Raw genomic sequence first — 57,671 nt, 5'->3', positions numbered from 1 at the left:
AGCCGGCCGTTCGGCGTAGGGGCGCGGGCCGGTCCGGCCGCGCGCGCCCTCCTGCGGGGGAGGGACGATCAGCGGCGGTGCGGCGTACGCGGGGCCTGCGCCGCTCGCCATCGGCGGCTTTCGCAAAGGCCACGGCGTTCCCACCGACGGGGGCGGAACAGGCTCCAGAAGCGGGCCGCGCAACCTCTGCGGCTCCCCCACGACATCCTCCGGAGCGTCGACCTGCCGTACGTCACCGGTCCGCAGCGGCTCCATCCCGTACGGCTCAACGGCGTGCGGAGGGTCCGGATCCCGGCACTCGGGCCCAGGCTCCAGCGGCTCTGTCCCTCCGGGTGGAGGCGGAGCCGGGAACAGGGACAGGGACGGGCCCGGACGAGTGAAGCCTGCGTCCCCGGCCGGTTCGCGGGGTTGCTGCCAGGACGGCGGCGGGGACTCGGGCCGGCCCTGCTGCTCGTCGACCGCGTAGAGATCGGCGCGTGCGGCGTCCAAGGCGTCCAGCACGAGCTGGAAGGAGTCCCGTATCTCTTGTGCGAGATCAGGACCTGGACTGTGAGCTCGCTGAGGTTCGGTGTCGTCGAATTCCACCGGCAGTCCTCCTCAACCAACGTCCGTGGAATGTCTTGTCGCGGACAGGCCAGCGATGTCTCTTGTGGATGGATACGCACACATGTCGGACAGGGGCCGCAGAGACGGGTCTCTGACCGGGGATCCGGGCGGCACGGGTCGGGCTTAGCTGTTTCGTTGTGAGTCGATACGCAGCCCGTGCGGCCCTGTCTCAATCTGCTGTCCGGGATGCGGCCCACATCTCGTCGATTCCTCGAGGAGCTGACGCCTTCGGCAGCCCTCCGAGCGCCGACCCGGACGTGGACACACGGTCGTGGATCCGCCGGAGCGTGGGACGTCGCGTGGACCGGTACGAGCGTGTTTCCCACGGTCGAAGCGCCGGCCGGTGCGGCGAGCACCGTGCTCCTGCCCTTCAGGTCTGCGCCGTACCGGGCATGCGCGATGCCGATCGGGTGCCGCCGCGGTCGGCTGCCGCCCCGATCCGGATTTCCCGGTGTCTCCACGGATGCCCGGAGGCTCAGGGGGCACGCGTAGTCCGTGCTCGCACACGGGCGGGCCCGCAGCCGGGCCGTTCGGCGGCAGCCGCCCGGCAGTCACGAGGCGGGCATCGGCCCGGCACGGACGCAGGTGGGCGGGCGGACAACGGCAGGTGACAACCGAGCGCAGGGAGCACAGATGAACGTCCGCCCGTGGCCGATCCGACCGGATTTCCGGCTCACGACCCACGTGGTCGCCGGCCGCTACCGGCTCGATGCCCCGCTGGGGCGCGGGGGCGCGGCTGACGTGTACGAGGGGCTGGACCTGCGCCTGCGGCGACCGGTAGCGGTGAAGGTCTTCCGCCCGGAAAGCGATGCCGGGACGCAGGAGCGTTTCGGCGACGAGGGCCGCTTGCTGGCCCAGCTGCAGCACCCCGGGCTCGTCACCGTGTACGACTCCGGCCAGGAGGCCGGACTGCCCTACCTGGTGATGCAGCTCATCAAGGGGACGACGCTGCGCCGGCACATCGCCGCGGCCCCCCTGACGCCCGCCGAGGCCTCCCGGATCGGATCCGCACTGGCCTCGGCTCTGGCACACGTGCACGCGGCCGGTGTCGTGCACCGCGACGTCAAGCCGTCGAACATCCTCCTGGAGGACACGGGCACCCCGCACCTGACCGACTTCGGCATCTCCCGGCTGCTCGACACCACCACCCACACCGCCACCGGCAAACTCGTGGGAACCGCCGCATATATGGCGCCGGAGCAGGTACTGGGCAGAGGAGCGGGGCCGGCCGCGGACATCTACAGCCTCGGCCTGGTGCTCATCGAGTCCCTGAAGGGTGAGCTGGAGTACGGGGGCACGCCGCTGGAGGCCGCGATCGCGCGGCTGCACCGGCCCCCGGTCATCCCGTCGGGTCTTCCGGTGAATCTCGTCGAGCTGTTGGAGGACATGACGGCTCCGGACGAGAACAGCCGGCCCAACGCCCACGCCTGCTTCCAGGCACTGGCTGTCGTGCAGCCGGGCAGGCGCTTCCCGTCGTCTCCCCGCGGGGCCACACCTCTGGGAGACGACCGCGACGCGGGAGGCGATACTCTGCGGTCGGAGTTGGCAACTGCCCGAACGGGCTGCGCCGGTCCGGTGGCCGCGGCAATACCGAGCGATGGGCCCGCGGCCCCGGAGCCCGCTTCCCCGGCGCCCACTTCCCTCCGTGCAGGCCGCGGCCTTCTGACGGGTGCGATGCTGGCCGTGCTCGGAGTCACGCTGACCGGCTCGATCGCGGGCCTGCCTGCCGAGGGTGAGGACGCCTCCTCCCGACCACGGCCTCAGGCCACGACGGAACCGACGTCGCCCCGGGCGGATCACCCGGGCCCGTCCTCCTCGCCTCTGGCACCGGCCTATGAACCAGATCCGGTGACGGCGCCTCCCGATGTCGCCGAAGAGGCGGCCGGAAAGGCGAGTTCGGCGGCCGACGAGCGTGAGGCTCCCGCTCCCGCCGCCTCCCGGGGGAAGCCCGACAGTCCGCAGGGCCAGGCCGTACGGGGTCCGGTGCGTGACAAGACCGATCTGAGGCCGAAGAAGAAGCTCAAGCACTGACGGTGTGCCGACTGACCGCAGACGGGTCGGCGGGCGTAGGAGACCGCAGCCATTACCCAACGTCGTTACCGGCCTCAGCGACGTGATCGAACAGCTGGTCGCGGGATCGCGTCCAGAAGTGGCAGCAGCTGGGTGACATCGTGCCGGTTGCGCCGGTGCGGGTGCCGGGAGTTCCCGGCGGTGCGGACCACTCCTGGCCACCTGCCGCTGACCGCCCGTCAGGACCGCACGGCCGACCGGGCTCCGGGCCCGCGGTCCGCGCCCCGCCGGGCCCGGCTACAGTGCGGGACATGGCGGTCGACGCGGATGTGGCGGTGGTGGGGGCAGGGCCGGTCGGCCTGAGCGCCGCACTGCTGCTCGCCCGGGCGGGACTCGCTGTGGTGGTGCTGGAACGCCGCCCCGGTCCGGTCACCGAGTCCCGGGCGACGGACCTGCACGCGCGGACCCTGGAGGCCCTGGCCCCGAGCGGGCTGGCCGAGTCGCTGCACCCTCTGGGCCGGCGCGTGGACACGGTGGAGATGTGGTCGCAAGGGCGCAGGCTCGGCGGCTTCGACCTGGCACGGCTGCGCTCCCCGTACCCGTACATCCTGACCGTCCCGCAATGCGCGACCGAGGGCCTGCTCGCCGCGGAGGCCGAGCGCGTGGGTGTGCGCGTGCACCGCTCGGCGGCCGTCCGGTCGGTCGACGAGGACGCCGACGGCGTCACCGTACTGTCGGACGCCCTCGACCCGCTGCGCGCCCGCTGGGTGGTGGCGGCCGACGGCGCGTCGAGCACCCTGCGCGCCCTGGCCGGTACGGCCTTTCGCGGCCGGACCTATGCCGGCACGTGGCAGCTCGCCGACCTGCGGGTCGAGAACCCCTCGCTGGACCCGGCGCGAGTGCACATGGTCGGCGGGCCGCGCGGCCTTCTCGTGGTGCTGCCGATGCACCTCGACGGCTGGGCCCGGGTGGTGCTGCACCGGCCCCACGGCCCCACGCCGAGCGGCGCGGCGGCGCTCGCCGCAGAGGCGGCGGCCCGGGGGTGGACGGCGGCCGTCCGCGAATGCCGCTGGACGAGCACCTTCCGCACCCAACGCCGCCTGGCCGCCCGCCACGGGAGCCGGCGGGTGCTGCTGATCGGCGACGCCGCCCATGTGTGCAGCCCGGTCGGCGGGCAGGGACTCAACCTCGGCCTGCGGGACGCCGTCTCCCTCGCCGCCGCGCTGCCCGGTGCGACCGCCCGCGGCGGCCCGGCGGCCGACGGGCTCACGGCCTGGCGCCGTGCCCGCCGCGCCGACGCCCTGCGCGTGCTCGCCCGCACCGACCTTGCCACCCGCGCCTGGACGCTGCGCGCGGCACCCGCCCGCGCCGTGCGGGACACAGCTCTGCGCGGCGTCCTCACCACCCCGGCCGGACGCCGCCTGCTCGCCGAGGCGGTCGCCGGACCGCGCCCCACATCCTGAACCCGCCACGGCCCCGTCCCGCCGCACTCGCCCCGACCTGACCGGCAGGGCTGAAGCCTTCACTGCCGGTCAGGTCGGGCACCCGGCAGGCTCCGGTGGTCAACGTCGTCGCCGCCGTGCTCGTCCTGCTGTCGGTGATCCTGATCCGCCTCGCCCGACGCCTGTCGAGCGACACGGCGTCGAGCAGCAGGATCCGACGCGCGCCGCCGACCGGGCCGAGAGGTGCCCCCGCCGTCGTTGTCCTGGGCGGTCCCCTCTCCGCCGGCCGCACCACGCCCGGTTCGCCTGACCAGGGACCGGCGGATTCCGTAACACGCCCGTTGCCTGCCGACGGCTTCATGCGCCCTATGATCGCCCCAACACGGCCGCCACGGACTCCGGTTCCCCTTCGGCGGTTCCGTGACACTCTCCTCCCCTGCTGGCCACGGCCGTACTCCGGCATGCCCGCACGCCCCGGAAGGCGGCCTGAATGGTCTCTCGCGTACGCGTCTGGCTCAACCGCACGTACGCGGAGAATGCCTTCTTCATCGATCAGCTACGGAACAATCCGCAGAACCGCCCTGTGGAGATCCACGCCACCCACGGTGACCCCGACTCGCCGGTCCTGATGGCCGCCGACACGGCGGCGCTCGAGCCCGAGGGCCTGTCGCCCGCCGCGTACGCCGAATACGCGCTGGACCACTGTGCCAAGCACGGGATCGACGTATTCATACCGGTCCTGCACCAGGACGCCGTCGCCGCCCATCGCGCGGAGTTCGCCGCCGCCGGCACCGTGCTGCTCGCCCCGCCCGCCGAGGCCATCGCCGTCTTCCGGGACAAGATCACCGCCTACGAGGCGGTCGAGGCGTTCGGCGTTCCGGTGCCGCCGTGGTGGCGGGTGCGTACCGAGGACGAGCTTCTCGCGGCCGTCGACGCGATCGAGGCCACCGGCCACAAGGCGTGTCTCAAGCCTGCCGCCGGGGCGGGCGGCACGGGCTTTCGCACGATCACCCGAAGCCCCTTCTCCCTGTTCCACCTGAGCGGCTTCCCGAGCTCCTACATCCCGCTGACTCTCGTGGTCGAGGCGCTGCGGCGCGCCGAGCACGCCGTCGACTGGCTGGTGATGCCACGCCTGGACGAGCCGGAGGTCTCGGTCGACTGTCTCACCGGGCCCGACGGCAAGGTCCGTATGGCGGTGGGGCGCACCAAGAACGGCCGCCGCCGCGGGTTCACGCTCCAGCCGTCCTGGATCGAGCCCTCCCGGCTGATCGCCGAAACGTTCGGCCTTCATTGGCTGACGAACATCCAGTTCCGCCTCCACGAGAACGAACCGGTCCTCCTGGACGTCAACACCCGCCCGGCGGGCGGTCTGCACCAGCTGTCGCTCTGCGGGCTGAACGCACCGTGGGCGGCGGTGTGCCTGGCACTCGGCGAGGACCCCGGCGACCTGACCCCGGACTTCCTCGGCGCGGACTACGCGGTCGTCGCGGGCCCCCGCCCGCTGCGCCCGTTGGCGCTCCCCCAGCAGCGGGACCCCGCCTCGCGGATCCCGGCCGCTGCCGTTCCGGCTCCCGTCGCCCCGGCGAAGACGGGACTGCCGATCGCCTGAGACGAGCCGCCGACGGCGTCAGGCCATACAGGGGCGACCGCCGCCGCGCGGCGTCGCCCACGACCGCGTCGCTGATCCACCGGTGCGGCAGGCGGCCGGGCCACTACTTCGCCTTGAAGGCGGAAGGCGCGGGCAGTTCGACATCGGTGCAGCCCCGACGCTTGGTGATGTCGTCGACGTACGCCTGGAAAAGGGCGGGCAGCCGGCCTGCCACGATGTCGTCGTAGGTGTAGCTGACGGTGACGGTGTGGAGCGCGGGTTCACCGTCGCAGACGGACGAGGCCCACCAGACGCCGCGTTCTTCCCCTCCACCGACCGTTCCCGCCTTGATGGTCTTGTAGTCGAAGAGGTCCTCGTAGGCGACGGACTCGGCCTCGGCTCCGAAGAACGAAGCCGTCCTCACCCACCAAGGTGAGTGCGTCAGCGCCCTGTCCGCGTTCTCCCGTTGTGATCCGTTCAAGCGGCCGGTGGCAGCAATGTGTCGCACGTCCGAGGGGCTCACGGCCAGCAGGCACGTCTCCGTCCCGCTCGCGGCTCCGACGGGAGTCTCCAGCATGCGGTCAGGAAGCCGTTCACGCCCGGCATGCTGCAGATGCCCGCGGTACCACGCACAGCTGGCGTCGGCGGACTCCGGATCACGAAGCTCCCGCCCGGGCGTCTCCAACTGTCCCGGAATCTGCGGGAGCTGTGCGTCACACGTGAGCCTTGCAGCTGCCCGAGCCGCGGACCCGCGGGCCAACTCGGCGAGAACCTTGCGGTCCTCATCGGATACGTCCTTGTAGTCGGCCCTGGCCGTGACCTTTACCGACGCGGGCTTTCCCGATGCGCAAACGGCGCGAACCGTGACGGAGCTGTCGCTGAAGTACCCGAGGGACCCGTCACCCAGGGGATAAGGCTCAGCGCTGTCGGCCTGGCGGGTCACGTCGTCCGGGTGAGGCTGCGGATACCCGGAGTCCCCGAACGGCTCGAGCGGTATCTCGTCACCCACGAGATTCATGGCCGTCCGGTCGCCGGAGGTGCGCACCATGAGCGAGAACAGCCCATCGGACTCGCCGGGTTCGGGCACCCAGTAGATCCGGCACATGCTCGGCAGCTCACTGAGCCGCAGATCGTCGTAGTTGTCGCTGGAGGAGCTCGCCCTCACGATTCCGCCCCGTAGGCCCATCACCGCCTCGGCGTCCACGACCCCGTCGCAGGCCTCGGCTATGCGCTCGATGCTCGCGGCCCGGTCACGCACATCCGTGTACGTGAGCCAGTACGCCCACAGGCTCGTCCCGATCCCGAGCGCAGCCATGACGCAGAGCAGCTTGTTGCGCCGGTGAAGCCACGCCTGACCGGGCGCCGCCGGCCCCAGGCCCAGCCATCGCGGCCACCGCATCGGCGATACGCCTTCGGGCAGCCGTGTACCGGCCCTGTCCTCGCCGTGATGGCTCATCCGACCCCGTACATGCCCCGTTACCTGCTGCGATGCACAGAAGCTACCAGGCACCACGAAAGCCCCGACGCCCCCCGTCACCGCCAAAGCCGCGGCCGGGAGGGGGAGTCGACGCCGCACCGAGGCGCTGTGGGGAGCGGTCATCGACCCGGGTGTTTGCCAGGCTGCTGCAACAGCCAATCCGCCGTGAGCCCCGGCCGCAGCCGGAGAAACGTACGACCATGTCCTCAGCATCACCACTGCGGGACCGAGTGGGCGCGATGATTTCGGAGCGGCGCGACAGTCTCCATCGCCGTACAAATGACGTGAGGAAGAGGAGCGAGTCCCATGCGCATCGTGATCAGTGAGTTCATGAGCTTGGACGGCGTCGTCCAGGCGCCGGGCGGACCCGAGGAGGACACCGACGGTGGCTTTGCCCACGGCGGCTGGTCGCACCCGTTCTTCGATCCGGAGGTGGTCGGCGGTGCCTTCGACGACGCGCTGAACAAGGCCGAGGCGCTGCTGTTCGGGCGCCGTACGTGGCAGGCGATGGCCGGGGCGTGGCCCGAGCGGGCCGGTGACCCGTTCGCCGACCGGATGAACGCCATTGCGAAGCACGTCGTGTCCGACACGCTGGGCGAGTCCGAGCTGACGTGGGACAACACCACGCGCATCCCGGGCGCCGAGGCCGTCGCCCGCATCCGGGAGCTGCACAAGACCGACGGCGGCGACCTGTTGGTCATGGGGAGCCCCACCCTCGTACGCACCCTCCTGCGCGAGGTCCTGGTCGACGAGCTCCGGCTCATGATCATGCCGGTGATCCTCGGCGGCGGAAAGACGATCTTCCCCCACGACGGTGCACTGCGCCCGCTCGAGCTGGTCTCCACGGTCACCAGCGGCACAGGCGTGCAGGTGTGCACCTACCGGCCGGTCACCGAAGGGTAGAACGGGGCGGCGGCGCGAGTTCCCGTGCGTCACTCCTGGCCAGGGCCACGTCTGTCCAACGCCGCCGTCCCACACGGCTGTCGGCGGCTCAACCGAGCCAGCGGCCGTCCTTCATGAGATCGCGCCCGGCGATCTCATTGGCCTCGCGCCATGCCTGGATCCAGATGGGCGTGATGCGGAAGTACGGGTAGGGCGAGCGGATTTCGCGCGGATCGAAGCCGGTTCTGGTCGCGAAGGCCGCCGCTTCCCCGGGACGGAGGTCCGACTCTTCCACCGTGGTGGAGGTGCCTTCGACGAGGACCACGTCCCGCGTGGTTCCGAACGCCAGCCTGGCCCGCCCGTTCGCGTGCAGATTGCGGGCGGTCGGGTTGGCACGCGCGGTGGAGAGCAGGAAGGTCTCGCCGTCCCAGAGGTACGACAGCGGTACGAGACAGGGCACGCCGGTCCCCTCCGCCGTCGAGACCCAGACATCGATATCGGTCTCGAACCGCGCGAGCGCGTCCTTGCGGCGTTCGTCGAGGCTGCGCGGTACGTCGGGTGTCACGTGTCTGCTCCTGTCGGACGGATGAAGTTGCCCCGCTCAGGGTGCCGTACACACACACCGAGACCAAGGCGAGCGCCCCATGGCCACTGTCCCGGCGCCCCTCGCCGAGGGCGGGCGGCGGGCGGCTGATCGGGCGGATTCGACGGCATCCGCCCGATGATTCGGTGCCGCGGCGGGAGTCTTGCTTCCGAGCACACACGCGAGAAGGTGGACCGATGACCAACCTGCACGACACCCTGAACGCCCACGTCAGCAGCGGATCGGTGCCGGGAGCGGTGGGCCTGGTGGCGCGCGGCGACCGCGTCGAGGTACAGGCCGTGGGCACTGTCGACGTCGAAGGCACCTCCCCGATGGCCAGGGATTCGATCTTCCGCATCGCGTCGGTCACCAAGCCGGTCATCGCCGCGGCCGTCATGATGCTGATCGAGGACGGCCTGATCGCACTCGACGACCCGGTCGACCCCTGGCTGCCGGAGCTGGCATCACCGTCCGTCGTCCGTACGCCGGCCAGTCCCCTCGACGACATGGTCCCGGCGATCCGGCCGATCACCGTGTTCGATCTGCTCACCTCCCGTGCCGGCCACGGCTTCCCGTCCGACTTCTCCCTGCCTGCCGTCGCGCCCTTGTTCAGCGAGCTGAAGCAGGGACCGCCGCAGCCGCAACTCGTACCGGCTCCGGACGAGTGGATGGCGACACTCTCCCGCATCCCGCTGCTGCACCAGCCGGGCGAAGCCTGGCTGTACAACACCAGCTCCGACATCCAGGGCGTCCTGATCTCCAGGGTCTCGGGCCGCCGGCTGCCCGAGTTCCTCGCGGAGCGGGTCTTCGAGCCGCTCGGCATGGTCGACACCGCATTCGCCGTACCGGCGGACAAGCTCGACCGCTTCACCAGCTACTACCGGACCGATCCGGCGGGCGGCCTCGAGCCGGCCGACGCCCCCGACGGCCAGTGGAGCAAGCCGGCCGCCTTCCCGTCGGGGGCCGGCGGGCTGGTCTCCACCGTGGACGACTGCCTCGCCTTCTACGGGATGCTGCTCGCCGAAGGAACCGCCGCCGACCGCCGACTGCTCACTCCGGAATCGGTACGGCAGATGACCACCAACCACTTGACCCCGCCCCAGCGCGAGGCGAGCGGCCTGTTCCTGGAGGGCATGGGCTGGGGCTTCGGCGGCTCGGTCGACGTCGAGCCCATCGAGTCGTGGAACGTCCCGGGCCGCTACGGCTGGGTCGGCGGCACCGGCACGGCCGCGTACATCACGCCGTCCACCGGCACCGTCACCGTCCTGCTCAGCCAACTGGAGATGGCCGGACCGTCCTTCCCGCCACTGATGCGGGACTTCTGGCGGTACGCGACCGGCGCCTGAGGCCTGACGTGCCCCGCCGGCAACGTGAACAGGGGCGCCGCAGCGGCGACCCCCGGCCCACGTCACTCGTGGGAGTGGGCCGATCATCCAGCGGCGTCCATGGGCGGTTCCGGTGTCCAGGCGTCCTGAATGGCGCGGTGCAGGTCAAGCAGCAGATCCCGGCCGTCCATCTCTCGTTCGCTGATCGGGCGCCGCGCCCGGTAGGCGGTGAGGAAGCGCCGCTCCACCGTTGGCGCGGCCTCCGGCGGTTGCCGGGCGGTCAGGAACAGCTGCCAGCTGACAACGTCGTGGAGCAGGGGGCCCCAGCTGGGGCTGCCCCAGTCGATCAGCGCGAGTGCAGTGGAGTCGGGGTCCTGCAGGATCTCCGGTGCCGGGTCGCCGTAGAGCACGCCCTCGCTCAGCGGCGCACTGGCGCGGAAGTCGGCTATGGCGGTCAACGCTTTTCTCAGGGCAGCGCCGCGGCGTCTGCCGAGGTGTTTGGCCTCACCCTTGTAGTAGTCGAGCATTCGCCCGGCCGGCTGTGGTACGTCCGGAAGGGTCATCAACGTGTGATGGACGCGCCCGAGGAGGTCACCGGCCTGCTCCGGGGCTGTGTCGGTGGTCAGGTCCAGCGGCGAGCCCGGGATGAAGGTGTGCAGCGCCAGCGTCCAGGGATGGTCCTGGGGCCGGTCGATGGGGCAGCACAGTTTCCCGTCGACGGTGGGGATCGGTGCTCCGGTAGGGATGCCGGCGCGGTCGAGCAGGGCGGCGATCCGCAGCCCGGGTTCGACGAATGCGGGGTCGTCGAAGGTCAGCTTCGCGACGTACGGGCCGTCGCTGCTCTCCACCCTCCATACCCGTGAGCGGTCTCCGAGGTCGGTCAATTCGGCGGTGAGTCGCGGCTCGGGAAGGTTCCACGGGGTGAGCAGCGGCAGGAGCCACTGGTCTTGATCGGGGCTCATGGGCGGTGATCCTCTCGAACGGCCATCAGGGAACTGCAGCTGCGGTGCAGGCGGTCGGGTCGGGTCGGTCCTGGGGAGCCCCTTGGGCAGGCCGGAGGCTCCCGTGACGGCAGGGACCGCCTCCGGTTCGGCTGCGTGGGTCCGGGAAAACCGGCGAGTGCGGTCCTACAAGGCGGCGTAGGCGCGTTCCAGGCCCTCCGTGTGGTTGCCCCCCATCTCGATGTAGACCTGTCCGGTCGGGACGCACGCGTCGCGGACTATGGCGCTCCGCTCGGTGATCCACGCAGCGGTCCGGCAGTACGTGGCATCGTCGGCCCCTTCGAGCCAGTGCGGGGCGATCCGCAGATCGTCGACCGTCAGCGTGGTGTTGCCCAGGAAGACCGCGGCCACCGGAAGCCCGAGGCCGGCCGCGGCCGCGGCCACCGCGGGCGTGACGATGTCGCCCTCGACCACATAACACTCCGACGGCTCGGGTTCCTCACCGATGCCGTCCGCCACCGCGCGCAGGAACTCGATGAGGAACGGCTGCGCCAACTCCGCCTTGTCGGGATGCGTACCGTGCCGCACTCCGTGGTGCGGGGCCGCGTTCTGCAGCATCGACACCAGCGTGTCGGTCGAGCACCCCGGGATGCGGTCCCGATCCAGCAGCATCCGGGCCAGCGTGCTCTTGCCCACCCTCGGCGGGCCGCCAATCAGATAGATCACGTGCGGGACCGTAGAGGCAGGGCGTGGCCCCAGCAACGCAATTACCCGCGATGCGGCGGAACCGGTGACGAACGGTTCCCGTGCAGCGGACGGGCGACCGGGGCGGTGCCGATCACACCTCCAGGTGCAGTCGACCCGGCCGCGCCGCAGCAGCGCCGCCGAGACCGCTGCCGATCGCCTGACCAGAGCCGCCGGCGGGATCGGTACACGTCACTGGGCGCGCACATCAGCCGCGCAGGCGGTCGTGCCGCCTACTCGGGGCTTGTGCCGGGGGCCGCGGAGCCGCCGTTCCGGGGCGGGTACCCGGGCCGGGCCGGTACTCGCGGCACCTCGGGGATCGAGGGCTGGGCAGGGGTGGCGGGAGAGGGGAGCGGCGGGAGAGCCGTCTCGTACAGCCAGGCCGAGAACAGGTCGTCCAGCGGCTCCGCCGTGTAGCGGGCGACGTGGGTGGTGAAGGCGGTGGTGGTGACGACGCCGTGGCGGTGCATCGTGGCCCAGTCACGCAGCATGCGGAAGAAGGCGGCGTCACCCAGGGCACAGCGGATCGCGTGCACCGCGAGACCGCCGCGCTCGTACAGGCGGTCGTCGAACATCAGCTTCCGGCCCGGGTCGGACAGACGCAGATCCAGTGGCATCGAGGCCAGAAGCCGGTGTGCGGCGGCGGCCAGCTCGTGCGCCGTGCGGCCGCCGGCGTGCTCCGACCAGAGCCACTCGGCGTACTTCGCGAGCCCCTCGTTCAGCCAGATGTGACGCCAGTCGGCGATGCTCACACTGTTGCCGAACCACTGGTGCGCCAGCTCATGGGCGACGAGGCGCTCCGAACCGCGCGCGCCGTCCACATGGTTGGCGCCGAAGAATGAGACGCCCTGGGCTTCCACCGGCACGTCCAGCTCCTCATCGGCGACCACGACCGTGTACTCGCCGAAGGGATACGGGCCGAACAGCTCCTCGAACAACTGCATCATCGCGGGCTGTCGTGCAAAGTCGCGGGAGAACTGCGACAGCAGGTGCGCCGGAAGGTGGGCGGCCTGCGGAACACCCCCGAGCCCCGGGTCACCGAGCAGCACCGTCTGGTACATCCCGATGGACAGGCCGACCAGGTAGCTGGGGGTCGGCGCGGGCTGTTCGTACACCCAGGTAGTGGTACTCGCCTTCGTGGTCCGGGTGAGCAGCCGCCCGACGGCCACCACCGTGTACGCGGACGGTGTGGTGATCGAAATCTGGTACGAGGCCTTGTCGGCGGGCCGGTCGTTGCACGGATACCAGGACGGCGCACCGATCGGCTGGCTGGCCACCAGCGCGCCGTCGGTCAGCTCCTCCCAGCCGAGGCCGCCCCACGGGCTGCGTACCGGCTTGGGGTTGCCCGTCCAGTTCACCTCCACGGTGAAGGCGGCGCCGGCCGGGAGCGGCTTGGCCGGCCGGATACGCAGCTTGCCGCCTCGGTGGGTGTACTGCGGCGACCGGCCGTTGACCTGGACGCGGCCTACCTTGAATTCGGTCAGGTTGAGCTGGAATTCCGTGAGCGGCGCACGACCGGCGATCGCGCTGATCCGGGCCGTCCCGGCCAGCCGGTTGGGGCCCGGACGGTAGTCCAGCGTGAGTTCGTACCGGTGCACGCGGTAACGGGGATCGCCGTTGGCCGGAAAGTACGGGTCCGATGCCGCTGTCTTCTGGCCGCTCACTGTGGTGTCCGCTCCCTGCGCTGTGCTCGAACAACGTGCTCGTGTGCCGCCCCTGACCGCCGCGCGGACCGCCTCCGCACGGACCGCCCTCCTAGGAGCGCCACGCCTCGATGGGGTTGCCCAGCCAGCGGGAGTCGGCGGGGACGGATTCCCCGGCCATCACGAGAGAGGCGGGACCCAGGGTGCTTCGGGGCCCGACCGTACTCCCGGGCAGGACGATTCCGCCCGGACCCAGAGTGGCGCCCTCATGGAGGACCACAGTATCCGTCCTCAAGATCCGGTCGTGGAAGAGGTGGGTCTGCAGCACACAGCCACGGTTCACACTGACGGCGTCGCCGAGCGAGACAAGATCCATCTCCGGCAGCCAGTAGCTCTCGCACCAGACGCCCCGGCCGATCCGCGCCCCGAGCGCGCGCAGCCACAGCGTGAGCAGCGGCGTTCCGGGCACCGCCCCGGCCAGCCACGGCACGGCCAGTACCTCGACGAAGGTGTCGGCCAGCTCATTGCGCCATACGAAGCCGCTCCACAACGGGTGCTCCCCCGCCCGGTGACGGCCGACGAGCAGCCACTTCGCGACCACCGCGAGGCCACACGCGGCCACGCCCGCGGCGAACAGCGTCGCTCCGGACAGCAGTGCCGCTCCCCAGATCCCCAGGCCGCTTGCCGCGCTCAGCGCACCGAGCGCCGCCACGGTCAGCACGGCCAGCGCGGCCGAGCAGAACACCGGTGCGAGTCGGCACAGTTCCACCAGGCCGCGCGCCCACAGCAGCCGCGCGGGCGGGTCGTACGTCCGGCTCTGGTCGGCGTCCGCGGCGGAGCGCGGCAGCCGGACCGGCGGAAGGCCCAGGTACGAGCTGCCCTTCTTGGCCTTCTTCGGGGTCGCGGACAGGACCCCGACCAGCCCGCCTTCCGGCACGGTGCGGCCCGGCGCGGTCATTCCGGAGTTGCCGAGGAAGGCCCGGCGGCCGATCTCGGAGTGTCCGATCCGCACCCAGCCGCCGCCGAGTTCATAGGGTGCGGTCAGGGTGTCGTCGGCGAGGAACGCGCCCTCGCCCACGGTGGTGAGACTGGGCAGCGCCAGGACGGTGGACACCTCGGCGCCCCGGCCGATCCTCATGCCCAGCAGTCGCAGCCACACCGGCGTGATCAGCCCGGCGTACAGCGGGAACAGCGTCTCCCGGGACAGGTCCATCAACTGTATGACCGTCCACGTCTGCCAGCCCACGCGGCTGTGCGTCGGATGGTTGCCCGTGCGCAGCCCGAGGCTGAGCAGGCGTACCGCGATCAGCAGCAGCAGCGCGTACGCGAGGCCGAAGGCCAGTGCCGCCGGAACCACCGCGAGCAGGGCTCCTCGCAGGGCTTCGCCGATCGCGGCGTCGGGCGCAACGAACCGGCTCGCCACGAGGAGAGCCGGCAGGGCGGCGAGCAGGGGCAGGGCCGTCAGGCCCCAACCGGTCGCCCCGTACATGACGCGCCATGGGAACGGGCGCGGCGGGCGCTGCTTGGGCCAGTCATGCTTGGCCTTGCCGAGTTTGCCGGCGGGTGCTCCTGCCCACCGCTGCCCGGTGGGAATCTGCCCGACCACGGCGGAGCCTGGAGCCACCTCGGCCCGCTTGCCCACGCGCGCAGCGGGGAAGAGCATGCTGCGGGTGCCGACCACCGCGCCGGCACCGACCTTGACCGGACCGATCTCGAGCCGGTCCCCGTCCAGCCAGTGGCCGGACAGGTCCACCTCGGACTCGACGGCGCAGCCACGGCCGAGCTTGAGCATGCCGGTCACCGGCGGCAGTGAGTGCAGGTCCACCTCGGGGCCGACCTTGGCGCCGAGTGCCCGCGCGTAGCGTTTCAGCCAGGAACCGGTCAGTGAGGTGGCGCCGCTGTACTCGGCCAGGCGCTCGGCCGTCCACAGCCGCAGATGTACGTTCCCGCCGCGTAGGTAACGGCCGGCCTTCACCCCGCGAAGCAGCAGGCGCGCGCCGCCGGCGGCGATCGCCAGCCGCCCCGGCGGGCTGAAGAACAGCGCCGCGCCGGCGGTGACCAGCCACCATGAGGCGGTCGGCGCCCAGGGATAGGGACCGAACGAGCGCAGCACGTTCCCGAGCGCCGCCAGCGCCACGGTCCAGCGCAGGCCGATCAAGGTGAACAGCGGGATCAGCAGGAGCAGTTGCGTGACCTTGGCCCGCAACGGAACCGGCGCGACGGTACGGGCGGCACCGTCGTCCTGTACGGACTTCTCCAGCCGCCGGGCCAGCTTGCGCAGGGTGGGCTGCTGATAGATGTCGAGTACGGCGGCGCTCGGGTAGCGGGTGCGCAGCCGGGTGGTGAGCCGGGCGGCGGCGAGGCTGCCGCCGCCGATCGCGAAGAAGTCGTCCGCGGGGCCGGTGACGGTCACGCCGAGGGTCTCGCTCCACTGCTCGGCGAGCCAGGCCTCGGTCCCGTACAGCTGCTCGGCCGGGCCGGTGGTCTCCAGGTCGGGCAGCGGCCAGGGCAGCGCGTTCCGATCCACCTTGCCGGAGGTACGGGTCGGCAGATCGTCGACGGGCGCGAGCAGCGGCACCAGGGCGGCGGGCAGTTCGGCGCGCAGCTTGTCCACGGCTGCCGCGTGGTCCCAGCCCTCCTGGGTCACGAGATAGCCGACGAGCAGCTGGTTGCCGCTGCGCGCCGTGCGTACGGCGGCGGCCGCGCCCGCCACGCCGGGCAGTGCCTGCAGGGCGGCGTCCACTTCACCGAGCTCGATCCGGCGGCCGCCGAGCTTGATCTGCTCGTCACCGCGGCCGAGGAAGACCATGCCCTCGGGTTCCGCGCGGACGAGGTCTCCGCTGCGGTAGGCGCGCTGCCAGCCGAGCGAGTCCAGCGGAGCGTACTTCTCGGCGTCCTTTTCCGGGTCGAGGTAGCGGGCAAGGCCCACGCCGCCGATCACCAGTTCGCCGCTGCCGCCCATCGGCACCGGCTCCCCGGCCTCGTCGACCACGGCCAGCTCCCAGCCGTTCAGCGGCAGGCCGATCCTGATCGGTTCGGCGCCGGTGAGGAGCGAGGCACAGGCGACCACGGTGGCCTCGGTGGGGCCGTAGGTGTTCCACACCTCGCGGCCCTCGGTGACCAGACGCTGGGCCAGCTCGGGCGGGCAGGCCTCACCGCCGAAGATCAGCAGCCGGACCTCGTTGAGCGTCTCGGGCTCCCACAGCGCGGCCAGGGTGGGCACCGTGGACACCACGGTGATTTCCTGCTCGACCAGCCAGGGGCCGAGGTCCGCGCCGCTGCGCACCTGGGAGCGCGGGACGGGCACCAGACAGGCGCCGTACCGCCAGGCCAGCCACATCTCTTCGCAGGAGGCGTCGAAGGCGACGGACAGCCCGGCCATGACCCGGTCGCCCGGGGCGATCGGTTCCTCGGCGAGGAAGAGGGCAGCCTCGGCGTCCACGAAGGCGGCGGCGCTGCGGTGGCTCACGGCGACGCCCTTGGGCTTGCCGGTGGAGCCGGAGGTGAAGATGACCCACGCGTCGTGGTCGGGGCCGGGCCGAGCGGCGGGAGCGCCGGCATGCGTAGTGCCGCCCGTGGCGCCGACGCTGATGCTGTGTCCGGTGATCCTGTGCCCGGCTCCGATGACGGCCCGCACCCGGGCCTCGCCGAAGACCAACTCGGCCCGCTCGTCCGGGTCCTCGGCATCGACCGGCACGTAGGCGGCGCCGGCGGCGAGTACGGCGAGTACGGCCACGTACAGATCATTGGTGCCGGAGGGAACGCGGATGCCCACCCGGTCGCCCGGACCCACCCCGGCAGCGGCGAGACGACGCCGCAGGCACTGGACCTCGACGGCCAGCGCGCGGTAGGTGAGCCGGCCGGTCCCGTCGTCCAGGGCGAGCTCGTCGGGGTACTCACGTACCGAGGCCTCGAGGATGTCGACGAGCGTGCGCGGCGCGGCTGCGGGCCCGGCGGAGAAGCGGGCCGCCTTGCCGGGCTCCTGGAGCGTTTCGTCCTCGAGCAGGCTGAACTCGCTGCTCTCCGGCGTGGCTGCCATCGGGTCCTCGCGTCTCGTTCCCGGAGCATCCGGGCCGCTGGTGGTCCCGCAGGTATGCCTGGGGTTGTTCCGGTCCAGCGCCAAACAACCCACCAGATTGTAGTGCGATGCGGAAGATTCCCACGCTGAAGCCTTGCGCGTGGCCGGGAAGGGACGCTATTGGAGGCTCGGGCGACGACTCCTTGAACTCACGCACCAGGCCGGTGACCGCCTCACGGTTCTGCGGCGAGGGGCGCACGACGTGAACCGGTCCCATTTCCACTGCGGATTCGCTGGGGGCTGTCTCCTCGTACGGCCGACGCTCGTCCTTCTTCCTGGAGTCGCGGAGGCGTCAGAGGTCCGGGTCCGCTCACCGTCGTCGCTTGCCGCCCCTGTTCCCGCCCTTGCGTCCAGTTCTCCGGTGGATGCGACCGACCTGGGCTGCGGGCCGTCGGGCGAACTGATCGGCCACCTCCTTCAGATCCGCCATCCCCTCCCGGTCGGGATGGCCGGATGCCAGGGCCGCGGCCAGGGTCTCGCGGGCGGGGACCTGCTGACCGCGCAGCGTCTCCAGGACTCCGTCCGACCCCACAGTTTCCAGGAGCTGGAGCAGGCTCTCCGCGACCATGAGGAGGCTCTCCGGTTCAGTGAGGTCATCGGCGTCGAGGATCTCGCGCCGGACCAGGACGCTGATCGCGGTGGGCGCGAGCAGCGGGTCGCCGCGCAGGCCCCGGGCCACGGTATCGCCGTCGGGGTGAGCCTCGGCGAGCACACTCAGCATGGCTTCGGTACGGGTACGGAAGGGACAGGCACGCATCGCGTCGGTCAGCTGTTCCAACGCCACGGCCGGGCTCGCTCGAACGCTGATCCAGGTGGCGAGTTCGGTGCGGGCGGAGTCCGGATCGTAGTGGTCGGCGAGGACGCCGAGAAGTCCGGCGGCCGGGGCGTGGATGAGTTCGCCGAGGAGCGGCGCGTCGCGGCCCTCTGCGAGCAGCCGGCGCCGTACCGAGTCGTGACCGAGTGCGGTGAGCCGGATCAACTCCACTTGTCCGTCGGTAAGTTCAGCCTCCTGGGCGACGCGGGCGCCGGCACGGGACTCGGCGTCCGGGTCCTGGGGGCGGCGGGCGACCGTGCCGAAGAGTTCCGCGAGCTCGGGCGGCAGCGCGGCGGGCGGCAGCTCCGGCGCCGCGCTCAGCGGTTTCTCGACGAACACCGGGTCGGCCATCCCCTCGTACCGCTCGATCGCACCCAGGTCCTCGAGGGCGCCGAGCACGACGCGTAGATCTCGGTCGCCGGCTTCGAGCAGTAGGCCCGGCCCGGTGCCGTACCCAAGAAGCGTCGATTCCCACAGCCGCGGCCAGGGCATGGCGTAGGGCAGGCTGTAGAGGGTGTTGAGGATGTCGGGCACCACCTGCTCGAAGCTGTCGCGGACCGTCGAGGGGAAGTGCCATCCGCTGCGGGGCGCGACCAGCGGATCCCGGAGACCGGTGAAGGTCTCGAAGGCGCGCCGCCACAGTGCGAGTGGGTCTTCGAGGAGGGGCCGCGCCTTGGCGACGGCGTACATCCGCCCCTTGACGATCCGTACGATCCTGGCCTTCTTCGCCCACTCGACCGCGAGCCCGAGCCGCGGCAGTTGCGCCGACGAGCGGACCCCTTCCACTCTGTCGCCCGTGCCCAGCTCGGCCACGAGCGCCCTCGCGTCCGCGATCCGCAGCGTGCCGGTCGCGGTGACCGACCTGCCTTCGCTGCCCGCCCACGCACTGATCCCGCGCAGCCACGGCAGCACCGCGGAGCGCTCGGCGAGCACGCGCAGCTCGTCCTCGGTGGGCAGGGCGACCGGCAGCTGCGGTTCGGCGCGCTCCCTCGCTGCCGCTCCGTGCGCGAGCCGCCGGGCCATCACCTGGTCGAGCACGTTCTCGTCGTACGCGACCTCCCCGCGCCGGGCCCGCTCCACGAAATCCTGCAAGGCCTCCTGATCGTGCACGTCCGTGCCCTGCTCGGCGGCCGTGGTCACCCAGAACTTCGACAGGCCCCAGCGGGTCCGGTCGGCCATGGCGGGCCCGAACCGGGGCGTCACGGCCTCGATCGCCGAGAGGTTTTCCGCGAGCGTGGCCCCACGCGGGTCGGCGAGCCCCATCGCGTCGAGGTAGCGCAACAGGAGTGCGAGCGTGCCGGGCATGTCCCCGGGCTCGTCCCCCGGCAGCACGGTCACCGTCCGTGGCAGCCACTCCAGCAGAAAACCCTCGACATGCCGGGGCTCCCACAGCCCGAGCCGCCCGTCGGGCGTACCGCGTTGCCGGTAGTCGAGCGCCGCCTCGACCCCGAAGCCGTCCATGCGGTCACCGCGCTCGTCCGCCCACCGCCCCATCCGATGGATGAGGAGCCCGCACATGGCCTCGAACTCGTCGGTCTCCTCGGGCGCGAAATACAGGCGCATCACTCAGGTCCTGCCCGTCGTACGGTCATCACTGGACAGCACGCTACCGGGAGGCGGTCACACGTACGCGGGCACTTGGGTGGCTCGGTCACCGGCCCGGCGACGGCTTGGCACCGGCCCGGCTGCCACCGGACCTGATCGGCGAAGTTCCGCTCGTCGGAGCAGCGCAGGCAGAACCGACCTGGCTCCGGCGGCCCGTCAAGACACGCAAGCCATCACTGCCGTTTCGCCAACACGTCGCTGAACCCCGGAAGTCCGCTTCGCGGCCTCAGCAATCCCACACATCACCGTGGCGGTGGCGAGTCTCGATGATCCGGTGGCCGCGGGCCCAAGCCGCGAGTTCGGCGGCGGACGCCTGGTGGGCGGGCAGGTCGCCCCGAGCAAGGCCGGCGAACGGCGCGCCGGGCAGACCTCGGCCCAGACCGTCTTCCCGGACGGCGGATACGGCCGTACGCCCCAGTCGGCGGCCAGTGCGGCCAGTGCGGCCACGATGACCAGACCACGCCCTCCTTCATCAGGTACACCGGACACGACGGGATGACGGTCGCCGCGCGGGTCCGTGATCTCGGCCCGTAGCCGGGAGTCCGACAGAAGGATCGGACTCAACCGGAATCCCCGGCCGGGCAGCCGCCCGTGCGCGACGGCATTCGCGGTCCTGCTGCTGCACCCGCGTACGCACCTGATCACATAGAGTTCGTTTACATCGCCAACGGGCTCACACCCACAACTCTCCGGGCGTCCCGTGTACCGTGGGGAGTATGAAGGACGCAGTGCGCCCGCCCGCAGAGCCCCTTGTCACCGCAGCCGAGATCGCGCGCCTGGCTGGAGTCACCCGTGCCGCTGTCTCCAACTGGCGCAGGCGCCATGACGACTTCCCCGCCCCCTCGACCGGGAGTACCAGCAGCCCGCTCTTCTCCCTCCCTGAAGTCCGCGCGTGGCTCGACAAGCAGCGCAAGGGCCGGGAGATGTCCGACGAGGTGCGATTGTGGGAGCAACTGCGTGGGACACACGGCGACGACATGGTCCGTGGGCTCACCACCGTCGCGGAAGTCCTCGCGGGATCGGACGGCAGCGTGGATACCGGAGGGGATCCTGCCCTCAAGGCCATCGTCGACGAGCTCACCGCGCACCTCTCCCCCGCCGAGCTGCTGACGGATCTCACCGCACGCTACGTCGAGTCGTCCGGTCGTACCGGTTCGGACGGCATCACCTCGCCACAACTCATCAGGGCCATCACGCACTTCGCGGGCGAGGTGAGCGGCACGGTCTTCGACCCGGCCTGCGGCATCGGCTCGTTGCTGTTCGCCTTCAGCACGCAGGCGCGCGCCCTGGTCGGCCAGGACGTCGATCCTGTGAACGCCCGCTACGCACAACTCCGTGCGAATCTGACAGGCCTGGCCGACGCCACCATCAGCGCAGGAGACTCCCTGCGCGCGGACCAGCACCGTGAACTCAAGGCCGACCTCGTGGTGTGCGAGCCACCCGTCGGCGTCGCCGACTGGGGACGGGAAGACCTGCTGCTGGACCCGCGCTGGGAGTTCGGGGTGCCGTCCCGCGCCGAGAGCGAACTGGCCTGGCTGCAGAACTGCTACTACCACGCGGCTCCCGGCGGCCACGTCGTCATGGTGATGCCGGCGTCCGTCGCGTACCGCAAGGCCGGGCGAAGAATCCGCGCCGAGATCGTACGGCGGGGTCTGCTCGTCCACGTCGTGGCGCTACCACCCGGTTTGGCCGCAGCTCATGCTCTGTCTGTACACCTCTGGCTGCTCAGACGGCCCACGGGCCCTGCCGATACTGCCCAGTTCGTACGCATGACGGACCTGACCGGCAACGATCCGGAGGGCTCCTTCGGCCCCGAAGCCGGTCAGACCGCGGATGTACCGCGTATCGATCTTCTCGACGACACGGTCGATCTGACACCGGCCACACACATCTCGGCCAGACACACCGATTTCACCGCGGAGTACGAGGCCGTGCGCACCGCGATCGCTCGGCAACTGCAGGAGTTGCTCACCCTGTTGCCCGCCCTTACGGGCGGGCAACAGGGCAGCCTGCGGGAAGGCGCTACTGTCAGTCTCTCGGACCTCGCACGCGCAGGGCTGGTCGAAACATCGGACGACGCAGTCGTATCGACCAGCGAGCAACTCGACACCGACTACGTGAACGGCTTCCTGAGAAGCCTCGCGAACACCCGGCGTTCGACCACGACCAGCGGTACTTTCCGCACCGACACCCGCGGCTCTCGCATCCCCCAGATGACCATCGAGGAACAGCGCCGCTACGGAGCCGCCTTCCGCGCACTCACGGAGTTCGAGCAACACGTCGGCAAGCTGACGGGACTCAGCGAGCATGCGGCGACACTCGCTCGTGACGGCCTCACCAGTGGAGCACTCGAACCGCCGGCGTCCGACGACTGACGCTGCGGCGGCCCGCTACCGCTGCGCCGGCAGGAACGGGCTCGGGGCCCCGCTCCACGACACATGGAGTGCCTCACGGGCGCGCGTGCACGCCACGAACAGCACGCACCGTTCCCGCAGCACGTCCGACTCGTACTGGAGCCGGTCGACTTCGGCCGGGGTGATCTCCCTCGCGAACGGGACTGCGCCGGATGTGACGCCGACGACCGCGACGCACCTGAACTCGAGCCCCTTCATCGCGTGCATCGTCGCCGGTCGTACGCCCTCGGCGCCTGCTCCCGGACTGTCCTTCACCCGCACCGCGGGAACCCCCGCCGCCTCCAGCCGGTTGCGGACCTTGTCCAGCAGCACATTGAACCTGGTGCACACCGCGATCTCGGACGGGCGGATTCCGTGCGCGAGCCATCCCTCGACGCGCTTCACCAGCGCCGTGACCTCGGCCTGCTCGGAGGCATGCCCGTCGACGTGGGGTCTTCTTCCATGGAGCAGGGATCGGTAGCCGGCGAGGCTGTCGCCTCCGTCACCGCCGAGGTCCTCGACGGGCGCGTCGTCGAGGATGCCGGTGGACCACACCAGGATCTCTTCGGTGCTGCGGTAGTTGATGCGCAGTCGGCTGGAGCGGCCGGTCACGGATATGCCGAGCGAGGCAAGTGACACATGCGAATCGTAGATCCGCTGGTGCGGGTCACCGGTGATGAACAGGTCGTCAGGACCCGGCTCGGCAGCTGCCCGCAGTACGCGCCACTGGGCCGGGTGGAGGTCCTGCGCCTCGTCCACGACAACATGGGCGTATCCGTGTACAGAGCGGTCGGCTCCCTTGAGCAACCGGGCTGCCTCGTCGCACACTTGGAGATGGGTGCTCGTGCCCTTGCCTGCCAGCACAGTATTGAACGCATCGACAGCCCGCCAGAGCTGTGCCCGCTTCAGCGGTCCGAGCGCAGTCCCTCGGCCTCGGCGGGTGGCAGACAGATAGTCCTCGGCGGACCTCAGGTCCTGGGCGAGGACCACGTGCCGGTATTCCTGCGCCAGGAATTGCTCGCTCCACGGCAGACCGAGCTGTTTGCCCACCTGCTGCCAGATCCGCCGCTCCTCCTGGTCCCCGATCGGAGACGGCGTCCGCCCGCCCAGTTCACGGACGATGCGGTGTGCGTAGGCGTTGACCGTGGTCACGTCCACCCGCGCCAGCTGCGTCTCGTCGTCCAGGAGCAGGGTGAGGTTCTCGCGCAGCGCGGCCGCGAGGGCGTTGGTGTACGTCGTCAGCAGCACGCGGGCGTCAGGAGAGCGGGACAGCAGGTGCTTGACCCGGTGCAGAGCCACGACGGTCTTTCCGGTGCCCGGTCCACCGGAGACCTGGGCGGGACCGTTGTACGAGACCCGATACGCGAGCCGCCGCTGCGACGGATGAAGGAAGACCCGCCAGGCCGCGAACGGCTTCTCCAGAATGTCGGCGAGTTCGTCGGGCTCGGTGATCAGCGTGATTCGGCTGCTCGTGTTGGCGATGGCGGCGGCCAGGTCCTCGGTCGGCTCGGGCGCCGCGTGAACGGGCCGGCGCACGGCGACCACGTCCCGGTAGACCTCGTCGGGCTTGAATCCCTCCGCCAGGAAGGTCAGCACCTCGAACTGGTCCTCGGGCAGCAGCGTCCCGAACGCGTCCAACTGCGGTCGGTCGATGATGGTCCGTACGGCCTTCAGCACCTGGTCGTCGACGCCGAGGTCCCGCAGGACCGTGTCCGAGTACGAGGCGAACAGCAGCGTGGGGGCCGCGGTGGCAGCCTTCTCGAGTGCGGGTGTGAGCTGTTCGATGGCGACGACATTGCGCACTTCGAGTGCACGAGTGGCGGTGTTCACGGTGTAGAGGCGCTTGGCGGCCCAGCTATAGGCATCGTCGTGCGGGACGACGTTCAGGAGCAGAAACGTGTCGCTGCCGTCGTCGGGTGCGAGCACGACGCCCCGCCAGAAGTCGTTGATGCGGATGGTCCGCGTCCGGGGGTCGCGTGCCTTGTCGACCGACTCCAGGTGGAGCCCCTTGTCCGCGTGCATTTCGGCTACGGTGAGCTGCTGGAATTTGGCCATGGCCTTGCGTACGCCTGCTTTGACCGGCTTCTCCAGGGCGTCGAAGCTCTCCCAGAAGGTGTTCGCGAAGGCGAGCTGAGGCACGGGACGACTCCTTTGCACCAAAGGGAGGGCCTGATGATCATACGGGCGTGCCGACAGCGAGGCGCCCGGCGATGGCCCGGATCTCGGCGACCAGCGCTGCAGGCGCCTGATCCAGATCCAGAGCATGCTGATGGATCGTGATACCTGCGTTGCGGATGCGGTGGGCGGCGTGCGAGGCATTGCCTTTGGCGTATACGAGATGGCCGTCGGACAGGCCAAGTGCCGTGCAGTAGGCAAGCATCTGGTAGAGGTCGGCGTCAGGGAAGCCTTCCGGTTTCTCCGCCTTGTACTTGGCGTCGGCGACCGCAGCGGGCCGGCCGTCGTCGGCATACCAGACGAAGTCCGGACGGATCCGCACCTCTTCGTCCTGGTCCAGGTGGATTCCTCTGGCCTGGAGCTCGGTGTGGCCACCGTACGAGGCGAGGGCCTGGCGCAACGCGACGCAGACGAAGTCCTCGAAGAGCTTGTTCATGTCGAAAAGGAAGCCGTCGATGCCCCCCCACGTCGTGCTCGGCCGATGCCCCACGCAGCACGCTCTCGGCGAGGCGGAGCGCGCCGTGATAGCGGGCGTTGGGCTGGGCGCAGGTCGGACATTCCGGTACCTCTCCGCGGCGCAGCTCAGACCCGGAGCCCCACCAGCCCCCATCCGCGCCGTTCGGCTTCCATCGCCACCTCGGCCCAGCCGTGGAGCAGGTCGCTGAACTCCTCGAAGTTCGCGATCCATCGCCCCGGGCACGCGGCGTGTGCTGCGTACGGCTCCCGGAGTTGTGCGAGGAGAGGCGCCGTCTCGTTCCAGGCGTCGACCAGCTCCTCGACGGCCTCGGGCGTGCAGCTGACCAGCACGCTCCGGCGTAGCAGATCCATCCCGTCACGGACCTCGTCCTGGGCCTCGGCGTCATCGTCGTCGCCTGTGGCGTCGTCCCACAACAGCGGTGTGAGAAAGCGGTCCAGGGCAGCCTTCAGCGCGGGATCGGCGAAGGCGCGAACGTCGTCCCACGCCTCACCGGCCCAGAAGTGCGGCTTGTAGGAGCCGAGCGTGTCTCGGAACTCGTACCTGCCGCACCAGGGTTTGGCGTCATTCGAGGGCCACGTCCAGCCGTGCTCGATCTCGTCGAGGTCATAGGCGGCGTCCTCCAGCCGGTCGACGCGGTCGTCGGCCGGTATGGCGGTCAGGTGCGCCCAGTCGACGACCAGAACGGTGATGTCCAATCCCATGGCACGGAGCATAGGCGCTGGCTCTTGCCGCGCTTCGCCGTGTGGTTGCGTGACTCGTTCGTACCCGCACCCCAACTTGTGCGCTTCGCGGGCAGCACCGCGATGGCCAATGGGGAGGCTCCGTGGCAGCCGCCGGTGGGCGGAGCGGATGAGATCAGGGCAGAGCTGCGCCGGTACCTCGCCGCGGCCGAAGCCGAATGATCGGCCTCAAGGCGTGCGGCGAAGGTGAGCCACACGAAGGGATGCGGTTTCGCTCTTACACCGTGGGGTGTTGCCGCCGCCCCGTAACCTGCCGCAACAGACCGGTACGCAGCGTATGCGTACCGATACGGGCAGGCATCGTGCAGAACGGGAGCAGGCACGGATGGAGCTCACGGGTCCGGCGGACGACAACGACGAAGTGGAAGACGCGGCCGACCTGTTCCGCGTGATCGGCCGCCAGGTGAGGGTCCTGCGGGAGCGGGCCGGCCTGACGCAGCGGGAGCTCGGGGACCAACTCGGGTACAGCGAGGACCTGATCCGGTCGCTGGAGCGCGGGCGGAGGACGCCACAACCGGAGTTCCTGGACGCGGCGGACGAGCTGCTCGGGGCGGGCGGATTGCTGCGGGCGGCGACGGAAGATGTGGGGAGGGCGAAGGCGAGGGCGCGGGTGAAGCACCCGGCGTGGTTCAAGGACTACGCTCGGCTGGAGCGCCAAGCAGTTGAGGTACACGAGTACGGCAATCACGTGATTCCAGGGCTTCTGCAGACGGAGGATCACGCGCGGTCCCTCTTCGCGATGCGCAAGCCCTTGCTCGACGACGCGACCATCGAGCAGCGGGTGATCGCGCGGCTCGCTCGGCAGGAACTGCTGACCAGATGGCCAGCTCCGATCGTGACATGCATCATCGAGGAGTCGGTCTTGCGCCGGACCATCGGCGGTGAGGCCGTTCACAAGGCTCAACTGGACAAGCTGCTCGAACTCGGGCAGCTCAGGAGCTTGGAGCTCCAGGTCATGCCCACGAAGCGTGATAAGCATGCGGGGATGGGTGGACCCTTCATTCTGCTGACACCCCAGGGGCGTGCGCAAGTCGCCTATCTGGAGGTCCAGAACATCAGCCGGTTGATCACTGATCCGGATGAAGTCCGTATCCTGGCAGCACGCTATGGCAGCATCCGGGCGCAGGCACTCACCCCGTCCGAATCACTGGCTGTCATCCAGGAGTTGCTGGGAGAGGCATGAGCATCGATCGCTCCGCGAACGTCACCACGCATCTGCGGTGGATGAAGAGCAGTCACAGCTCCAACGAAGGCGGCGCTTGTGTCGAGGTCGCCGCCACCGACCAGGCCGTACTCGTGCGCGACTCCAAGGATGTGGCCCGGCCTCATCTGTGTGTCGCTCACGCAGACTGGGCCCGATTTGTGCGGTACGCCGCCGATAGCTGACACGGCAGGTCACCCCCGGGGTGGTGCCGGACATCCGGCACCACCCCGTTTCGCTCATCTCACTCGTAGTGCGTACCGATCACGACAGCAACGATCAGCCATACCCAGACGATGTGTATCGACCATGCCGGCATACGTGACGTCGTCCGCTGCCTCTTCCACTGGCGACGTCGCCGAATCCAGTGCGAGAACAGGTATCCCGTGACAGTTAGGTGTCCCACACGCATCATGGCCACGGCCCACAAGGGCGCACCTACAAGGACGGGCGTTCCGGTGAGTGCGGAGCCGAAGTAGAACACGATGGGGATGAGCCACAGTAGGCCGGGCCGCTTCGCGGTGGCTTGCGGTTCGGGCTCGGGCGACTTCTTGTCCAGGCTCACCGGCGCAGTCGGCGTGAAGCGCGGGCGCTGTCGCGGGACGGCTGTCGCGGTCAAGGCCGAGGGTACTGTCACGGTCCGGTTGTGCGTCCGCCTCCCGAACCTGAAGCCGCCGTACGCGGCGTCCAGAGGCACCAGTTCGGCCTCGAGGCGCGCCAGTTCCTCGGCCAGGACGTCGTACTGGGTACGCTTTGCGGCGGCCTCGCGATCGGCGTCGCGCGCCGCTTCGGCCAGCCGGGCGAGGGTCTCGTCAAGGGCGCCCTTGGCCTCGGTGCGCGCCTCGTTGGCAGCGGCTTCCGCTGCGGCCTCCTCGGCCTTCAACTCCGCACGCCTCTGCTTTGCCAGTTCTTCGATCCGTCTGCGATCGGCCGGCCCGATGCGCTTCGGCGCGCGCTCCTCAGCGCGGGTGACGTAGGACTTACGCCACTCGACCAACGCCTTCGCGCGATGCTCACCGATACCGTTGACGTGCACATTGCGGCCACCGGACAAGTGGATCCAGATGACGTCGCCGCCCTTGCCGTTCGGGGCAGGGCCACGGCTGACACCGGTGAAGTCGGCGGCCGTTCGGATGCCGCGAGCAGCGAGATCGTTGATGAGGCCCGCGCCCAGGCCGTTGAGTTCCTTGACTGACAGGTGGGCTCGGCGGAGAGCAGCGTCGATGAACTGGCGACGGAGAAGCTGGAGCTCCCGTTCCTCGGAGTTCTGTTGGTCGCTTTCGAGAGCCCGTAGCTGGACGGCAATGGAGTGCAGCTTCTGCTGCTTGTCGCGGTCTGCCCTCGCCAAGGCGCCCTGGTGCGCACGGGTGGCTTGATCGCGGGCCACCGCGTCCTTGAACTGGCGGCGCTCGTCGGCTTTCTCGAAAGCGGCGCGCCCCTTCAGGAGGGAGCGCTTGGCGCGTATGGCCTCATGCAGCCTCCGTCGCTCGGCGCGGAGTGCCGCACGGTCGGTTGGGGCGATGGCGGACGAAGCCGCTGAGCTCTGGTGCATAACCGGTCGCAGGTGTGTGGTGTCCTCGCCCGGTTGCACGGGCGGGGACAGAGTGGACGGGGTGCAATCACGCCGCGTCGGTGACGGGCGCTGGGTGGCGGGGGCTTTGCCCGGGGGCGGGTTGAGGGTGGAGGCGTAATTCTCGCCGTCGACGAGAGGGGTGCCGAAGGAGACGCCCACTGCGGTCATGCGGTCGTAGGCCTCGCCTAGAAGCCGGAACCGCCCCGCGACCGTTCCCAGTTGCACTGGCACCCCTCCTGCGCACTCCCCGCGCGGCCCCGAGTCAGGACACACGCCTCCCCACGGCGGCACAGGGGTTCCCCCGTTGTCATGGAGAAACCCATCCAACCTTCGCCCCGTACACGAAGGCCGCCCCACAGCTATGAAGTTGACTGTTTACATCGTCAACACACTAAGCGTAGAGTCCCTCTTGAAGCAAGCACTCCGCTCTTCGATTCCCGAGCACCGCCGTCTCACCGCCGGAAAGTTGGATGGCATTGGACCTCAAGGCCTCGCTCGCAGCCCTGTATCTCAACCTCCAACAGGCCGCGAACCATGGTGTCGTGCCGCACGCCGCCTTCGAAGCGGAAACGGCGCAACTGGCACTGGATGACACCGCGCGAGCACGGCTGATCTCGGCGCTGTTCCAGTTGGGACTGAGGCTGGAAGCTCCCATTGTTCAGTTCTCAACTATCGATGACAAGCGAGAAGTGAAGAAGGTTGTACAGTCGCGCACAGAAAGCACACAAACGGAGGAGCGCGCTCGTCCGCGGGTGCGGACAGCGCTCGACTTGTTGGCGCGGTACGCCGACGAGGGCGCGGTGACCGAGCGGGCGCTGGCGGGTGTCGCCCGCCTTGCCGGGTTGACTGTGTCGGAAACAGTCGAGCTGAGGACGGGCGCGGAGTCGCGCTTCACCGTGGTCGTCGGAGCCGAGCGGCATGAGCGGCCGTTCAAGCCCGAGCGCGCGGAACCTGCGCCGCCGGCTCCCACGGTGCGGGGCGCTGCATCGACCGAAGGCGACCTCGCGCGTGCCGTGTCCGCCGCACGGGCGGTCATCGACGAGGACCGCTACACCATGCGGCCCGGTAAGCGCATCCTCACTGCCCTCGAGGAGGTGGGTCTGGGCGTGCTGCTGCGTGGGGGCCGCGACCGCATCGACGTGGAGCCCACGGTGGAGGAGTTGGGGGAACTGCCGGCTACGCACATTCGCCGCCGAGCCCGGGACTGCCTCGTGGTTCACAACCAGGGGCTCGTCCACTCCATTGTTCGGTCCTACGTGGAGCAGGGGCTGGAGTACGAGGATCTGTTCCAGCACGGAGTACTCGGGCTGATCAATGCTGCTCGCAAGTTCGATCCGGAGCACGGGAACAAGTTCTCCACGTACGCCACCTGGTGGGTCCGCCAGTCAGTGACCCGGGCAGTGGCCGACGAGGGAAGCGCCATCCGTATCCCGGTCTACATGCACGATCTGGTGCACAAGGTGGCCCGCGCCGAGCGTGAGCTGATGGCGGCCGGCCGGTCCCGGCGGGCGGCAGACGTGGCGGTGGCCTGTGATCTCCCGGTCAGCAAGGTGGAGGAGATCCGTCGAACAAGCAAGGTGACGGACTCGCTCGACCGGATCATCGGGGACGGCACGCACTTGGGCGAGCTGCTGGAGGTCCGCACGGCGCTGCCGCCGGTCGAGGACACAGTGGTCGCGTCCCTGTATACGCAGCACTTCCTGCGCGTGATGGACCATCTCAGTGCGCGCTCGGCTCGTATCGTGGTGCGCCGCACCGGTCTGGACGGAGACGAGCCCGCCACGCTTGACGAGCTCGGCAGGGAGTTCGGGGTCACCCGGGAGCGAATTCGCCAACTGGAAGGCAAGGCATTCATTGTCCTCCGCCACCTGGTCCGCCATCACGGGCGCCACGAGGAAGCTTCAACACCACGCAGGCGGCGGGCACGGGCCCTTCCCGTCGAAGGGCCGAAGGGCGATGGCAACCGGCCGAAGAGGGTTGCGTATGACACGTCGCAGTCGGCCGAGAGGACCGTTCGAACGTCCGGCGAGGTGAAGACGTCGGATGCCGAACTCATGCAGCAGACAGCTGAGCCGTCCCCAGCCGATGCTTTGTCGACCGCTGGCGCCGACCAGGAGACCACTCGGCCGGCGCTCCCGGCGACATCTCGGACGTCGGACGTACCGCCGTCCCCGGTGATTCCTTTCCCACGAGGCGGCATGCCGGACGCAGATCGCCATGAGGCACCCCCCTCAGCAGGCCCCGGCCCTACCTCGTCGGAATCGGCAGGCGACGCCCCGTCCACCGAGGTATCTGCCCGAAGGGTTGCGATACAGACGACGGACAGCGGTACCGAACCGCACGGGAATTCGGACACGGCCGGCCACGAGCTCTATTCGGCTCGCTGGGAAGAGGCTGTCGCACTGTCGGTGACACTCAACCGGAGCGTCCGGTGGATGGCCCACTACGTCCATCTGGCCCTCGGGCACGTCCTTCTGGGCGAAATGCTGGGCCTGTACCCCGCGCTGACCATCGCCAAGGTGGCGGGCGGCAGCCAGCTCCCGGACCGCCCTGTCACTCAGGCCATCGAGACCCTCGTCCGTGTATTGGACAACCTCAAGGAGAAGGGACTGCGTCCGCAGGACTTCTTCGAGTGCCCGTCACCGGCCCTGCTCGGCAGGTCACCGCGCGTCTATCTGGCCAGGAACCCACTGGTCAAGCCCGAGGGACGGCTGGCGCTTTCGCAGGCACTCAAGGAGTTCGTCCCAAGCAGCGGAAGGGGTGGTACGGATGTCGGAGCCGACGTCCGCAACGCTGAGGGTCCGGCGGCTGCGACCGAGCCCCAGGCACCCTCCCTCGACGAAGCTGCCTTGGACGAGGCGCTCGAGGACCCGCAAGAATCGGCGGGGACAAGCACCGCCACAGACGGCGCCTCTGTGCATCCGGCCTCGGTGATTCCGGACACTCCGGAGCCTGAATCTCCTGAACCTACTGAGCCGAACGCTGTTGAGCCGACCACCGCCGAGGCGATCGGCGATTCCCGTTTGGGCAAGACCGCCCTGACGGAGGCTCGAGCCGCCGCCGCTGAGGCGGGGCGACGGCTCCAGGAGCTCCAAGCCGCCGTGGCGGACCGAATCGCCCACGCTCGAGCGGAGGAACGCAACAGAGCGCGTGTCGAAGCCCAGGCGGAGGCGTACGAGGCGGCGCAGCGGATCCACGCGCTGGCAGGGACAGTCACCGAGCAGGTCGCGTGCGCCAGGGCAGAGGAGCGGAACAGGGCACGGGCGGAGGCCCGCGCAGAAGCGTCGCAGCAGATCGACCGGGTCCGCAGGGACGCCGAACGGCTCGTTCACGAAGCCCACGCCGCCGCCGACGAGCATGCAAGGGAGGCGCAGGCTGCGGCGGCCCATGCGGCCGCCGAGCGTGAGGAGCGGGCACTGCGGCGCATGGAAGAGGAGTTCGCGCTCCGAGCCCGTGAGATCGCGGACGCGGCCAACCGGAGGGTGGCCGCGCTCGAAGCGAGGCTTCAACAGGCCGAGGCCGCCTTCGCCGAACGGGTCGGCGCAGCACAGGCGGTGGAGCAGGAAGCCGACGAGCGCGTCCGTGCCGTTGAGCAGTGGGCGCAGACGCGCATCGCCGAAGTGGAGCAGGCCGCTCGATCACGCATCGCCGAACTGGAGGCGCAACTCACCCCGGCCCGCCCTGCGGCTCCCCCGCCCCCGGTTGGGCCGCGGGGTCCTGACCCGCGCCGCCGGTGGCGGCTCGGTTGACGCGCCTCCACATCAGTACCGCCGAGCCTTCGAACGCTCCATTGGCTGTGACGACGATCTGGAGAAGCCAAGAAGTGAACCCCCGAGACGAACTCATCGACTACCTGCGTCGGCAGTTGGTCGGTCCAGCCCAGGGAGTGGACGAGGTGCTCGATGCGCCGCCGGACCGGCAGTACCTGATGGGGACTCTCTATCCCCAGGACGCCGATCTGCAGAGGCGGTTGACGGAGACCGCCGAGGTGCTGGAGGGGCCCGGTACGGAGAACGAGGCCGAGGACAGTGCCCCCTCGACGGACCCGATCCCGGAGTCCAACTCCTGGCTGCCGTCGTCTCTCGGGTTCAGTTTCTACACCGACGCATCGGCCGTTCAGGTCGGCTGCGGCGCGGCCCGCTACGAGACCGAGCAGGGTGAGCGCGGACGCCGCTGGCGCCGGGCCGCCCTTCCCGCCGAGACCGTCACGCTCGATCTCGGCCTCGAGCGGAAGACCGTGCTCGACGGACGTGCTGAGATCCGGCTGCGGCGCCGCCGATTCGGCGCGGGCCATCTCGTCACCGTGGCCCTGGTGAACACAGCCCGCACCGGTACCACCGCCACGGCCGACACCGGCCGCGGCCGGCCCACCCAGTGGGACCGGATGCTGTTCCAGGTCCGGCTCGACGCCCGTCCCGTCGACGGCCGCGTCCTGCAGTACCCGAGCGTGCGTCTCGCCAGCCGCGACGAGGAGGAGCAGGAGCTGCGGCTGCAGTACCACCATGTACGCACCCACGCGGTGGGCCACGGCTGTTCGGTCACCGAAGTACGCGAGGACGGGCGGATCACCGGGCTGGAGGCAGCCGTCATGCCCGAGTCGGAGGTGCCCGCCACCAGGGCCGCGGGCCCGGTCGGCCTTCCGGTCCTGCGAGTGCTTCACCTCGCCGACCCCGATGTGCCGGCCGATCACCTGCGCGATGAGCTGATGGAGTTCGCGGCCGGCTACCGGGACTGGCACGAGGAGCAGCGGAACACCGATGTCCCCGACTGGGGTCGTAAGGCGGCCGAGCGGATCCTCGACCGCGTCGCCGCGGTCGTGGACAGGATCGAGTCGGGTGTACGGACCCTCTGTGACCCCAAGCGTCCTGAGCTGCTGGCCTCCTTCCGTACGGCCAATCTGGCCATGGCCCTGCAGATGCGGCACGCGGCGCGCGACCAGGCCGGGGAGCGGCGGGCGCGCCGCGAGCCGGTGGCGGCCGACCCCGTTCCGGACCCCGACGCGGCGTGGCGCCCCTTCCAGCTGGCGTTCTTCCTGCTGTCGCTGGACGGCGTCGCCGTTCCGGACCACCCGGACCGGGACATGGCCGACCTCATCTGGTTCCCCACAGGCGGCGGCAAGACCGAGGCCTACCTTCTGCTTGCCGCTTTCGTGATGGTGCTGCGGCGCCGTGAACCGGGCGGCGGAGGCACGGCCGTGCTCAGCCGCTACACCCTGAGTCTGCTGACCACGCAGCAGTTCCAGCGGGCCGCTACCACGGTGTGTGCCCTGGAAACACTGCGCCGCAAGGATCCGGGGACCCTCGGCCAGGAGCCGTTCTCCATCGGGCTGTGGGTGGGTGAGGCCACTTCCCCGAACACGTACGAGTCGGCACTCAAAGCGTTCGGTGACGTGCGTGCCGCGGCGCGGCCCGAGGACGTGTTCATCCTGGACCGGTGCCCTTGGTGCGGCACGCGCATCCTGCCGAGCAGCAAGTCCCCGGACATCGGCGACTACGGCGTGCGCGCGCGGGCCGACTCGTTCGCGTTCTTCTGCCCGCGCGACGAGTGCGCCTTCCACGACGAGCTGCCGGTGGCGGTCGTCGACGAGCAGTTGTACGACAGGCCGCCCACGTTCGTTCTCGGCACGGTCGACAAATTCGCGCGCCTGGCCTGGGAGCCCCGCTCCGGGCGCCTGTTCGGCTCCGGGACCAGTCATCTGCCGCCCTCTCTCGTCATCCAGGACGAGCTCCATCTACTGACGGGTCCGCTGGGTACGACGGTGGGTCTGTACGAGTCTGCGGTGCTGGGGCTGTGCACTCGGGACGGGGTCGGCCCGAAGGTGGTCGCCTCGACCGCGACGATCCGCCGCTCCGGTGAGCAGGTCCGCGGGCTGTACGGACGTGATGTGCAACTGTTCCCGCCCGCCGGGCTCGACGCCCGCCACTCGTACTTCGCCGAGCCGGACACCTCCCGCCCCGGCCGCCGCTACGTCGGTGTGATGGCGCAGGGCCACACCGCGGGCCGTGCCGCCGTCGCCACGGCGGCCGCCATGCTCCAGGGGGCGTGGGAGCTTCCTGAGGAGAGCCGGGACGCGTATTGGACGCTGGTCGCCTATCATCACAGCCTCCGCGAGCTGGGCCGTACCGTCACCGCCGCGGCCGACGACATCCCCGCCCAGTTGGTGGGACTCGACGAAGGTCGGGATGTACGGAAGCTGACGGACCGCCAGGTGCAGGAGTTGACGAGCAATCTGCCGCGCGCGGAGCAGCCCGTGCTCCTCGACCGGCTGGAGAAGCCGTACACGGCATCGGACTCCGTGTCGTTCCTCCCCTGCACCAACATGTTGTCGGTCGGCGTCGACGTGAAGCGGCTCGCTCTGATGCTGATGCAGGGACAGCCGAAGACGACCTCCGAGTACATCCAGGCGACCAGCCGCGTCGGCCGTCACACGGTGCCAGGCCTGGTCGTGACCTTCTTCAACGCCACGCGTCCCAGGGACCGTTCGCACTACGAGACGTTCGACGTCTATCACCGCTCCCTGTACCGGCACGTCGAGCCGACCAGCGTCACACCCTGGTCCACACCGTCACGCCGACGCGCGCTGCACGCCGCGCTGGTGATTCTCGTACGCCACGGTCTCGGCCTGTCCGCCGAGAACCAGGCGGGCGACGTCCTCGACCATCTGCCGGCCGTCGCCGCGCTCGCCGAGGAGCTGGCGGCCCGCGCCGCGGCCGGTGACCCGAGGGCAGCGGAGGCCGTGCACGAGGAGTTGGACGAGCTGCTGTCCGCGTGGCAGCAGCAGGCGCTCGACGCCCGCAAGGAGGGCAAGGAGCTGTACTACCGCAGCCAGGGCAAGGGACAGATGAATCTGCTGAAAAACTTCGAGCAATACGGGGGCCTCTGGGAAACCCCTCACTCGATGCGAAACGTCGACCGGGAGTGCCAGGTGACGGTGAAGGGGGCGGATCTGTGAGCAGGCGACTGCGTGTACGCCAGGCCCAGACGGTCCTACCGTTCGGGGTCGGCGCCGTCTTCGACATCCAGGGCGAGTCGTTCGTGGCAACGGGCATAGGGGACTGGCCGCGGCAGCGTCAGAAGGTGGAGTCGGCCCGCCTGGCCGCTCAGCTTGGAGTCAGCGGCTTCTATGCGGCACCCCCGGCCGCCGACGACCGGTTCGACCGGCAGGACGCAGCAGGCGCCCCGTACATCCGCTTTCCCGCCTGGCTGTTCTGCGGCGCGTGCCGCCGCATGGTCCGCTGGCGGATCGCGGACGAGAAGCCGGGCACCGCGCCACGGTGCCCGAACTGCTCACCGGTGCGGCAGCTCGCGCCGATGCGGTTCGTACAGATCTGCGCGGGCGGCCATCTCGGCGACGTCGACTGGTGGTTCTGGGCGCACTCCCGGTTGGAACCCACGGAACGGCAGGCCTGTACCTCACGCGACCAGCTGCGGTTCAAGGTGTCCGAACGCGCCGCGGGTCTGGAGGCCCTGTCCGTCGTCTGTACGGCCAAGGGCTGCGGCGCCACCCGTGATCTCCTGGATGTACTCGGCACACACGGGATGCGCTGCTCTGGGCGCAACCCGTGGCAGCGGTTCAACGAGGCGGTGGACTGCACCAAGCCCGTTCAGGTGGTGCAGCGTACAGCGGGCAATCTCTACTATCCGGTCGTCAGCTCCGCGCTCGACATCCCCGAGACAGAGACCCCCGCAGGGATCGCGGACGAAGCCCTGGCCGAGCGCGTGCGCGCCAGCGACATGTGGATCCCTCTCTGCCGGGTCTTCGACGGGCCACGCGCCGGGATCTTCCGCGACATGATCAAGGAGGAAACACGCGCTGATGACGCCCTGTTGGATGCGCTCCTCGCCGAGGAGACCGGCAGCGCTCCCCCGCCGCCGTCCGACGCGCCGGCGGCCCCTGACGAGCCGGCCGCCCCCGACCTGAGCCGGGAGGAGTGGGCCGCGTTCATGTCGCCGACTCCGCCCGCCACACGCGACTTCTCCATCCGCGAGACGAACCTCGGGCTCGGCCACGAGGACGCCGAGCCCTGGGCCGGGCTGCGGCGGCGCGTCGGCCGGATCGTCCTTGCCGACCGGCTCCGCGAAGTCCGCGCCCTCCAGGGCTTTCGCCGCGTCTCCCCCGGCTCGGCCTTTGTGCCCGCGGACACAGCACGGCGCCTTCGCTGGCTGCCCGCGGTCGAGGTGTTCGGCGAAGGTGTGTTCCTCACCCTCGACAAGGACGTGCTCGCCGGCTGGGAACAGGACGAGCGGGTGCGCAACCGGGTGGCCGGCTTGCGCGACGACCTCGACCGGTCCTTCCAGAGGGACCGGCTGGCCATGGTGGCGGGCGCGGAACTCTCCCCGCGCTTCGTCCTTCTGCACACTCTGGCCCATCTCCTCATCCGGCAGCTGTCGTTCGAGTCGGGCTACTCGACCGCGAGCCTGCGGGAGCGGGTGTACGCCCGTCCCGAGAACGACCAGTACGGCGTACTCGTGTACACGGCAGCCGGCGACGCCGAGGGCACCCTCGGCGGCCTCGTGCAACAGGGCGAGCCACCGCGGCTCGCGGAGACGCTGCTGCGCATGACAGAGGCTGCGGCCTGGTGCTCCGCCGACCCGTTGTGCGCCGAACATACGGGGCAGGGCTTCGACAACCTCAACCGGGCTGCCTGTCACGCCTGCGCCCTGCTGCCCGAGACCAGCTGCGAAACCGGCAACACCCTGCTGGACCGCGCGCTGGTGGTGGGCGGGGAGCAGGTGCCGGGCTATTTCGAGACGATCGTCGCGGAGGCCCGGTCGGCCGCGGCGGCGGCGATGGAGTGACTGCGGACATGACCCTCACCTATCTGGATCTCACCCGGAGCCAGCGGGCTTCTCTCGACGACCTGCCGTTCGACGGCAACCATGTGGTCAGCGGGCCGCCAGGCAGCGGGAAGAGCGTGCTGGCCGCGCAGCGTGCGGTGATGCTCGCCCTCACCGGTGTGCCGACGGTGTTGCTTACGCGGTCCAATCTGCTGCGGCAGTCGCTGACCCCGCTGGTTTCCGCCCTCGGGCCGCGGGCGAGTGGCGTCGTCGTCGCGACCGCGCACTCGTGGTTGGCTCGGTGGTACCGCGAGCGGGCCGGCGTCGACGCGCCCGGGACGGACGACGGCTGGTACGACTGGAGCGCTTTCCTCGAGCAGGTGGCCCTCACCGAACCGACGCCGGGGCTCTCCCTCGTGATCGACGAAGGACAGGACCTCCCGTCGCAGTTCTACCGCTTCTGCCGTGTACTGGGCGCGCGGATCACGGTGTACGCCGATGAGTGCCAGCGCCTCACCGACGCCCACTCGACCTTGGCGGAGATCGGGCACGCGCTCGGCGGCTGCCGGTCGCGCCAGATCGCCACCAACCACCGCAACAGCCGGCAGATCGCGGAACTGGCTGCGCACTTCCACGTCGGCGCCGTCTCACCGCCGCTTCCGGAGCGCAATGGTCCGCCCCCGCGCCTGCACTCGCTCTCCCGACCGAGCACTCTTGTCGAGCTGCTCGTCGGAATGGCCGAACTGCATCCTCGCCGCAGCATCGGGGTCATTCTGGATTCCTTGCGGAGTCAACAGGACCTGCTGACGGGGCTCGAAAAGCGGTCTCGGCGCCTGAAGCCGCAGATGTACACGTCCAAGGCGACAGGTGGCCGGTACCGGACCCTGGATCTCAACCGTCCCGGCATCGTGATCGTCAACCGCGCAAGCGCCAAGGGGCTCGGCTTCGACACCGTGGTGGTGCCGGACACGCACGCGGACGCGGGCACCGACCCGACGTCGGCGTCGTTGCGCATGGAGTACTACGTGCTGGCCACCAGGGCCCGTTTCGAATTGCATCTCGGATACGCCGGGGAGAGTGAACCCCCTGTGATCGCCCAAATTCCCGGTCATGTACTGGCCCGCGGATAGGCAATGAGGACCACGATGAACCACACCCCCGATTCCTTCGAGCTCCTGCCCGGTGCCGCCGACTCGCCGGTGATCCTGCACGTCCCGCACTCCTCGTGGGCCGTACCGGCGGACGTTCGCCACGGCATCGTGCTGGACGACCGCGCGCTCGAGCTCGAACTCGCCCACATCACCGACTCGCACACGGCGGAGATCGCCGCCGGTGCAGCGGCTGCCTCTGCAGCTGCACCCTGGCGGTTCGTCAACCACCTCTCCCGGTTGGTGATCGACCCCGAGCGTTTCCCGGACGAGCGCGAGGAGATGCTCGCCGTCGGCATGGGCGCGGTCTACACGCAGACCACGCACCGGGAGACCTTGCGCCCGGACGGCTTCGACGGGCAACCGCTGATCGACCGCTACTTCCATCCCTACGCAGCGGCAATGACGGCAGCTGTGGCGGACCGGCTGGAGGCGGTCGGGCGGGCCGTGATCATCGATGTCCACTCGTATCCGACCGAGCGGCTGCCCTACGAGCTCCACGGCGACGGGCCTCGTCCGCCGATCTGCCTGGGCACCGATGACTTCCACACGCCGGCCGAGCTGCTTGCCCATGCCGAGAAGGCGTTCGCGGACTTCAGCGGCACGGGAATCAACAGTCCGTTCGCCGGTACCTATGTCCCCCTGCGGTACTACGGCAAGGACCCGCGCGTCAGTGCGTTGATGATCGAGATCCGCCGGGACGTGTACATGCAGGAGCCGGGAGGCCCGGCCGGACCGGGGCTCGAGGCGCTCGGCACCGCCCTGGCCTCGCTGGTCGATGCGGTGCACCGCACCGAAATCTGACAGCATCGCACCTGCCAGGACCACGGACCACGGAGGTGCACGATGACCGGCGGCCCTGTTCCGCCCGACCGCCCGGAACGTGCCTTCCCCACGCCCAACGGTCTCGCGGGCGTGGGGGTCATCGTCCTCGACGACAGGCAGGAGCACGTCCTCCTCGGACTCGGCCACAACGGCAGCTGGGAGCTCCCGGGCGGCAAGGTCGACCCCGGTGAGACCTTCGAGCAAGCCGCCGCTCGAGAACTCGCCGAGGAGACCGGGATCCGGGCGTCCGTCGACAGCATCCACATCGGCGCCCTGCTGCTGGACGGCGAACAGGGCATCACACGGGTCACGGGTGCGGCACTGGCCTCCTCGGCGACGGGCGAACCGGTAGTGCGAGAGCCGGACAAGATCCTGCGCTGGCAGTGGTTCCCGCACCACGCCCTCCCGACACCGCTGTTCGCGCCCTCGGCCGCGGTCCTCAACAGCTGGCGCCCGGCCTTGAAACTCTCGGCCGGTTCGTTTCACTGCTACCGCACCACCGGCTGAGGCAGCGACCGACCGCACCGATGTCTACGCGCCCATGGCCTGGCCGACGCACTTGCGGGAGCCGCACGGCGGGGCGCCTGGCAGCCAGTCGCGGAGGGCAGGCGGGAGTGGCGTACGGTCGCAGTGTCCGACCAGGCGCGTGGCGGCGCACCGGAGATCCTCCGCACGGAGCCGCCCGGCACGGGCGGGCGGGCAGCCGCCGGTCGGCGACGACGAGCGCGGCTGGTAGCGGCCTCAAGTCTCGTTTGGCCATGGCGCGAATTGGCAGACTCTGAGTCGGAACCGCTTGGCGCCACACCTCTGTCCGAACCCCTCTGTCCCAACGCTGGAGTGTCCGTGGACCTGACGAACCGCAAGCGCTACCCCATCGATCCCCATGCTGACCCCGTGGAGGAGGCGGAGCAGCTCCGCGCGCTCGGCCAGCTGGTCGCTGTGGAATTACCCGGAGGGGTACCGGCCTGGGCAGCCACAGACCTCGCAACGGCGCAGCGGGCTCTCGGTCACGAGGACCTGACGAAGGATCCCGCCTACTGGCCCGCGCTCGCCGATGGCCGGATAGCGGATGACTGGGAACTGATCGCCCTGGTGCGTGGTGCTGGAATGCTCCACCTGGGTGGGGCGGATCACCGGAGGCTGAGGCAGTTGGTGAGTTCTGCCTTCGCGCGGGCGCCCATCGAGGCGCTCAGACCACGTATCGAGCAGACGGCTGAGGAGCTGCTGGACCGGTTGGCGGCCACGAGCAGTCCTGATGGCACCGTCGACCTGCGGGAACAGTTCGCTTTCCCGCTGCCCGTGGCAGTCATCTGCCACGTCCTGGGTGTACCGGACTCGGCTGTCGGCGAGCTGCGCAGCCGCTTCGATCGCCTCGTCACTCCTCAGAAGGGTGCCACCGGGGACGATGACATCCGGGTGGCTGTGGCAGACATCTACAGCTCCCTGTCGGGGCTCATCGATTGGAAGCGCACTGATCCCGGGGACGATCTCACCACCGCTTTGATTCAGGCCCGGGATGAGGGGGATCGTCTCAGCGAGCAGGAACTGGTCGAGACTCTGTTCCTGGTGCTGATCGCAGGACACGAGACCACGATCAACTCGATCACCAACACCGTCCATGCCCTCCTGCGGCATCCGGTCATGCTGGCGGCCGCCCGGGGCGCCGACGACGGTGAGACCTGGGCCAATGTGGTGGAGGAGGGTCTGCGTTACTCCCCTCCCGTGCGTCACGTCATCCTGCGGTACGCGGTGAAGGACACAGAGATCGCGGGCGTCCGGGTTGCCAAGGGTGACGCCGTCCTCGCCAGCCTCGTACCGGCCGGGCGGGACCCGGGCCGACACGAGCAGCCCGACGCATTCGACATCGCGAGAACCACGAGCCGAGAGCATGTGTCTTTCGGGTTCGGTGCGCACTTCTGCCTGGGAGCGCGGCTGGCCAAGATGGAAACGGAGATCGCGCTTCGTGCACTCTTGCGCCGCTACCCCGACCTCAGGCCGGCCTCCGAGCCTGCCCGCCTGACATCGATCTCACTCCAGGGTTACCAGTCCCTGCCGGTCCATCTGCACGGCGGGGGCGGAACGCCGACCGGTGCGCTGTCGGTGGACCAGGACGCAGCCGTGACTGCCTGAGCGGCGCGGGCCGCCGAACAACCCGGGCGAGCGGCGGTTTCCGCATCGCCCCGTGGGGTCCGGATCTCGTGATCCGGACCCCACGGCTGTTTCTGGCGTCAGCCAAAGAGCCTGCGCCACCACGGCTTGCGGACCGCGACCGCGACCGGCGCGGGCTCGGGGCCGACCGGAGGCGCGGCAGCCGGCAGCGGCTGGGCGGAGGATGGCGAGGACGGGCCGCCGGCACTCTCCTTCTTCGGCCGCTGGGGCGTGAAGCGGGTGGGCAGGTTGTCCAGGCGGGAGGAGACCAGGGAACCGGTCACGTGCAGATCGTCCTCGAGCACGGAGAGCTGGACATCGGGCAGTCGGGCGAGCAGCGTGTCGATTCCCGTGTCCGCGATGGCCCGCCCGATGTCCTGGCCCGGGCACTCGTGCGGCCCGCTGCTGAAGGCAAGGTGCGAGCGGTTGCCGTGCACGGGCCTGGACAGGTCTGGCCGGATCTCGGGATCGACGTTGCCGGCCGCCAGGCCCAGCATCACCAGGTCGCCTGCCTTGATTTCCTGGGTGCCAAGCCGTGTGTCGCCGGTCGCCCATCGGGTGGGCACCACGGCGAGCGGCGGCGCGTCCCACATCACCTGGTCCAGCGCGTCCGGCAGGGTCATCGCACCTCCGGACAGGCTCGAGCGGAAGCGCCGGTCGGTCAGCACCATCCGCAGCGTGTTCGCGATCAGGTTGGTGCTGTTCTCGGTCGCAGCGACGATGGCATGCCGCAGGTGCTCCATCACCTCGTCGTCCGTGAGAGCCGACTCGTGCCGCAGCAGCCAGCTGGCGAAGTCCTCGCCGGGCTGCTCCTTCTTCCGCTTGACGAGCTCCTGCAAGACACCCACGACGAACTGATTGCTCTGCAGCGCCGTTTCGGTGCCCTTGACCATGTCACGCACGGCTGCACCCAGCGGCAGCGCGTCCTGCTCGGGCATGCCGAACTGCCGGGCCATGACGAGGATCGGCAGCTTCTCGGCAAAGTCCGCCACCAGGTCAGCCCTGCCGGTGCTGGCGAAGTTGTCGACCAGCCGGTGCGTGTAGCGCACGACATAGCGCCGGATTCCGTGCCGGTTGAACCGTGCCAGGCCGTCTGTCACTGCCGCCCGCAGTCGTGCGTGCTCCGTGCCGTCGGCGAAAGCCAGCAGCGGTTGCCATGCGGTCATCGGCAGCAGTGGGGAGTCGGGCTGCAACCGGACGTTCCATATGCGGGAGTCGTTGGAGTACAGGGAGGGCGACCGCATGACCTCCAGATTCTCCCGGTGTCCCAGTACCAGCCATGCCTGTACGTCACCGGGAAGCAGCACGGGCGCCACCGAGCCGTGCTCCCGACGCAGCTTGGCGTAGAACGCGTACGGCTCCTCCGCTTCCGGTCCGTACATCCGTCGCACCCCAGAACCGAGTGCGTGTGCCGGGCACCCCGGAGGCGGAAGCGCCTCGGCCGAGATGCCTGACGAGTCTGGGTACGGGGTGGTCACGAGGCCTCCGGGAAGCAGCGGCGCGGGGGATGTCGCGCACAGATGGCGTAGAGGAGCTCACGCAGCATATCTGTGGTCCATACCGCCCAAGCAGACGGTCTTGTGCCGAACTCAGGCCTGGATACGATCATTTGACGATCTGTGGCCTCACACTGAGGACCCACCTGGTGATGGGATCTTCCCATTTCCGGCAGGTGCACGACCTAGAGAGAAAAGGGTTCCTGGTGTCAGCTGGTTTGCAGACGGTTCCACGCGCTCCTGGAGCGGTTCCGCTTCTGGGTCACGCTCTGGCCTTGTGGCGCGATCCCCTCGGCTTCGTGAAGTCGCTGCGGCAGCACGGTGACCTGGTCCGTATCGATTTCGGGACGATGCCCACGTACGTGCTCACGTCGGCCGAGCTGGTCCACGAGGTGACCGTGAGGCAGGCACGCAGCTTCGAGAAGGGGCGCTTCTTCGACCGGCTGCGGCCGCTCGCCGGCAACGGCTTGGCCAACGCGAACGGCGAGGTGCACCGCGCGCACCGGCGGCTGATCCAGCCGATGTTCTCCAAGGACCGCATCGCGGCCTACTCCGAGCTCATGAGCCGCCACGCCCATGAGCTGGCCGACTCCTGGAAACCCGGGCAGGTGATCGACCTCCAGCATGCGATGGCCAAATACTCGATCGACACGCTTACATCGACCCTGTTCTCGACGGACATCGGGCTGCCGGCAGTCGAAGCCATTCGCGTCAACCTGCCCGTCGTGATGAAGAACCTGCTGATACGGGCAGGGTCACCCAAGCTCCTGGACCGGCTGCCGATCCGTGCCAACCGCGACTTCGATGCGGCGAGCAAGGCGCTGCGCGTGGTGATCGATGAAGTGGTGGCCAACACCCGACGCTCGGGAGACACCGAGCGGGGCGACCTGCTGTCGATGCTGCTCACGGCCCAGGACGCGGACAACGGAAAGACGCTCTCCGACGTCGAGGTCCGCGACGAACTCAGCACCATTCTGTATGCAGGAGTCGAGACCACCGCCGCCACGCTCGCCTGGACCTTTCATGAGCTGGCGAACCACCCCGAGGTGGAGAAGCAGCTGCTCTCCGAGATCCGGGAGGTCGTCGGCGACCGGCCCGTCACCATCGCGGACGTGCCCCGTCTGGAGGGGATCCGCCGCGTGCTGGACGAGACCATCAGACTGCACGGGGTCACCTTCCTGATGCGCCGCACCACCGAGCCGGTAGTGCTCGGCGACACCGAATTCCCCGCCGGAACGGAGGTCGGCTTCAGCCTCTACGCCATCCACCGCGATCCGGCGGTCTACGTGAACGCCGACACCTTCGAACCCGACCGGTGGCTGCCCGAGCGCCGGGACGCCATCCCGCGCGAAGCGTTCGTACCCTTCGGCGCCGGCAACCGCAAGTGCATCGGGGACCAGTTCGCCTGGACTGAGGCCACCATCGCCATTGCCACGCTGCTCGCCCGGTGGCAGTTCACCCCGAAGCCCGGCCATCGACCCAAGGAAGTCGCTTCAGCAGTGGTCCACGCCGACAGCATCCCTATGACAGTTCAGCCGCGGAGAGACTGAACCAGTTCGGCACCGACCATCGCCCCTGGGAGAAGCATGAGCACCCTCCCCAGCGTGCGACGCTCCAAATGAACACGCCGGGCGGCCCCGAACAAGCCTGTGGGCGCCAGCTGGCATCGCGACCCAGCGGCCGACCGTAGGAGCGAGGGAAAGGGTGGCCCTCCGGCAGCCCTTGGGATGCAGACTTCCGCTCAGTACTATTCCCCCTAGTTGATCACCCACCGTGCAGTTCTGGCCATGGCCTGTACGCACCCCCCAGAGTGCTCGCGCGCGCCAACGACTGAAAGGTAATCACGAGTGAGGCCTGCACTGGCAGTTCCCCCCATATACGCTCCCATCCCTCCCGCCGTGCACCCGAACCATGCAGAAATCGACGCCCGGACCGCCGCCTGGGCCGACGCCTTCAACATCGGAACACCCGAGTGGCGAAGCCGCCTCGTCACCCAGGACATCGGCGTTTTCGCCGCGCGCATCCTTCCTGAGGGGCAGGAGGAGGTCGTCTCCCTTCTCTCCGACTTCGTCATCTGGCTCTTCGGCGTGGACGACGGCTACTGCGAGGAAGGCAATCTGGGCGACAAGCCGGGCGAGCTGGCGGCGGCCCTCAACCGGCTGCTGCGCATTGCGCAGAACCCCGAGGCTCCCATGCTCACGGACGATCCCCTCGCCGAGGGGCTGAGGGACCTCACGCTGCGGGTCTCCCGCTGCGGAACCGCTCTCCAGGCCGGGCGCTGGGTGGACACTCTGCGCGAATACTTTTTCGCCGTGGTGTGGGAGGCCGAGCACCGGGCCACGGGCCGGGTTCCCGGGCTGAACGACTACGCGTTGATGCGTCTCTACGACGGCGCGACATCCGTGGTGCAGCCGTTCCTCGAGATGGGCTACGGATTCGAGCTCCAGTCGCACGAGCGGGACAGCAAAGCGGTGCGGGCCGCCTCCGAGATGTGCTCGTTCATCACCACGTGGGACAACGACATCTACTCCCACCACAAGGAGAGCCGCGGAACGAACTACTACCTCAACGTCATCCGGGTTTTGGAGCACGAGTACGTATTGAGCCCGGACCAGGCTCTGATCAGGGCAATAGCCCAGCGCGACCGGGTGATGTGCCTCTTCCTGAGCCTGCGCGCGAAGCTGGACGACGAGGGCAGCCCCCAGATGCGGCAATACCTCAGCAACCTCGCCTCCTTCATCCGGGCGACCCAGGACTGGAGCGTCAGCTCCCTGCGCTACACCACGCCCGACGACCCGGCCGCCCTTTCCTCGCATTTCTCCGACCAGCCGACCGACTACAGCTCCGACCCGCTGGACATCCCGTCGATTTCCTGGTGGTGGGACCTGGTGCCTGCCTCCCGGACAGCGCCCCTTCAGCAGCCCCGCGCTCCACGCAGGCCTCGCCGCGCCCCCCAGTAACGCGGAGATCAACAAGCTGGACAGGGTGCGGGTTGCAGCCGCCCGCACCCGCGGCAAGACCGGCGGCCGACTCCGCCACGCGCCACATTCCCGCCGGCGCGCGGCCGACGGAACGGGACCAGAGCAAGGCCGGCGAACGGCGTCGCACGAAACGGCTGACGATCGCTGCTACGGGCACTGGCGCGCCGGGCAGACCTCGGCCCAGACCGTCTTCCCGGACGGCGGATACGGCCGTACGCCCCAGTCGGCGGCCAGTGCGTCCACGATGACCAGACCACGCCCTCCTTCATCAGGTACCCGGGACACGACGGGAAGACGGTCGCCGCGCGGGTCCGTGATCTCGACCCGTAGCCGGGAGTCCGGCAGAAGGATCAGACTCAACCGGAATCCCCGGCCGGGCAGCCGCCCGTGCGCGACGGCATTCGCGGCCAGCTCGGCCACGACGACCGCGGCGGCTTCCGCACGCTCACTGTCGCGCGGCCATCCCCACAGTGCGATCTGCTCGACGGTGAGCAGTCGCGCGAGCCGGGCTCCGTGCCGCGTGGCGCTGAGCAGTTGCGTGAACTGTGGTGCGGGCGCCACTGGTTGAGAGGGCATATGGACCTGTACGGATTCGCTCATCACGCCACTCAGCCTGGCGGCGCACCACCTCGCTGACCAGCGACGACAGGGGTACATGCCCGGTGCGTACAGGTCCTGGCGACTCGGGTACCGCCGCCGACGGGCTCGCTTCCCTGCCGGATCTCGCAGCGGAGCTCCGGGAACGCCTCGCGTATGGCGGTGACGTCCGATCCGGCCGCTGGAGCGGGATTGGCTGAGCCTGTCGGTGTGCGCAGACCGACCAGGAGGGGCAGCGGCCGGGGCATCCTCCGGGGCGGATGCCCCCGATGCTGCTGAGACTCCGCTTTCCACCGTCCCTGAGAGGACGTCTCCTGCCTGGCCAGGCGTCCCTGTTGCGGGCTCGACAGGCAAACACGGCCTATCCGTGAGGTACCACACCGCGCGTTTTCCCGGACTCCCGCACAAGGTGCGACAACGCACCACATACTTGTTCACGTCAGGCGACAGAAGCGATCCGTAGAGTGATCGCAGTGCGGGCAGGCGGTCTCCGAGTACAGGGGGGGAGAGACACATGGAAACGACATCTCCCAGATTGACCCGGGATCGCCGCCACCTCGCGCAAGAGCTCGCACGGAGCGTGGTGGGCTCGGTGGCAGATCACGAAACGCCGGACTTCGACCAGCGCGCTGCGGCGCACTTCCGCCCGCGCCTCCCCTGGACCGTTCCTCGCCCCAATCAGTTCGACCCCCAAGGACTGGCCGGGGAGTTGGCGACCCCGGTCGCTCTGGCAGTCGCCAGTGCATTGCTGGGGGCACTCGCCACCACAGTGGTGCCAGACTGGAGCGGGCCATCGGAGGGATACGCCGACGCGGGCGGCGCCAGGCTCGCCCCCTCCCGCAGGCCGCCGCGCCGGACAGGGGTACGCCGACGGCGGGGCCTGCCGGTCTCAGCGCGACCGACCTTGCGCAGTGGCGCGCCATCGCCCTGTCCGCCGCCCTGGAGTGCGCTGCTCCCGAGGAGCTCGCCCGGCGGGTCGCCGACGTTACGCTCGTGAAGCTCGTCCAGCACCTGGCCGATGGCGAAGACACGCCCGGCTCCGTTCCCCCGGACACCCCCGAGGAGCCTGGACCGCCCGACCCGGCACCGGAACGGGACGACGATTCCACGGGCGGCGAGGGTGCGGCTGACGGCAGCTGACCACCGCCGTGTTTCTGCGCGCGCTGCTGTTCTGGCTGACCCTTACCGTCGCAGCCGGGGCCATCGCCTTCCCGGCCGAACCCGCGGAGCACGCGCGGGGCGCGTGGGCCCACACCAGGTGCGCCAACGAGGTACGAGAGGTCTACCTCGAGCTGCTGCCCCTGACCCCGGATGAGGAAGAGCGCGCCGCTGAACTGCGTTTCTGGCGCAGGGATGTCGTTCCGGACGTCTACCGCGCCGAGGTGAACAGGGCTGTCGAGCAGCGCTGTCACCAGCAACCCGTCGACCGCCCGGAACACCGTGCGGCCCTCGCCGTGGCAGCGCTGGCGGGCGGAGCGCTTCTTCTGTACTGGCTGCTGCCCCACCTGAGCATTCGCTGCCGCCGCCTGAAGGCCGCGGATCCGCGCGAACCCCCACGCGCGGTCGACATCGCGGTACACGATCTCGCGGCAGTCGCCGGCGTGAACGCGCCCACGGTGTTGGTCAACGTGGTGGACACGTCCGTGAACGCCGTCGCGTTCGGACACCGGGGCCGCCGGTACATCGAGGTGTCCGGCGGCCTGGCGGACAAGCTCCGACTCAGTAGCGGTCGAGACGTCTTCGAGGCTCTGGTCAGCCACGAGTTGGGTCACATACGCAATCGCGACCTCGACGTCACGCTCGCCGTCACGGCGCTGTGGTGGGGCTTCGTCGCCCTCGTCGCCGGCGCCTTCTGCCTCTCCCTGACGGGATACGCGGACCATGCCACGAGCCTGCGAGAGCTGTGTCTGCGACTTGCCCTGCTCACCGGCGTGGTCTACGCCGCGCGCAACAGCTTCCTTCAGTCGCGCGAGCTGCACGCGGACAGGTTCGCGGCCTCCTGCCCTTCCAGCAGCGGCGGAACCACCCGGGAGGTCCTCGACGACATCGTCTGCACACTGGCCGGGTCACGCCCCGGGCGGGCGGGCGAGACATCTGCGTGGCCGTTCGGCACCCACCCCTCCCTGGCACGCAGAAGAGCCGCCCTGGTCCGTCCTGTCCTCGCGGACGAGTTCACGGGATGGGAGTTGACCTTGATCGGCTGCCTGTGTTCGTTCGCCGTCAACCTTGTTCTCGGGCACAGTTTCGAACTCATGATGCTCGCGCTCCGGACAGGCCTCCTCGACCTGGCGGATGTGAGCACGCTCCGGCCGGTGTACGCCTGGACGGCCCTGCCCTTCCTTCTGGTGGCGGGGCCCGTGGTCGCCCTGGGGGTGCGGTACTCGATCCTCGCCTGGGGCGGTCTCCCCGCGCTCGGCCTGCATATGGCCGCCCGCCTGGCAGGGCTCGCGGCCTGCCTCTGGGCCGGACTGTGTCTGGGCTGCCTCATCTACCCAGGGCCGATCACCCGGCGCGACGACAAGACCGCCCTCATGCTGTGGCATGCCTTCACCGGCACGCCCGCGCTCGGTCTGGCGCTGACATCGGCGGCAGTCATCGCTTTCTGCGCGCTGCTGACCCTCGGCTGCGAGGCAGTGCGACTGCGCCGCAGCCCGACGATGGCACTGACCGCCGCATACGGGGCGCTGATTGTCGTCGTCGGGTTCCCTACGGCGCTCCCGGCCGGCGCGGCCGTGTACCTCCGTGCCTCGGCGCTCGCCTTGCCTCTTGCCGGCGCCCTCGGCCTGCTCACCGCTCGGCGCCCTCCGCGCGCCATGCGCCGCCGTGCCTCAGGAGCCGGCTACGGCACGGGCAGCGTGACCCTGGCGTCCTCACCGATGCGGGGTTTACTGCGGCTGCTCTGCCATTTCGTCACGCTCGGGATGACTGCGGGGGCAATCTCCACGGCCGCTCGGCTCCTTTCCGACTTCGCGCCGAGTTCCCTGTTCACCCTGGTCAGTCAGCTGGGGTTCGTGCTGTACGGCTGCGGCATGGCCAGTGCCGCCCTCGCTCCGCACGACACTGTGTTCCGCCGGCGCACGCAGACCGCAGTGAGCTGCCTGGCCGCAGCGGGGCTGCTCCTGACCGTGCAACTCCTCGCCGAGGGGCGAGTGACCCCATGGCTGGTCCTGATTCTGCTGGGCCCGACGGCCGGTATGGTCATCGCGTCCGCGACGTCGGCGGCCGCCCTGTACGACCTGCGGCACCGCAGTGGGCATGCTCCGGTCAAGGCACGCGCTGCGGCGGCCCGCAGGGTCTCCTGAACCCGTCTCGCCTCGGTGTCGGTTACTCCTGCTGTATCGCAGTTCGGCAACGGTGCCCGTCCTGCCGCACACCCGTCGCTACGGTCGGCTCACCACAGACCTTGGGGGGTCTCATGCGTACCAGATACGTTGCCGCCGTCCTGCTCGCCGGCTGTTTGCCTCTCACCGCCTGCGCAGGCGGCACTATGTCCTCCGACAAGCCCGAGTCCGTCGTTACCGAGACCGTGACCTCCGAACCGGAGGACGGCACCGGGGAGGTCACCATGCCGGACTTCGTGGGCATGGGACTTCAGGAGGCGGAGGACACAGCACAGATCAAAGGACTGTTCATGCTGACGGCACACGACAGCAGCGGTGCCGGTCGACAGCAGGTCTTCGACCGGAACTGGAAGGTGTGCACACAGGAACCAGCGCCTGGAGAGACCGTCTCGACGGACACACCGATCGACGTCGGCGCGGTGGAGACGGACGAGACCTGCCCGTAGACACGGCACAAATCCCCGCCTCCATTGCGCCGCGCCGATCCGCTGGGGTGGCGGTGACGTGCGATCTTCGCCCGTGCCGCCGTGCCTCGCCGGAGAGGCATCGATCGCCCGCGTCGGGCAGGTCCGAAACCCGCACGGCGGATTCGTCCGTCAGCTCCCACGCGGCAAAGCGGTCGGCCAGGACCCGGGCTCGCCCGGTCATGGGGTGCAGGAACAGACAGCGGACTGTCCAGTGCCATGGCCATGATCGTCTCGGCTGAAGCGCGGAACAACAAGAACCTCCCCCAGACAGCACGAAGCGACTCGAGCTCGTCAGGGCTGGTTCTTCTCCAGGGCGGCCACGTACTCGTGGATGAAGTGGTCCCTGATGCCGTCGCCCGCAGGGGCGAACACGTCACCGGTCAGTCCCTTGGCCCGGTCCGTCAGCGTGCCGACGAGTGGCATCGCCTCGCGCAGCCTGCCGTTCGAGTCGATGTAGTGCAGTGCGTCGACGTGGTGAAAGGCGGGCTCCGTCGGGAGGTGCGGCACGATGTCGTTGTTGTTCACGAAGCGATGCATCCGCTTCGTGAAGGCCTTGTTGTGAGCCGCCGCGAGCAGACGGTCACACGTGCGGGGCTGCCCGAAGGTGTAGATGCCGTCGGCCCGCAGCCGCGGGTCCTCCATGAACAGACACGCGCCCGCGAGCATCGCGAGAGCACCGCCGAGGCTGTGCCCGGTGAAGAAGACACTCTGCCCGCTGTCACGGAACTCCGCGATCGTCTTCTCGACACCCGGAAAGACGGACTCCAGCGCCTGAGCGAAGCCGTAGTGGACGTACCCGGTCTTGCCCGGACCGGGCCACGGCGGGGTGGTGGCGTCGGAGAGCCAGTCCTTGATCTGCACCGGCTCCGTACCGCGGAAACCGGTGACGATCATGTCCCGCCCGGCCATCGTGTACGCCTGGGTGTCCTCGAGCGGGAACGGCGGCGTGAAGCGGGTGTGGTGATGACGCACCCGGTCGAACCCCCACTCGCGCGCCTGCTCCTCGATCCGGGCCTCGTCCTGGTAGGCGAGCTCCGCGGCCCGCACCATCCAGTACGCGAACGGCAGGCTGTACTCATCGACCTTGTGATCGAACGTCTTTGGCGCAGGCACAACTACTCCCTCGCAGCGGCGGCCGACGGCCCAGCGCACATCGGCCAGGCGACCGTCGTACCGGCCCTACCGGCCTCACATCGCAGTGACGTGCGGGAGCTTCACCCGTACGGCAGCGTTTCCGACCTGAGGTATCGATCCTCCGAACCCGGCAGTTCGCCGGGCTGAGCATGAACGGCGTGCCCCAGTGGTCGAGTCCCGGGAACTCCTCCCGGGCGATGAGTTCAGCGGCAGGACGCCTGTATTCCATGTGCTTTGTCCACTTGCTTGCGTGGGTTCCGCGCTCAGATCGACGACGCTCACCCGATCCCGGCTGCTACGCCGTGCCGGCCTGACCTCTGCGAGGGTTTCGCCGTGTCCGAAGGCCGTCGCCGGTGCCGCTGAGCGGGATGAGGGATTCCAAGCCGGCGCCGCTGTTCCATGAGCCGAAGAGGTTGCGGTTGATGGCTACGACATTGTGTCGTGCGGCAAGTTCTCCGGCTGCCTTGCCGAAGGGGCAGGTGGCGACGAACAGGGCTACGTCTGCGTGGTGCTCTGCGAAGGCCATGCCCACGAACTTCTGCATGTCCCCGCTGGGCACGCTGCGGTGGGGTGCGTAGTGCTTGACCTGTACGACCAGTCGGCGGCCGTCGGGCAGGTTGCCGAGGATGTCCGCGGCAAGGTCGCCGGAGCCGCCGACCACGGTGACGTCGGTGCAGCCGTCACGGCGGCAGAGTTCGGCCACGTAGTGCTCGAAGTCCTGCCAGGTCATCGCGTCGATGACGGTCATGGAGCGTTCCAGTTCCATGCGGCGGTCCTGTGCGCGCCAGGTGCGGTCACCGGCACGCTCGCGCTGGTGGGTCGTCCGCAGGACCCAGGCGATGGTGCCTGAGGCTGCCGTTGCGGCTATGCCGAGCAGAAGCCATGGCGACTGCCACAGCAGGAAGAGCACCACTGCGAGTGCACCCGCCGTCAGGAGCCCGCGTTGTTGGAGTTCTCGCTTCCGTTGTGCCTTGGTGCGGCGTCCCTTCGGCTTGGGCATCGCGACCCTCTCCCCGTTGTGGTGCATCCGATCGGCAGTGTGGAAGCAGTCGGTGGCGCCGCCAAGGAGGCCTTTTCGGCCAGCGATCAGTAGCGGGTGTTCCGCAGATCGGTCAGCCACGCCTGCTCGGGGCCAGGACACCGCACGGACATCGGCCGTAGCCTTGACCCGATCAGTGCCCGGCCTCCCCGCGAGCACCGGAGCGGACACATTGCGAAGGGCTCAGTCACCATGACAGCAAGGACCTCCCGTGCCTCGGACGACCAGCCCGACCCGAGGCCCGGACAGACCCTCCCGCCCAGTGCTCCGGTGATCTTGAGCAATGAGCCTGGCTCGTTCGCCTGGGGCGTCCTGGACAAGCGCCATCCAGCCCTGATCCAGCAGGTTCGCGATGCCTTTCCGTACGGCCCCCGACAGCACCAGGCGCTCGACGCTCTGCAGGACGAGACCGCCAACGGTGTCGTCGAACCCCTCGATGCTTCCGCTCACGACCACGACGTCTGGTCGGCATGGGGACGCGAACACTTCGGACGATCGTGGTTCGATGCCCCGTTCCTGTGGGCCGAGAGCTACTTCTACCGAAAGCTCCTCGCGGCCACCGGATACTTCGATCCCGGCCCCTGGCAGGGTGTGGACCTCTTCGGTCCCTTCAAACAGGCCGAACTGCGCAGCGCACTGGTGGACGAAGAGCTTCGAGCACTCGACGCACTTCCCTCCCAGCCGGCGGACCAACAAGCCGAGATGCTCCTCCAGTCGTCGCTCTGGGGAAACCGCGCCGACCTGGGCTTCAGTCTCGCGGCCGGACGGGCAACGCAGAGCGACACCGCTACGAAGCTGGTCGCGGACGACAGCACTCTTCTGTGGTCACGCCTCGCCGGCGGAGAACCTGCCACCGTCGCTGTGGTGGCGGACAACGCCGGCCGCGAACTCATTCCCGACCTGATCCTCATCGACCATCTGCTCCGGCACGGCTACGCGGCTGACGTCGTTCTGCACGTGAAGCCCTATCCGTACTACGTCTCCGACGCGACCCTCGCCGACGTCATCGACTGCCTGCGCCGCCTCGTCGAAGCCCCGGGGCAGGCCGGCGTCATCGGCAAGCGCCTGTGGGCTGCCATGGGATCCGGACGCCTCGACGTCCGCGCCCACGCCTTCTTCTGCGCCCCCCTGCCGTACAAGGAGATGCCCGAGGACCTGCGGGAGCAGTTCAGGGCGTGCTCGTTGACCCTCGTGAAGGGGGACCTCAACTACCGACGTCTCGTCGGCGACCAGCTGTGGGATGCGACAACGCCGTTCACGGACCTGACGTCCTACTTCCCCGGACCGGTCGCGACTCTGCGCACCTTGAAGTCCGACGTCGTCGTCGGGCTGAGCAACGAGACGCTGACCGCCCTCGATGCCTCCGAGAAGGAGTGGCGTACCAGCGGCACCCACGCCCTGGTTCAAGTACGGCCGTAGACAAGGCTGCGATATCCGGTGCCGCGTCAGGCAACGTTCGCCCTGTTGGCAGACGCTGGGCCGTCAAGAGAGACTGTGCCAGGAGCGAAGACCCGAGCCACACAGGCGTCGAGCAGGGATCCAAACGCCTGGGCGGAGCCCACCACCGGGGCAGGGAGCACGCCGGCGTCATCGGTACTTGCCATGTAGTCGATGTCGGCCCACCCGCCGCGGTAAAGGACGACGATGAGTTCGGCCTCCTGCGGTCCGTGCACGTGGACGCCGATCGAGTCGGGGTCAGTGACCCGGGATCTGTCCGTCTCCAGCTGCTGCGGCCACGAGGCTGCCTCGTCGCGCCAGGTCACAGGCTCGGCAACCAGTCCTGCGGCCTGCCAGGCGGACTGGCGGTCCGCGACAGCGGCGGCGGCTTCGTCGAGGTCGATGACACGCTCCATGCGGTGATCATCGCCTACTGGGCCCGCTTTCGTCCCCGAAATGGTGCGGTGCAAGGGACGCGGACCCTGGCACCTGACGGTGTGTCCTCAAGTGAGCCGGCGGACCATGACGCCGATCACGCCCAGCGGATCATGATCTCAGCGTGGGAACGCTTGGCTCCACACTCCGGCCGTCGGTTTCGCGGAGGACGCTGCCTGCGCGGGTAAGATGTCCCGCCGTGTCGACGGCGACGTCACACTGTCCCGGTCCTGGGACGTCCTCGACCGCATCGGACGGCGACAAAAGATGACCTCGATGACGCAACAACCTCTTCGCTGCTGCGTGTGCGGCCGCGACACCTTCGATGCGACCGACTATGTGGCAATGGAGCTGACGGTGGAACATGTGGACACACGACAGTTCTTCGGCGCTCATGCGGAATGCCTGAACGGCGTCATGGCGCCCGGATTCACCGTCGAGGCACACCTCATGTGAGCCGCACGCTCAGGACCTCACCGGGCCGGCGCCCATGCGGCGAGTTCGGCGCGCGCCGCCTGAAGCAGGTCGGCGGTCGGGGCCGCCGCGCCGTTGGTGATCAGGGCGAAGTGAAGGTCGTCGGCCTTCTGCGCGGTGAGCAGAAGGCGGCGGCTGGTTGTGCCACCCGCTTCGTGGGCCACGGCGATGGGGGTGCCCCTGTCGTACGACGGGGGGCCGTGGACCGTGCCGAGGTCGGAGACCACCGTCGTCCGCGCCGTGGCGAACGACGCCGGGAGGTGCAGTTCCGTCGGGGCCGAGGTGCCGTCCGAGCGCCAGAGCAGGACTCCGTACTGGCCCGAACCGACGAGCTCGCGCACGCGCGACAGCGACGCCGGGACCGGATTCCAGGTGAGCGTGGTCGAGCCGTCTCGGGCGCGGTCCTCGTAGGTGAAGGCGAGGACGCGGCCCGCGGTCGCGGTCGGGTACAGGCGGTCCAGCAGGCGGGCGTCCTGGCGCAGTACCGGCCGGCCCTCGTCGTCGAGACGGACCGCCGACAGGTCCTCGTCGTTCCAGGCGTCGCCCTTGGTCAGGACCTTGTCGGGGTTGCCGTTCATCGGTTCGTGGTGGCGGCCGTTGTGGATGTCCCACTGCCACTGGGTGCCGGACAGGACCGGGCCCGAGTCCTTCGGTCTGGACCACCAACTGACTCCGGGGAGACGGGAGTCGAGTGCCTGGTACATCGCCTTGCCGACCGTCGGCGCCTTGTCGGAGACCGACCCGGACAGCGGGTGGCCGAACTCGCTGACGATCGCCGCCGTCCCCGCTCCCGTTGCGCGGTCGCGGACCGTACCGAAGTCACCTGCGTACTGGCCGTCCTTCGCCTTGCCCCACATGAAGATGCCGGAGATGGCCTTCTGGTCGTAGAAGTGGGTGTTGAAGACGTACCGGGGGCCGAGCGCCGCTCCCGCGTCGAGGAGGCCGCCCTCCTGTTTCTGGAAGTCCAGGTTGGCGTTCCAGAAGAGGTTCGGTTCGACGAATGCGGGCTTGTCCCGCCACCCGGCCGCGTCCATGCGAGCGCGGAACTTCTCGTAGAAGGGCCAGAGCACGTCACGCTCCCAGGCGCGGCTGCTCCGGCCGGAGTCGTACGTCCCCGCGTGTGGTTCGTTGTACGGGTCGAAGCCCGCCACTCCCGCGAACTCCTCGGACGACAGATGCCCGGCGAGGTACGTCATGGTGGTCTGAGCCGTGGCGAGGAAGTCGTCCTGCACACCGCCCCTGTTGTGCCAGAAGTCGTACGTCGCCTGGGTCACGGCCTGGTTCTGGGTGATGTTCTGTCCCCAGAAGAAGCAGATCCCGCAGGATTCCTTGGGGTAATTGCCCGCCTCGACCGCCCACTTGGGTGCCCCATCGCCCGTGTACCAACTGCCTTCGTCGAAGAGGTACCGGGAGTAGAGATCCTGGTGGAAGTCGGGGTAGACGCGGATACCGGCCCGAAGCAAGGCTCGCATCTGTGCGGTGGCGGCAGCGAGATACTGCCGGTCGACCTGGCCGCGTACGGGTTCGGCATGGGCCCACGACAGAAGGAATCGCGCGGTGTTGCCTCCGCCGAGTGCGCGCAGGGCGGTTGCTGATTTCTCGGCATCGGCGACGGAGGCGAAGGGGAGACCGCGGTTCTCCTCGAGTTTGGTCTCGCCGGAGACGTTGTATCCGCGCAGTACGACTTCACGGCCGAGCCCGTCGACGAAGCGGCCGCCTTCGACCGTGAAGGACGAGGCGGCGGGCTGGTCGAACCACAGGGAGCCGGGCAGCGGCACGGCGGCGGACGAGGTGACTCCATCGGCCAGGTGGGCGGCCGGCGAGGCGGTCACGAGGATGAGGACACCGAGCAGACGCACACGCATCTTCGCCATGCGGCTCACACTTACTGACACCCTGTCAGATTGTCAATGGAGGTCCCTTCCGCCGGTTCCGGTCGCTCGCCCATACTCGTGTTCCGTTCCCTCGTCATGAAACGCCCAGGCTAGGCGACCTGCTTGTCGCCCCGGATACGGGCGTGCAGGTGCATGTCGTGCCGACCGTCGGCGTGGACGGCGGCACTGCGCTTGGTGCCCTCCAGGACGAAGCCGGACTTGGCGGCGACCCGGCAGGAGGCCTCGTTACGGGTGGAGTGGTCCAGCTCCAGGCGGTGGAAGCCGGCCTCATCCAGGGCCCAGGCGCTCACGGTGCTGAGCGCGCGGGAGGCCACGCCGGCGCGGCGGGAGGCCGGAAGAACCCAGTACGCGCACTCGGCAACGCCGTCATCGAGGTTCATGCCGCGCAGCGCGACGCGGCCGAGCACCTCGCCACCGTCCCGGGTCACCGCCCAGTGGGCCGCTTTCTCTTGCGCCCAGTCCCGACGGTACCCGCCGAACCACTCGCACACCTGGCCCTCGGACGCGGGCCGACGCGTGTGCCAGCGCTGGATCGCGGGGTCCCGGTAGGCGGCGAAGAACACCGGTGCGTCCGTGGTGTTCCAAGGCCGCAGCACCAGGCCGGCAGCGAGGAGCGCGGGCTGCGGAGCGGCGGCGAGAGCGCCGGCAGGGATGGCGGACTGCGTCGAAAGGATGGAGGTCATGGGCCCCATCCTCATCCTCATCCTCATCCTCCGTCGATCACTTGAGTCAGGGGTTTGCGCAAGCCCGGGATTCCTTACCAATGGGATGGATTCCGGTCCTGGGAGCCATGGTGTCCGGCAGTGTCGAGACCCGCCGGCGGACGGGGTGGCCCTGCCGGCGGGCTTTGAGGACGACAGCGCACCCCACGGCATCTCCGGACGGTCCCATCCCGACGCGGTTGGTGACGCTGCCTCAGCTGCCTGAGAAGATGCGGCGCCCCAGCCGCACATGGGTCGCTGCAGCGGCTGCCTCCGAGACGGACCGGGGGACGCCGCTGCTTCCGGAGTCGATCGCCCGCTTGCACGGCTGCTTCTCGATCGTGGTCAACAGCCTCGTGCACGAATGCCTGTCGAAACCGTCCAGTGGTCGTCCCTCGGAACCTGCCGTCCGATGAAGGCAAAAGGCGGCATATCGCACCGCTCCCGCCTCCTGTCAGGAACCGCGCTCACGGTGCC

43 protein-coding genes and 1 pseudogene (2 of these 44 cut by a window edge) are annotated in these 57,671 nt (G+C 69.5%); 24 read left to right on the top strand and 20 right to left on the bottom strand.

Annotated elements, in window-relative coordinates; translation table 11 throughout:
- Positions 1-585 carry the 5' portion of a peptidoglycan-binding protein gene (locus tag ACFYWI_RS15960; protein WP_389231517.1) on the bottom strand. It extends 573 nt beyond the left edge of the window, so 585 of the gene's 1,158 nt are visible here — the first part of the coding sequence; the start codon lies at positions 583-585; its stop codon lies off the left edge, out of view.
- A gap of 654 nt (positions 586-1,239) precedes the next feature.
- Here ACFYWI_RS15960 and ACFYWI_RS15955 point away from each other — a divergent pair.
- The 4 genes and pseudogenes from ACFYWI_RS15955 (at position 1,240) to ACFYWI_RS15940 (ending at position 5,667) form a co-directional block, all read left to right on the top strand.
- Positions 1,240-2,637, top strand: a complete 1,398-nt coding sequence (locus ACFYWI_RS15955) for a protein kinase (RefSeq protein WP_389231513.1) — start codon at positions 1,240-1,242, stop codon at positions 2,635-2,637.
- A gap of 290 nt (positions 2,638-2,927) precedes the next feature.
- Positions 2,928-4,079: an FAD-dependent oxidoreductase gene (locus ACFYWI_RS15950; RefSeq protein ID WP_389231510.1), complete on the top strand. Its 1,152-nt coding sequence runs from the start codon at positions 2,928-2,930 to the stop codon at positions 4,077-4,079.
- Positions 4,080-4,162: 83 nt separating this feature from the next.
- Positions 4,163-4,273 (top strand): annotated as a pseudogene (locus ACFYWI_RS15945) (ABC transporter permease); the annotation flags it as partial.
- Between the two features lie 275 nt (positions 4,274-4,548).
- Positions 4,549-5,667, top strand: a complete 1,119-nt coding sequence (locus ACFYWI_RS15940) for an ATP-grasp domain-containing protein (RefSeq protein ID WP_389231507.1) — start codon at positions 4,549-4,551, stop codon at positions 5,665-5,667.
- Positions 5,668-5,770: 103 nt separating this feature from the next.
- Here ACFYWI_RS15940 and ACFYWI_RS15935 read toward each other — a convergent pair whose 3' ends face one another.
- Positions 5,771-7,045: a hypothetical protein gene (locus ACFYWI_RS15935; protein WP_389231504.1), complete on the bottom strand. Its 1,275-nt coding sequence runs from the start codon at positions 7,043-7,045 to the stop codon at positions 5,771-5,773.
- A gap of 384 nt (positions 7,046-7,429) precedes the next feature.
- On the opposite strand from ACFYWI_RS15935, the gene ACFYWI_RS15930 reads away from it, so the two are divergent.
- Entirely contained in the window at positions 7,430-8,026 is a 597-nt protein-coding gene (locus ACFYWI_RS15930; protein WP_389231501.1) for a dihydrofolate reductase family protein, read from the top strand.
- 88 nt (positions 8,027-8,114) lie between these two features.
- Here the strand turns inward: ACFYWI_RS15930 and ACFYWI_RS15925 are convergent, their stop codons facing one another.
- Positions 8,115-8,570, bottom strand: coding sequence for a pyridoxamine 5'-phosphate oxidase family protein (locus tag ACFYWI_RS15925; protein WP_389231498.1), 456 nt, complete (start codon positions 8,568-8,570; stop codon positions 8,115-8,117).
- Between the two features lie 215 nt (positions 8,571-8,785).
- On the opposite strand from ACFYWI_RS15925, the gene ACFYWI_RS15920 reads away from it, so the two are divergent.
- Positions 8,786-9,934, top strand: coding sequence for a serine hydrolase domain-containing protein (locus tag ACFYWI_RS15920; protein WP_389231495.1), 1,149 nt, complete (start codon positions 8,786-8,788; stop codon positions 9,932-9,934).
- 83 nt (positions 9,935-10,017) lie between these two features.
- On the opposite strand, the gene ACFYWI_RS15915 is transcribed toward ACFYWI_RS15920, so the two are convergent.
- The 5 genes from ACFYWI_RS15915 to ACFYWI_RS15895 form a co-directional block, all read right to left on the bottom strand.
- Complete coding sequence (locus ACFYWI_RS15915) at positions 10,018-10,875, bottom strand: phosphotransferase enzyme family protein (protein WP_389231492.1); 858 nt, start codon at positions 10,873-10,875, stop codon at positions 10,018-10,020.
- Positions 10,876-11,040: 165 nt separating this feature from the next.
- Positions 11,041-11,580: a hypothetical protein gene (locus ACFYWI_RS15910; RefSeq protein WP_389231489.1), complete on the bottom strand. Its 540-nt coding sequence runs from the start codon at positions 11,578-11,580 to the stop codon at positions 11,041-11,043.
- Positions 11,581-11,831: 251 nt separating this feature from the next.
- Complete coding sequence (locus ACFYWI_RS15905) at positions 11,832-13,262, bottom strand: M1 family aminopeptidase (RefSeq protein WP_389231486.1); 1,431 nt, start codon at positions 13,260-13,262, stop codon at positions 11,832-11,834.
- A 91-nt stretch (positions 13,263-13,353) separates the two neighbouring features.
- Positions 13,354-17,280 carry a Pls/PosA family non-ribosomal peptide synthetase gene (locus ACFYWI_RS15900; RefSeq protein ID WP_389231483.1) on the bottom strand — a complete coding sequence of 1,309 codons (3,927 nt, stop codon included), beginning with the start codon at positions 17,278-17,280 and terminating at the stop codon, positions 13,354-13,356.
- 349 nt (positions 17,281-17,629) lie between these two features.
- A complete protein-coding gene (locus ACFYWI_RS15895) occupies positions 17,630-19,696 on the bottom strand; it encodes a hypothetical protein (protein WP_389231480.1) in 2,067 nt (688 codons plus the stop codon).
- Positions 19,697-19,991: 295 nt separating this feature from the next.
- Here ACFYWI_RS15895 and ACFYWI_RS15890 point away from each other — a divergent pair, with 295 nt between their 5' ends.
- Together ACFYWI_RS15890 and ACFYWI_RS15885 are read left to right on the top strand one after the other, a co-directional pair.
- Complete coding sequence (locus ACFYWI_RS15890; protein ID WP_389231477.1) at positions 19,992-20,237, top strand: hypothetical protein; 246 nt, start codon at positions 19,992-19,994, stop codon at positions 20,235-20,237.
- A 217-nt stretch (positions 20,238-20,454) separates the two neighbouring features.
- Positions 20,455-22,113 carry an N-6 DNA methylase gene (locus tag ACFYWI_RS15885; protein WP_389231474.1) on the top strand — a complete coding sequence of 553 codons (1,659 nt, stop codon included), beginning with the start codon at positions 20,455-20,457 and terminating at the stop codon, positions 22,111-22,113.
- 15 nt (positions 22,114-22,128) lie between these two features.
- On the opposite strand, the gene ACFYWI_RS15880 is transcribed toward ACFYWI_RS15885, so the two are convergent.
- The 3 genes from ACFYWI_RS15880 to ACFYWI_RS15870 form a co-directional block, all read right to left on the bottom strand.
- Positions 22,129-24,270 carry a UvrD-helicase domain-containing protein gene (locus ACFYWI_RS15880; RefSeq protein ID WP_389231471.1) on the bottom strand — a complete coding sequence of 714 codons (2,142 nt, stop codon included), beginning with the start codon at positions 24,268-24,270 and terminating at the stop codon, positions 22,129-22,131.
- 37 nt (positions 24,271-24,307) lie between these two features.
- Positions 24,308-24,742 carry a hypothetical protein gene (locus tag ACFYWI_RS15875; protein WP_389231468.1) on the bottom strand — a complete coding sequence of 145 codons (435 nt, stop codon included), beginning with the start codon at positions 24,740-24,742 and terminating at the stop codon, positions 24,308-24,310.
- Positions 24,743-24,888: 146 nt separating this feature from the next.
- Entirely contained in the window at positions 24,889-25,485 is a 597-nt protein-coding gene (locus ACFYWI_RS15870; protein ID WP_389231465.1) for a hypothetical protein, read from the bottom strand.
- Between the two features lie 24 nt (positions 25,486-25,509).
- Between ACFYWI_RS15870 and ACFYWI_RS15865 the strand changes: the two genes are divergently transcribed.
- The 3 genes from ACFYWI_RS15865 to ACFYWI_RS15855 all read left to right on the top strand — a co-directional run bounded on the left by ACFYWI_RS15865 (position 25,510) and on the right by ACFYWI_RS15855 (position 26,910).
- Positions 25,510-25,686 (top strand): hypothetical protein, encoded by a 177-nt coding sequence (locus ACFYWI_RS15865; protein WP_389231462.1) that lies wholly within the window; start codon positions 25,510-25,512, stop codon positions 25,684-25,686.
- Positions 25,687-25,849: 163 nt separating this feature from the next.
- Positions 25,850-26,707 (top strand): helix-turn-helix domain-containing protein, encoded by an 858-nt coding sequence (locus ACFYWI_RS15860; RefSeq protein WP_389231458.1) that lies wholly within the window; start codon positions 25,850-25,852, stop codon positions 26,705-26,707.
- On the top strand, positions 26,704-26,910 hold the full coding sequence (locus ACFYWI_RS15855; RefSeq protein WP_389231455.1) for a DUF397 domain-containing protein: 207 nt from the start codon (positions 26,704-26,706) through the stop codon (positions 26,908-26,910). Before ACFYWI_RS15860 ends, ACFYWI_RS15855 begins: the two co-directional genes overlap by 4 nt.
- A gap of 59 nt (positions 26,911-26,969) precedes the next feature.
- On the opposite strand, the gene ACFYWI_RS15850 is transcribed toward ACFYWI_RS15855, so the two are convergent.
- Positions 26,970-28,457, bottom strand: coding sequence for a hypothetical protein (locus ACFYWI_RS15850; protein ID WP_389231452.1), 1,488 nt, complete (start codon positions 28,455-28,457; stop codon positions 26,970-26,972).
- Positions 28,458-28,768: 311 nt separating this feature from the next.
- Here ACFYWI_RS15850 and ACFYWI_RS15845 point away from each other — a divergent pair, with 311 nt between their 5' ends.
- From ACFYWI_RS15845 to ACFYWI_RS15815, 7 genes are all read left to right on the top strand, one after another.
- A complete protein-coding gene (locus ACFYWI_RS15845; protein WP_389231449.1) occupies positions 28,769-32,047 on the top strand; it encodes a sigma-70 family RNA polymerase sigma factor in 3,279 nt (1,092 codons plus the stop codon).
- A 74-nt stretch (positions 32,048-32,121) separates the two neighbouring features.
- Entirely contained in the window at positions 32,122-35,250 is a 3,129-nt protein-coding gene (locus ACFYWI_RS15840) for a helicase-related protein (RefSeq protein WP_389231446.1), read from the top strand.
- Positions 35,247-37,097, top strand: coding sequence for a DrmB family protein (drmB, locus tag ACFYWI_RS15835; protein WP_389231443.1), 1,851 nt, complete (start codon positions 35,247-35,249; stop codon positions 37,095-37,097). Before ACFYWI_RS15840 ends, drmB begins: the two co-directional genes overlap by 4 nt.
- An 8-nt stretch (positions 37,098-37,105) precedes the next feature.
- The gene (locus tag ACFYWI_RS15830; RefSeq protein ID WP_389231440.1) at positions 37,106-38,206 is read left to right on the top strand and encodes a DNA helicase; all 1,101 of its coding nucleotides are present in this window, start codon (positions 37,106-37,108) and stop codon (positions 38,204-38,206) included.
- A 15-nt stretch (positions 38,207-38,221) separates the two neighbouring features.
- The gene (locus ACFYWI_RS15825; RefSeq protein WP_389231438.1) at positions 38,222-39,028 is read left to right on the top strand and encodes an N-formylglutamate amidohydrolase; all 807 of its coding nucleotides are present in this window, start codon (positions 38,222-38,224) and stop codon (positions 39,026-39,028) included.
- 42 nt (positions 39,029-39,070) lie between these two features.
- On the top strand, positions 39,071-39,556 hold the full coding sequence (locus ACFYWI_RS15820; protein WP_389231435.1) for an NUDIX hydrolase: 486 nt from the start codon (positions 39,071-39,073) through the stop codon (positions 39,554-39,556).
- Positions 39,557-39,892: 336 nt separating this feature from the next.
- Positions 39,893-41,179: a cytochrome P450 gene (locus ACFYWI_RS15815; RefSeq protein ID WP_389231432.1), complete on the top strand. Its 1,287-nt coding sequence runs from the start codon at positions 39,893-39,895 to the stop codon at positions 41,177-41,179.
- 98 nt (positions 41,180-41,277) lie between these two features.
- Here ACFYWI_RS15815 and ACFYWI_RS15810 read toward each other — a convergent pair whose 3' ends face one another.
- Entirely contained in the window at positions 41,278-42,675 is a 1,398-nt protein-coding gene (locus ACFYWI_RS15810) for a cytochrome P450 (protein ID WP_389231429.1), read from the bottom strand.
- Positions 42,676-42,869: 194 nt separating this feature from the next.
- Here ACFYWI_RS15810 and ACFYWI_RS15805 point away from each other — a divergent pair, with 194 nt between their 5' ends.
- Entirely contained in the window at positions 42,870-44,243 is a 1,374-nt protein-coding gene (locus ACFYWI_RS15805; RefSeq protein WP_389231788.1) for a cytochrome P450, read from the top strand.
- A 297-nt stretch (positions 44,244-44,540) separates the two neighbouring features.
- Positions 44,541-45,653 carry a selina-4(15),7(11)-diene synthase gene (locus tag ACFYWI_RS15800; protein ID WP_389231426.1) on the top strand — a complete coding sequence of 371 codons (1,113 nt, stop codon included), beginning with the start codon at positions 44,541-44,543 and terminating at the stop codon, positions 45,651-45,653.
- Positions 45,654-45,821: 168 nt separating this feature from the next.
- Here ACFYWI_RS15800 and ACFYWI_RS15795 read toward each other — a convergent pair whose 3' ends face one another.
- A complete protein-coding gene (locus ACFYWI_RS15795) occupies positions 45,822-46,274 on the bottom strand; it encodes an ATP-binding protein (RefSeq protein ID WP_389231423.1) in 453 nt (150 codons plus the stop codon).
- A 1,145-nt stretch (positions 46,275-47,419) separates the two neighbouring features.
- Here ACFYWI_RS15795 and ACFYWI_RS15790 point away from each other — a divergent pair.
- A complete protein-coding gene (locus ACFYWI_RS15790) occupies positions 47,420-49,573 on the top strand; it encodes a M48 family metalloprotease (protein WP_389231420.1) in 2,154 nt (717 codons plus the stop codon).
- A gap of 113 nt (positions 49,574-49,686) precedes the next feature.
- Positions 49,687-50,058: a PASTA domain-containing protein gene (locus ACFYWI_RS15785; RefSeq protein ID WP_389231417.1), complete on the top strand. Its 372-nt coding sequence runs from the start codon at positions 49,687-49,689 to the stop codon at positions 50,056-50,058.
- A 312-nt stretch (positions 50,059-50,370) separates the two neighbouring features.
- On the opposite strand, the gene ACFYWI_RS15780 is transcribed toward ACFYWI_RS15785, so the two are convergent.
- Positions 50,371-51,192, bottom strand: coding sequence for a lipase family protein (locus ACFYWI_RS15780; RefSeq protein ID WP_389231414.1), 822 nt, complete (start codon positions 51,190-51,192; stop codon positions 50,371-50,373).
- Positions 51,193-51,508: 316 nt separating this feature from the next.
- Positions 51,509-52,213, bottom strand: a complete 705-nt coding sequence (locus tag ACFYWI_RS15775) for a restriction endonuclease (RefSeq protein ID WP_389231411.1) — start codon at positions 52,211-52,213, stop codon at positions 51,509-51,511.
- A 231-nt stretch (positions 52,214-52,444) separates the two neighbouring features.
- On the opposite strand from ACFYWI_RS15775, the gene ACFYWI_RS15770 reads away from it, so the two are divergent.
- A complete protein-coding gene (locus ACFYWI_RS15770) occupies positions 52,445-53,671 on the top strand; it encodes a damage-control phosphatase ARMT1 family protein (protein ID WP_389231408.1) in 1,227 nt (408 codons plus the stop codon).
- Between the two features lie 26 nt (positions 53,672-53,697).
- On the opposite strand, the gene ACFYWI_RS15765 is transcribed toward ACFYWI_RS15770, so the two are convergent.
- Entirely contained in the window at positions 53,698-54,105 is a 408-nt protein-coding gene (locus ACFYWI_RS15765) for a hypothetical protein (protein ID WP_389231405.1), read from the bottom strand.
- A gap of 208 nt (positions 54,106-54,313) precedes the next feature.
- On the opposite strand from ACFYWI_RS15765, the gene ACFYWI_RS15760 reads away from it, so the two are divergent.
- Positions 54,314-54,580, top strand: coding sequence for a hypothetical protein (locus tag ACFYWI_RS15760; RefSeq protein WP_389231402.1), 267 nt, complete (start codon positions 54,314-54,316; stop codon positions 54,578-54,580).
- 17 nt (positions 54,581-54,597) lie between these two features.
- Here the strand turns inward: ACFYWI_RS15760 and ACFYWI_RS15755 are convergent, their stop codons facing one another.
- The 3 genes from ACFYWI_RS15755 to ACFYWI_RS15745 all read right to left on the bottom strand — a co-directional run.
- Positions 54,598-56,472: an endoglycosylceramidase gene (locus ACFYWI_RS15755; protein WP_389231399.1), complete on the bottom strand. Its 1,875-nt coding sequence runs from the start codon at positions 56,470-56,472 to the stop codon at positions 54,598-54,600.
- A gap of 110 nt (positions 56,473-56,582) precedes the next feature.
- Positions 56,583-57,176 (bottom strand): GNAT family N-acetyltransferase, encoded by a 594-nt coding sequence (locus ACFYWI_RS15750; RefSeq protein WP_389231396.1) that lies wholly within the window; start codon positions 57,174-57,176, stop codon positions 56,583-56,585.
- 485 nt (positions 57,177-57,661) lie between these two features.
- A protein-coding gene (locus ACFYWI_RS15745; protein WP_389231393.1) for a maleylpyruvate isomerase family mycothiol-dependent enzyme crosses the window boundary here: on the bottom strand, positions 57,662-57,671 show its 3' portion. Its footprint extends 812 nt past the window's final position; the window shows 10 of its 822 coding nt (coding positions 813-822); the start codon falls outside the window, past its right edge — the gene reads right to left on this strand; it ends in the stop codon at positions 57,662-57,664.

The organism is Streptomyces sp. NPDC002889 (assembly GCF_042888425.1).
Taxonomy (GTDB): Bacteria; Actinomycetota; Actinomycetes; order Streptomycetales; family Streptomycetaceae; genus Streptomyces.
Note: the sequence above shows the minus strand (reverse complement) of the source record. Positions and strands in the feature narration are given on the sequence as shown.

Coding starts and splice junctions, on each gene's coding strand:
- ACFYWI_RS15895 (WP_389231480.1), bottom strand. CDS start 19,696: ATGCGCCTGTATTTCGCGCCCGAGGAGACCGACGAGTTCGAGGCCATG.
- ACFYWI_RS15855 (WP_389231455.1), top strand. CDS start 26,704: ATGAGCATCGATCGCTCCGCGAACGTCACCACGCATCTGCGGTGGATG.
- ACFYWI_RS15885 (WP_389231474.1), top strand. CDS start 20,455: ATGAAGGACGCAGTGCGCCCGCCCGCAGAGCCCCTTGTCACCGCAGCC.
- ACFYWI_RS15950 (WP_389231510.1), top strand. CDS start 2,928: ATGGCGGTCGACGCGGATGTGGCGGTGGTGGGGGCAGGGCCGGTCGGC.
- ACFYWI_RS15930 (WP_389231501.1), top strand. CDS start 7,430: ATGCGCATCGTGATCAGTGAGTTCATGAGCTTGGACGGCGTCGTCCAG.
- ACFYWI_RS15795 (WP_389231423.1), bottom strand. CDS start 46,274: ATGAGCGAATCCGTACAGGTCCATATGCCCTCTCAACCAGTGGCGCCC.
- ACFYWI_RS15845 (WP_389231449.1), top strand. CDS start 28,769: ATGGCATTGGACCTCAAGGCCTCGCTCGCAGCCCTGTATCTCAACCTC.
- ACFYWI_RS15760 (WP_389231402.1), top strand. CDS start 54,314: ATGTCCCGCCGTGTCGACGGCGACGTCACACTGTCCCGGTCCTGGGAC.
- ACFYWI_RS15825 (WP_389231438.1), top strand. CDS start 38,222: ATGAACCACACCCCCGATTCCTTCGAGCTCCTGCCCGGTGCCGCCGAC.
- ACFYWI_RS15875 (WP_389231468.1), bottom strand. CDS start 24,742: ATGAACAAGCTCTTCGAGGACTTCGTCTGCGTCGCGTTGCGCCAGGCC.
- ACFYWI_RS15940 (WP_389231507.1), top strand. CDS start 4,549: ATGGTCTCTCGCGTACGCGTCTGGCTCAACCGCACGTACGCGGAGAAT.
- ACFYWI_RS15770 (WP_389231408.1), top strand. CDS start 52,445: ATGACAGCAAGGACCTCCCGTGCCTCGGACGACCAGCCCGACCCGAGG.
- ACFYWI_RS15915 (WP_389231492.1), bottom strand. CDS start 10,875: ATGAGCCCCGATCAAGACCAGTGGCTCCTGCCGCTGCTCACCCCGTGG.
- ACFYWI_RS15750 (WP_389231396.1), bottom strand. CDS start 57,176: ATGACCTCCATCCTTTCGACGCAGTCCGCCATCCCTGCCGGCGCTCTC.
- ACFYWI_RS15900 (WP_389231483.1), bottom strand. CDS start 17,280: ATGGCAGCCACGCCGGAGAGCAGCGAGTTCAGCCTGCTCGAGGACGAA.
- ACFYWI_RS15820 (WP_389231435.1), top strand. CDS start 39,071: ATGACCGGCGGCCCTGTTCCGCCCGACCGCCCGGAACGTGCCTTCCCC.
- ACFYWI_RS15955 (WP_389231513.1), top strand. CDS start 1,240: ATGAACGTCCGCCCGTGGCCGATCCGACCGGATTTCCGGCTCACGACC.
- ACFYWI_RS15860 (WP_389231458.1), top strand. CDS start 25,850: ATGGAGCTCACGGGTCCGGCGGACGACAACGACGAAGTGGAAGACGCG.
- ACFYWI_RS15935 (WP_389231504.1), bottom strand. CDS start 7,045: ATGCGGTGGCCGCGATGGCTGGGCCTGGGGCCGGCGGCGCCCGGTCAG.
- ACFYWI_RS15775 (WP_389231411.1), bottom strand. CDS start 52,213: ATGCCCAAGCCGAAGGGACGCCGCACCAAGGCACAACGGAAGCGAGAA.
- ACFYWI_RS15785 (WP_389231417.1), top strand. CDS start 49,687: ATGCGTACCAGATACGTTGCCGCCGTCCTGCTCGCCGGCTGTTTGCCT.
- ACFYWI_RS15830 (WP_389231440.1), top strand. CDS start 37,106: ATGACCCTCACCTATCTGGATCTCACCCGGAGCCAGCGGGCTTCTCTC.
- ACFYWI_RS15755 (WP_389231399.1), bottom strand. CDS start 56,472: ATGGCGAAGATGCGTGTGCGTCTGCTCGGTGTCCTCATCCTCGTGACC.
- ACFYWI_RS15765 (WP_389231405.1), bottom strand. CDS start 54,105: ATGGAGCGTGTCATCGACCTCGACGAAGCCGCCGCCGCTGTCGCGGAC.
- ACFYWI_RS15920 (WP_389231495.1), top strand. CDS start 8,786: ATGACCAACCTGCACGACACCCTGAACGCCCACGTCAGCAGCGGATCG.
- ACFYWI_RS15870 (WP_389231465.1), bottom strand. CDS start 25,485: ATGGGATTGGACATCACCGTTCTGGTCGTCGACTGGGCGCACCTGACC.